General features: G+C 65.7%; 50 protein-coding genes, 1 tRNA gene and 1 pseudogene (2 of these 52 cut by a window edge). 38 read left to right on the top strand and 14 right to left on the bottom strand.

Going from position 1 to position 57671, the window contains the following annotated elements; translation table 11 throughout:
• The 8 genes from L8K25_RS11615 to L8K25_RS11580 form a co-directional block, all read left to right on the top strand.
• Positions 1 to 514 carry the 3' portion of an AAA family ATPase gene (locus L8K25_RS11615; protein WP_242139063.1) on the top strand. The gene continues 422 nt to the left of window position 1, outside the view, so the window shows 514 of its 936 coding nt (coding positions 423-936); its start codon lies off the left edge, out of view; its stop codon occupies positions 512 to 514.
• Entirely contained in the window at positions 511 to 2127 is a 1617-nt protein-coding gene (locus L8K25_RS11610) for a hypothetical protein (protein WP_242139062.1), read from the top strand. The genes L8K25_RS11615 and L8K25_RS11610 overlap by 4 nt, the downstream gene beginning before the upstream one ends.
• Before the next feature lie 38 nt (positions 2128 to 2165).
• Positions 2166 to 3305 carry an AAA family ATPase gene (locus tag L8K25_RS11605; RefSeq protein WP_242139061.1) on the top strand — a complete coding sequence of 380 codons (1140 nt, stop codon included), beginning with the start codon at positions 2166 to 2168 and terminating at the stop codon, positions 3303 to 3305.
• A gap of 5 nt (positions 3306 to 3310) precedes the next feature.
• The gene (locus L8K25_RS11600) at positions 3311 to 4165 is read left to right on the top strand and encodes an XrtA system polysaccharide deacetylase (protein ID WP_242139060.1); all 855 of its coding nucleotides are present in this window, start codon (positions 3311 to 3313) and stop codon (positions 4163 to 4165) included.
• Positions 4162 to 5235, top strand: a complete 1074-nt coding sequence (locus L8K25_RS11595) for a FemAB family XrtA/PEP-CTERM system-associated protein (protein WP_242139059.1) — start codon at positions 4162 to 4164, stop codon at positions 5233 to 5235. The genes L8K25_RS11600 and L8K25_RS11595 overlap by 4 nt, the downstream gene beginning before the upstream one ends.
• A complete protein-coding gene (locus tag L8K25_RS11590; RefSeq protein ID WP_242139058.1) occupies positions 5235 to 6437 on the top strand; it encodes a TIGR03087 family PEP-CTERM/XrtA system glycosyltransferase in 1203 nt (400 codons plus the stop codon). Before L8K25_RS11595 ends, L8K25_RS11590 begins: the two co-directional genes overlap by 1 nt.
• Positions 6438 to 6498: 61 nt before the next feature.
• The gene (gene xrtA, locus L8K25_RS11585; protein WP_242139276.1) at positions 6499 to 7995 is read left to right on the top strand and encodes an exosortase A; all 1497 of its coding nucleotides are present in this window, start codon (positions 6499 to 6501) and stop codon (positions 7993 to 7995) included.
• Positions 7995 to 9887 carry an XrtA/PEP-CTERM system amidotransferase gene (locus L8K25_RS11580; RefSeq protein ID WP_242139057.1) on the top strand — a complete coding sequence of 631 codons (1893 nt, stop codon included), beginning with the start codon at positions 7995 to 7997 and terminating at the stop codon, positions 9885 to 9887. The genes xrtA and L8K25_RS11580 overlap by 1 nt, the downstream gene beginning before the upstream one ends.
• Before the next feature lie 39 nt (positions 9888 to 9926).
• Here L8K25_RS11580 and L8K25_RS11575 read toward each other — a convergent pair whose 3' ends face one another.
• From L8K25_RS11575 to L8K25_RS11560, 4 genes are all read right to left on the bottom strand, one after another.
• On the bottom strand, positions 9927 to 10355 hold the full coding sequence (locus tag L8K25_RS11575) for an MAPEG family protein (protein WP_242139275.1): 429 nt from the start codon (positions 10353 to 10355) through the stop codon (positions 9927 to 9929).
• A 65-nt stretch (positions 10356 to 10420) separates the two neighbouring features.
• Positions 10421 to 11416 (bottom strand): alpha/beta hydrolase, encoded by a 996-nt coding sequence (locus L8K25_RS11570; RefSeq protein ID WP_242139056.1) that lies wholly within the window; start codon positions 11414 to 11416, stop codon positions 10421 to 10423.
• A 22-nt stretch (positions 11417 to 11438) separates the two neighbouring features.
• Positions 11439 to 12488 carry a deoxyhypusine synthase gene (locus L8K25_RS11565; RefSeq protein ID WP_010163671.1) on the bottom strand — a complete coding sequence of 350 codons (1050 nt, stop codon included), beginning with the start codon at positions 12486 to 12488 and terminating at the stop codon, positions 11439 to 11441.
• A gap of 111 nt (positions 12489 to 12599) precedes the next feature.
• Entirely contained in the window at positions 12600 to 13820 is a 1221-nt protein-coding gene (locus L8K25_RS11560; protein WP_242139055.1) for a type III PLP-dependent enzyme, read from the bottom strand.
• A gap of 139 nt (positions 13821 to 13959) precedes the next feature.
• On the opposite strand from L8K25_RS11560, the gene L8K25_RS11555 reads away from it, so the two are divergent.
• Both L8K25_RS11555 and L8K25_RS11550 read left to right on the top strand, forming a co-directional pair.
• Positions 13960 to 14928 (top strand): threonine/serine dehydratase, encoded by a 969-nt coding sequence (locus L8K25_RS11555; protein WP_242139054.1) that lies wholly within the window; start codon positions 13960 to 13962, stop codon positions 14926 to 14928.
• On the top strand, positions 14925 to 15092 hold the full coding sequence (locus L8K25_RS11550; RefSeq protein ID WP_242139053.1) for a hypothetical protein: 168 nt from the start codon (positions 14925 to 14927) through the stop codon (positions 15090 to 15092). Before L8K25_RS11555 ends, L8K25_RS11550 begins: the two co-directional genes overlap by 4 nt.
• A 157-nt stretch (positions 15093 to 15249) precedes the next feature.
• On the opposite strand, the gene L8K25_RS11545 is transcribed toward L8K25_RS11550, so the two are convergent.
• Positions 15250 to 16557 carry a dicarboxylate/amino acid:cation symporter gene (locus tag L8K25_RS11545; RefSeq protein ID WP_242139052.1) on the bottom strand — a complete coding sequence of 436 codons (1308 nt, stop codon included), beginning with the start codon at positions 16555 to 16557 and terminating at the stop codon, positions 15250 to 15252.
• A gap of 100 nt (positions 16558 to 16657) precedes the next feature.
• Here L8K25_RS11545 and L8K25_RS11540 point away from each other — a divergent pair, with 100 nt between their 5' ends.
• Positions 16658 to 17911 (top strand): Xaa-Pro peptidase family protein, encoded by a 1254-nt coding sequence (locus tag L8K25_RS11540; protein ID WP_242139274.1) that lies wholly within the window; start codon positions 16658 to 16660, stop codon positions 17909 to 17911.
• Between the two features lie 8 nt (positions 17912 to 17919).
• Here L8K25_RS11540 and L8K25_RS11535 read toward each other — a convergent pair whose 3' ends face one another.
• Positions 17920 to 19605 (bottom strand): hypothetical protein, encoded by a 1686-nt coding sequence (locus tag L8K25_RS11535; RefSeq protein WP_242139051.1) that lies wholly within the window; start codon positions 19603 to 19605, stop codon positions 17920 to 17922.
• 127 nt (positions 19606 to 19732) lie between these two features.
• Here L8K25_RS11535 and alaS point away from each other — a divergent pair, with 127 nt between their 5' ends.
• A complete protein-coding gene (gene alaS / locus L8K25_RS11530; protein WP_242139050.1) occupies positions 19733 to 22396 on the top strand; it encodes an alanine--tRNA ligase in 2664 nt (887 codons plus the stop codon).
• Between the two features lie 378 nt (positions 22397 to 22774).
• On the opposite strand, the gene L8K25_RS11525 is transcribed toward alaS, so the two are convergent.
• Complete coding sequence (locus tag L8K25_RS11525; RefSeq protein WP_242139049.1) at positions 22775 to 24568, bottom strand: cation:proton antiporter; 1794 nt, start codon at positions 24566 to 24568, stop codon at positions 22775 to 22777.
• 137 nt (positions 24569 to 24705) lie between these two features.
• Entirely contained in the window at positions 24706 to 25926 is a 1221-nt protein-coding gene (locus L8K25_RS11520) for an NADP-dependent isocitrate dehydrogenase (RefSeq protein ID WP_242139048.1), read from the bottom strand.
• Between the two features lie 149 nt (positions 25927 to 26075).
• Between L8K25_RS11520 and L8K25_RS11515 the strand changes: the two genes are divergently transcribed.
• The 16 genes from L8K25_RS11515 to L8K25_RS11440 all read left to right on the top strand — a co-directional run bounded on the left by L8K25_RS11515 (position 26076) and on the right by L8K25_RS11440 (position 41525).
• Entirely contained in the window at positions 26076 to 26807 is a 732-nt protein-coding gene (locus L8K25_RS11515; protein WP_242139047.1) for a phosphatidylserine decarboxylase, read from the top strand.
• 19 nt (positions 26808 to 26826) lie between these two features.
• Positions 26827 to 27648 carry a phosphatidylcholine/phosphatidylserine synthase gene (locus tag L8K25_RS11510; protein ID WP_242139046.1) on the top strand — a complete coding sequence of 274 codons (822 nt, stop codon included), beginning with the start codon at positions 26827 to 26829 and terminating at the stop codon, positions 27646 to 27648.
• Between the two features lie 419 nt (positions 27649 to 28067).
• Complete coding sequence (gene rpsB, locus L8K25_RS11505; RefSeq protein ID WP_242139045.1) at positions 28068 to 28916, top strand: 30S ribosomal protein S2; 849 nt, start codon at positions 28068 to 28070, stop codon at positions 28914 to 28916.
• Between the two features lie 85 nt (positions 28917 to 29001).
• Positions 29002 to 29937, top strand: a complete 936-nt coding sequence (gene tsf, locus L8K25_RS11500; protein ID WP_242139044.1) for a translation elongation factor Ts — start codon at positions 29002 to 29004, stop codon at positions 29935 to 29937.
• A gap of 334 nt (positions 29938 to 30271) precedes the next feature.
• On the top strand, positions 30272 to 31000 hold the full coding sequence (pyrH, locus tag L8K25_RS11495) for a UMP kinase (protein WP_347272068.1): 729 nt from the start codon (positions 30272 to 30274) through the stop codon (positions 30998 to 31000).
• 2 nt (positions 31001 to 31002) lie between these two features.
• Positions 31003 to 31560 carry a ribosome recycling factor gene (gene frr / locus L8K25_RS11490; RefSeq protein ID WP_010163691.1) on the top strand — a complete coding sequence of 186 codons (558 nt, stop codon included), beginning with the start codon at positions 31003 to 31005 and terminating at the stop codon, positions 31558 to 31560.
• 38 nt (positions 31561 to 31598) lie between these two features.
• Positions 31599 to 32327 carry an isoprenyl transferase gene (locus L8K25_RS11485; protein ID WP_277923306.1) on the top strand — a complete coding sequence of 243 codons (729 nt, stop codon included), beginning with the start codon at positions 31599 to 31601 and terminating at the stop codon, positions 32325 to 32327.
• Positions 32324 to 33124, top strand: coding sequence for a phosphatidate cytidylyltransferase (locus tag L8K25_RS11480; RefSeq protein WP_347341152.1), 801 nt, complete (start codon positions 32324 to 32326; stop codon positions 33122 to 33124). Before L8K25_RS11485 ends, L8K25_RS11480 begins: the two co-directional genes overlap by 4 nt.
• A complete protein-coding gene (locus tag L8K25_RS11475) occupies positions 33121 to 34302 on the top strand; it encodes a 1-deoxy-D-xylulose-5-phosphate reductoisomerase (RefSeq protein ID WP_242139043.1) in 1182 nt (393 codons plus the stop codon). The genes L8K25_RS11480 and L8K25_RS11475 overlap by 4 nt, the downstream gene beginning before the upstream one ends.
• Positions 34299 to 35432, top strand: a complete 1134-nt coding sequence (locus tag L8K25_RS11470; RefSeq protein WP_242139042.1) for a M50 family metallopeptidase — start codon at positions 34299 to 34301, stop codon at positions 35430 to 35432. Before L8K25_RS11475 ends, L8K25_RS11470 begins: the two co-directional genes overlap by 4 nt.
• A gap of 67 nt (positions 35433 to 35499) precedes the next feature.
• Positions 35500 to 38265, top strand: a complete 2766-nt coding sequence (gene bamA, locus L8K25_RS11465) for an outer membrane protein assembly factor BamA (protein ID WP_242139041.1) — start codon at positions 35500 to 35502, stop codon at positions 38263 to 38265.
• Positions 38265 to 38978, top strand: a complete 714-nt coding sequence (locus tag L8K25_RS11460; RefSeq protein ID WP_242139040.1) for an OmpH family outer membrane protein — start codon at positions 38265 to 38267, stop codon at positions 38976 to 38978. The genes bamA and L8K25_RS11460 overlap by 1 nt, the downstream gene beginning before the upstream one ends.
• A gap of 7 nt (positions 38979 to 38985) precedes the next feature.
• Positions 38986 to 39465: a 3-hydroxyacyl-ACP dehydratase FabZ gene (fabZ, locus tag L8K25_RS11455; RefSeq protein ID WP_242139039.1), complete on the top strand. Its 480-nt coding sequence runs from the start codon at positions 38986 to 38988 to the stop codon at positions 39463 to 39465.
• A 7-nt stretch (positions 39466 to 39472) separates the two neighbouring features.
• Positions 39473 to 39685: a hypothetical protein gene (locus L8K25_RS11450; protein WP_242139038.1), complete on the top strand. Its 213-nt coding sequence runs from the start codon at positions 39473 to 39475 to the stop codon at positions 39683 to 39685.
• Positions 39686 to 39843: 158 nt separating this feature from the next.
• Positions 39844 to 40077 (top strand): 50S ribosomal protein L31, encoded by a 234-nt coding sequence (gene rpmE / locus L8K25_RS11445; protein WP_010163703.1) that lies wholly within the window; start codon positions 39844 to 39846, stop codon positions 40075 to 40077.
• A 356-nt stretch (positions 40078 to 40433) separates the two neighbouring features.
• The gene (locus L8K25_RS11440) at positions 40434 to 41525 is read left to right on the top strand and encodes an acyltransferase (RefSeq protein WP_242139037.1); all 1092 of its coding nucleotides are present in this window, start codon (positions 40434 to 40436) and stop codon (positions 41523 to 41525) included.
• Positions 41526 to 41551: 26 nt separating this feature from the next.
• Here the strand turns inward: L8K25_RS11440 and L8K25_RS11435 are convergent.
• A tRNA-Ser gene (locus L8K25_RS11435) sits at positions 41552 to 41641 on the bottom strand.
• A gap of 163 nt (positions 41642 to 41804) precedes the next feature.
• Between L8K25_RS11435 and L8K25_RS11430 the strand changes: the two genes are divergently transcribed.
• From L8K25_RS11430 to mazG, 10 genes are all read left to right on the top strand, one after another.
• Positions 41805 to 42782 carry a lytic murein transglycosylase gene (locus L8K25_RS11430; protein ID WP_242139270.1) on the top strand — a complete coding sequence of 326 codons (978 nt, stop codon included), beginning with the start codon at positions 41805 to 41807 and terminating at the stop codon, positions 42780 to 42782.
• A 1-nt stretch (position 42783) separates the two neighbouring features.
• Positions 42784 to 43587 (top strand): SPOR domain-containing protein, encoded by an 804-nt coding sequence (locus L8K25_RS11425; protein ID WP_242139036.1) that lies wholly within the window; start codon positions 42784 to 42786, stop codon positions 43585 to 43587.
• Between the two features lie 19 nt (positions 43588 to 43606).
• Entirely contained in the window at positions 43607 to 44779 is a 1173-nt protein-coding gene (locus tag L8K25_RS11420) for a D-alanyl-D-alanine carboxypeptidase family protein (RefSeq protein WP_242139035.1), read from the top strand.
• Positions 44780 to 44783: 4 nt separating this feature from the next.
• On the top strand, positions 44784 to 45416 hold the full coding sequence (tmk, locus tag L8K25_RS11415) for a dTMP kinase (protein ID WP_242139034.1): 633 nt from the start codon (positions 44784 to 44786) through the stop codon (positions 45414 to 45416).
• On the top strand, positions 45413 to 46390 hold the full coding sequence (locus L8K25_RS11410; RefSeq protein WP_242139033.1) for a DNA polymerase III subunit delta': 978 nt from the start codon (positions 45413 to 45415) through the stop codon (positions 46388 to 46390). The genes tmk and L8K25_RS11410 overlap by 4 nt, the downstream gene beginning before the upstream one ends.
• A gap of 39 nt (positions 46391 to 46429) precedes the next feature.
• Positions 46430 to 47968, top strand: coding sequence for a methionine--tRNA ligase (gene metG / locus L8K25_RS11405; protein ID WP_242139032.1), 1539 nt, complete (start codon positions 46430 to 46432; stop codon positions 47966 to 47968).
• Positions 47969 to 47970: 2 nt separating this feature from the next.
• On the top strand, positions 47971 to 48747 hold the full coding sequence (locus tag L8K25_RS11400) for a TatD family hydrolase (RefSeq protein WP_242139031.1): 777 nt from the start codon (positions 47971 to 47973) through the stop codon (positions 48745 to 48747).
• Positions 48744 to 49508 (top strand): MBL fold metallo-hydrolase, encoded by a 765-nt coding sequence (locus L8K25_RS11395; RefSeq protein WP_242139030.1) that lies wholly within the window; start codon positions 48744 to 48746, stop codon positions 49506 to 49508. The genes L8K25_RS11400 and L8K25_RS11395 overlap by 4 nt, the downstream gene beginning before the upstream one ends.
• Entirely contained in the window at positions 49505 to 49675 is a 171-nt protein-coding gene (locus L8K25_RS11390) for a hypothetical protein (RefSeq protein ID WP_242139029.1), read from the top strand. The genes L8K25_RS11395 and L8K25_RS11390 overlap by 4 nt, the downstream gene beginning before the upstream one ends.
• Before the next feature lie 242 nt (positions 49676 to 49917).
• Positions 49918 to 50661 (top strand): nucleoside triphosphate pyrophosphohydrolase, encoded by a 744-nt coding sequence (mazG, locus tag L8K25_RS11385; RefSeq protein WP_242139028.1) that lies wholly within the window; start codon positions 49918 to 49920, stop codon positions 50659 to 50661.
• 89 nt (positions 50662 to 50750) lie between these two features.
• On the opposite strand, the gene hflX is transcribed toward mazG, so the two are convergent.
• The 5 genes and pseudogenes from hflX to ntrC form a co-directional block, all read right to left on the bottom strand.
• A complete protein-coding gene (gene hflX, locus L8K25_RS11380; RefSeq protein WP_242139027.1) occupies positions 50751 to 52043 on the bottom strand; it encodes a GTPase HflX in 1293 nt (430 codons plus the stop codon).
• 9 nt (positions 52044 to 52052) lie between these two features.
• Positions 52053 to 52556, bottom strand: a pseudogene (gene hfq / locus L8K25_RS11375) (RNA chaperone Hfq); the annotation flags it as partial.
• A 90-nt stretch (positions 52557 to 52646) separates the two neighbouring features.
• Entirely contained in the window at positions 52647 to 54020 is a 1374-nt protein-coding gene (locus L8K25_RS11370) for a sigma-54 dependent transcriptional regulator (protein ID WP_242139026.1), read from the bottom strand.
• Positions 54021 to 54023: 3 nt separating this feature from the next.
• Positions 54024 to 56228: an ATP-binding protein gene (locus tag L8K25_RS11365; protein ID WP_242139025.1), complete on the bottom strand. Its 2205-nt coding sequence runs from the start codon at positions 56226 to 56228 to the stop codon at positions 54024 to 54026.
• Between the two features lie 105 nt (positions 56229 to 56333).
• On the bottom strand, positions 56334 to 57671 hold the 3' portion of the coding sequence (gene ntrC / locus L8K25_RS11360) for a nitrogen regulation protein NR(I) (protein ID WP_242139024.1). Its footprint extends 78 nt past the window's final position; 1338 of the gene's 1416 nt are visible here — the last part of the coding sequence; its start codon lies off the right edge, out of view — the gene reads right to left on this strand; its stop codon occupies positions 56334 to 56336.

The raw sequence follows: 57671 nt of genomic DNA, 5'->3' as shown, positions 1-57671 counted from the left end.
GCTGGCCGCCGAGCGCGACGTCGAGGTGCTGCTGGTTGATGCTGATTTCGCCAAGCCCGACGTCATGGCGCGGGTCGGGCTCAGCGAGGGAAAGGGCGTGCTCGATGCCTTGGCGGACCCCTCGGTCTGCGTCGAACAGTGTATCGTTCGCACGGACATTCCGCAGCTGAGCCTGCTGCCGTGCGGAACGAAAACGACGGCCGACACCGAATTGGTCGCAAGCGCCCGGACTGGCGAGATGATCGCGGCCTTGCTGGCGGCGGACCCGCGGCGGATCATCATCTTCGATTCGCCCCCGGTACTGGCCGCGTCGCCCGCCGCCGTGCTCGCCGGTCAGGTCGGGCAGGTGTTGATCGTGGTGCGCGCGGATCGGACCAGCGAAGGCGATCTGCGCGAAGCGGTCGCGCTGCTCGATGGCTGCGACCATCTGCAGCTGCTGCTCAATGCCGTAGGGTATGCGCCTGGTGGGCGCCGGTACGGGAGCTATTACGAGCGACTGGACGAGGGGAAATGACCCGACGCGGGGGCTGGATTTGTGCGATCGCGGTCGCCACGATCGGCATCGTCCCCGTGTCCGCGCCGGCCAATGCGGCCGAGCGCGACCGATCCATCGCGCCGTATATCGAAATCGGTCAGGTGGTAACCGCCGACCTGACGACCGACGACGTGCTGACCTATTCGACCCTTGCCGCCGGCGTCGAGGCGTCGCTCCAGACCCGGCGGACCCAGGCGCAGGTCAGCTATCGCTACGAGCGCCGGTTGTCCTACGACAAAAGGGTCGGCGACAATACGATCCACAGTGGGTTGGCGCGCGGTGCGATCAGGCTCGTGCCGGGGATCAGTCTCGACGGCGGAGCGATCGCGACGCGGGTGCGCTCCGATATCCGCGGGGCAGCTCCCGGAAATCTCGCGGGGAATGTCGACAATATCGCACAGCTCTATTCGGGCTACCTCGGACCGACGCTGGCGAGCCATGTCGGACCGGTTGGGGTCGGGGCAAGCTACAGATATGGCTTCACGAAGGCCGACGCCCCCGGCCGGACCGGAGTTCCCGCCGGAAGCGCCGCGCTCGACGTCTTCGATACCGCGCAGAGCCATGTCTTCACCGCCCAGGCGGGCGTCAAGCCGGGCAGGGTGCTGCCCGTCGGCCTGACCGTCTCGGGCGCCTACGAGATCGATACCGCATCGCAGCTCGACCAGCGCTATGAGTCGACGCTGGGGCGCGCCGATGCTGTCCTGCCGATTCTGCCCAGCGTCGCGATCACTGCAGGCGCAGGCTATGAGAAGATCATCGTTACCCAAAAGGACCCGTTGCGCGATGCCGCTGGCGCTCCCGTCGTCGATGGACGCGGCCGGTTCGTAACCGACGCGGCCGCCGCGCCCAGGATTGCCTATGAAACCGACGGGCTGATCTATGACGGCGGCGTGATCTGGCGACCCAGTCCACGCACCTCGCTCCAGGCGCGTGTCGGGCGACGGTACGGCGGCATGACCTACAGCGGGTCATTCAGCTATGCCGCGTCGCGATCGATCGGAATGCAGATCGCGGTTTATGACAGCGTCGATACCTTCGCGCGCCAGTTGCGCCAGGGACTGGCAGGATTGCCGACGAGCTTCATCGATCAGCGCGACGTGTTCGGGCAGCAGTTCAGCGGTTGTACTTTCGGCGCAACCAGCGGTGCTGCCGGCGGGTGTCTGAATGGCGTGTTCCAGTCGATCGCAACCGCGGCCTATCGCGCCCGCGGGATCGATGGCGTACTGTCGGCAAGGCACGGCGCGCTCAATTTCGGGGTCGGCGCAGGCTTTGCCACTCGGCGCTTCCTCGCGCCCGCCGACACGGGATTCAGCATCGACGGCGTGACGGACGAGAGCGTTTACGCCCAGGCGTTCCTGGCTGCGCCGATCGATCGCAGCTCCGGCATCAACGGCACGATCTTTGCCAATTACTATGAAAGCGGTCTCAGCGCAGCGCCGGGGGTGTTCGGTACCGGGGCGACCGGCCTCTATTTCCATAATTTCGGGCGTATCGCCGCGCAGGCAACGGCTGGGATCTATTCGTTCAATCAGAAGGGCATCGACGACCAGCTTTCGGCACAGGCGCAGCTTGGAATGCGGTATCACTTTTAAAACGCTTGGGCGTGTAAGATCCCGGCGAGGATGGTGTAATGTACGACGATCATTATGGACTGACCGGCCGGCCGTTCCAGCTTACGCCGGATCCGCGTTTCTGGTTTGAAACCGCGACGCATCGCAAGGCGATGGCCTATCTCGGCTATGGCCTGTCGCAGGGCGAGGGCTTCATCGTCATCACCGGCGACGTCGGTGCGGGGAAGACGACGCTGGTCGGTCACCTGATGGCGACGATCGACCCGAGCCGGCTGCAAGTGATCAAGATCGTGTCGACCCAGATCGAGGCGGAGGATTTGCTGCGGATGGTCGCATCGGGACTCGACCTCGACGGGGAGGGCCTGACCAAAGCGCAGCTGCTGGTCGCGATCGAGCGCGGTCTGCAGGCGACTGCACGCACCGGCCGACGCACGTTGCTGATCGTCGATGAGGCGCAAGCGCTGCCGGTGGGCAGCCTCGAAGAATTGCGGATGCTTTCCAACTTCCAGACCGGTGGCCACTCCCTCCTCCAGATTTTCCTGTTGGGCCAACCCGAGTTCCGGGCACGGCTATACGGATCGGATCGACTGGAACAGCTGCGCCAGCGGGTCATCGCGGTCCACCATCTCGATCCGATGGGCCCTGAGGAAGTCGAGCCCTATATGCTGCACCGCCTGTCCGTCGTGGGAGCCACCGGTCGGCCGCGATTCACCGCCGACGCCTTCGCCGCGCTGTATGCGGCCTCGGACGGCGTACCGCGCCGGCTGAACCAGCTCGCCGGGCGAGTGTTGCTGTTCGGCGCGTTGGAGCAGCTTGACGTCATCGATGCCGATGCGGTCACCCTGGTCGTTGCCGACATCGCCGGCGACATGCCCGGTGCCAGGTCGGGCGCCTCCCCGGTTGGGCTCTCGCCTGTCGCTGTCAACGATGCCGAGCCGGTTGGCCTGTACGCCGTCGAACGGAGTGAGGCATCGCGCTTTGGCGTATCGCCGCAGCCCGCGGACGTACGCCCGTCGGCCCCGGTCGCGGTGCCGCTGGCCGACGCGGATGAGACGGAAGCGCTTGCCGCACGGATCGCGCTGCTCGAGGCGCGGATCGAAGAGCAGGACATCGCACTGCGGCGCGTGCTGACCCTGCTCGTCGACTGGGCGGAAGCCGGTCATGGCCCGACGGGCTTCCAGCATAGCAACGGGAACTGATCGCGATGCGCCATGCCATGTCGGTGGACGTCGAGGACTGGTTCCAGGTCGGTGCGTTCGAAAAGGTGATCGACAAGGCCGCATGGCCAACGCTCGCCTCCCGCGTCGAGCGGAATACCGATGGGGTGCTGGCCCTGTTCGCCGAGAGCGGGGTCAAGGCGACCTTCTTCACGCTCGGCTGGGTCGCCGCGCGGTATCCGGCGGTCATCCGCCGGATCGTGGAGCAGGGGCATGAACTGGCGAGCCATGGCTGGGACCATGACCGGGTATTCACGATGACCCCCGAACACTTCCGCGCGGATATCGCGCGCGCGCGGTCCGCGCTGGAGGATGCGGGCGGCGTCGCGATTACGGGATATCGCGCGCCGAGCTTTTCGATCGATGCCCGGACGCCATGGGCACACGCGGTGCTGGCGGATGAGGGGTACCGCTACTCTTCCAGCATCGCACCCCTGCGGCATGACCATTATGGCTGGCCCGAAGCGCCGCGTTACGCCTTCCGTCCGCTGGTCGATTCCATGCTGGTCGAGGTTCCCGTGACGGTCGCCGAATGGGGCGGGCGCCGGATGGCGACGGGCGGCGGCTTCTTCCGATTGTTCCCGGCGGCGGTCACGGACTATGCGGTCCGCCAGGTCGACGCAGCGCGCCAGCCCGCCGTCTTCTATTTCCACCCGTGGGAGATCGATCCCGGCCAGCCCCGGGTCGACCACGCCCCGCTCCGGTCGCGGTTGCGGCATTATAGCCGGCTCGGTGCGATGGCGGGCAAGCTGCGGGGTCTGCTCGAACGGCACGAATGGGGCCGCATGGATCACATCGTGGGCGGGCTGGAACGCGTACCCGTCGGGATGGTCGCGGCGTGACGTTACCGTTGCTAGCAGTTCCGGTGGCGGTACGAATCGCCGACCTGCGCGATCCGTTGGAGCGCGTGCGGATCACGGACTTCGTGCGGGCGCATCCTGACGGGACCCCGTTCCATCTTCCCGCATGGAGCCTTGCGGTCGCGGAGGGCTGTGCACAGACCAGCTACGTCCTGATCGCGGAGCGGGCGGACGGGTCGCTCGCGGGGCTTCTGCCACTGACCGAAATCCGTTCACCGCTGTTCGGCAAGGCCCTTGTCTCGAGCGGCTTTGCGGTCGGCGGCGGGATCCTTGCAGGCGACGATGCGGCGGTGGGCCCGCTTGCCGATGCCGCGATCGGGCTGGCCGCGCGACTCGAGTGCCCCACGCTGGAACTGCGCGGCGGGCCGATCCCGTCCGCGGACTGGCAGATCGACGATGCCACGTATCTGGGGTTCACGGGACCGCTTCTGCGGGACGAGACCGCACGACTGGTGGGCATTCCCCGCAAGCAACGCGCGGAAGTCCGCAAGGCGTTGGACCGCGACCTGACGGTCACGACCGGAACGGGCGGTGACGATCGCCGCGCGCATTATGCGGTCTATTCCGAATCGGTCCGCAATCTGGGGACTCCGGTTTTTCCGGCGCGGCTGTTCCGGTCGGTGCTGCAACACTTCGGTGGAGACGCCGACATCCTCACGGTGAGAGCGGCGGGAAAGCCCGTCGCGAGCGTGCTGAGCCTGTATTTCAACGGCACGGTCTATCCCTATTGGGGTGGGGGTACGCAGGCGGCGCGCGCCTTGCGGGCCAATGACCGGATGTATTTTGCGTTGATGGCGCATGCAGGCGCGCGCAACTGTACGCGCTTCGACTTCGGCCGGTCCAAGGCGGGCACCGGGCCGGCGGCGTTCAAGAAGAACTGGGGGTTCGAGGGCACGCCGCTGGTCTATGCCAGGCACGCCGCGCCGGGGGCGACGGTGCGGGAGATCAACCCGCTCGACCCGCGCTTTGCGCGCAAGGTGGCGCTTTGGAAAAAGCTGCCCTTGTGGGTCGCCAACACGGTCGGGCCGCACGTCGCGCGCGGTCTTGGCTGATGGGCGACATCCTCTTTCTCGGTCATCGGCTGCCCTATCCGCCCAATCGCGGGGACAAGATCCGCGGGTATCACGTCTTGCGACACCTCGCGGCGACCCAGCGTGTCCATCTGATCGCTTTCGCGGATGATCCGCGCGATCTGGAACCGTGGGATGCGATCGATCAGATCACGGCCAGTCGCACAATCGTCTGGCGGTCGAAGTCGCGCCTGCGCGCCGCGGCCGAGGCGATCGTCAGCGGCGCGCCGATCTCGTTGACGGCATTTGCCGATCGTGCCGTCCGGAGCGCGGTCGAAACGCTCCTCGCCGAGCAGGCGATCGACACGATCTACGTCTTTTCGAGCCAGATGGCACAATATCTCCCGCTGAATGCCGGGCAGCGCGTGATCATGGACTTCGTCGACATGGATGCCGCCAAATTCGAGGCCTATGCCCGCGACTCCCGCGGGCCGATGCGGTGGCTGATGGCGCGCGAAGCGGCACTCCTCCTGCGCCATGACACGGTGATCGCGCGGCGATCACAGGCCAATCTGTTCGTCAGCGCCGCCGAGGCGACGCTGTTCCGGGAACGCAGCGGCGCGGCCAACGTCCATGCGGTCGAAAACGGGATCGATACCGCCTTTTTCAATCCCGACAGGCCCTATGCCGCCGTCGATTTGCCAAGCCCTTCGATCGTCTTCACCGGTCAGATGGATTACCGGCCGAATGTCGAGGCGGTGACCTGGTTCGTCGACGCAATTTTGCCGAAGATCCGCCGCATCCACCCCGATGCACGGTTCGCCATCGTCGGACGCGCGCCGACGGAAGCGGTCTGGAAGCTCGCGCTGCACCCGGGCGTGACCGTTACCGGCGAAGTGGCTGACGTTCGAGCGTGGATCGCGGCAGCATCGGTGGTGGTCGCTCCCCTGAAGCTTGCCCGGGGCGTGCAGAACAAGGTGTTGGAGGCGATGGCGATGGCACGGCCGGTCGTCGCCTCGCGGGCGGCGGCGGAGGGGATCGATCACGGCGAAACGATCCGTGTCGGCGAGACCGCCGATGCGCTCGGCGATGCGATCACGGCGATTTTGCGGGATCCCGCCGCCGCCGCGCACCTGGGGCAGGCCGCCCGTACGCAGGTTATGACCCGCTACAGCTGGGCGGCCCGGCTGGCACCGCTCGATGGCTTCCTCGGACACGCCGCCGCGTATCCCGTCACGCACTGACGTGGCGAGCCTGGTTGATCCTGCCCGGTTCGCCCAGGGAGCGACTGGACGCCCCGCGGCGATCTCCGTTCCCCAATGGCGCCTTCATCTGACGGCCCTCTCGGCCGTCGCGGTTGCGCTTCTGGCGCTGTTCTGGCCCGATATCGAGAGCCTCGCGCATATCTGGTGGACGAGCACGACATTCGGGCACTGCCTGTTCATCGCGCCGGTCGTGGGATGGTTGGTGTGGCAACGGCGCGCCGGGCTCGCGCGCATGCGACCCGCCGCATGGACGCCCGGATTGCTGGTCGTTGCGCTGGGCGGGTTCGGTTGGCTGGTGGGGGATGCCGCAGGCGTGGCGCTCGCACGGCATCTGGGGATCGTCCTGATGCTGCAGGGAGCGGTGGTGACGACCCTCGGCCCGAACGTCGGCCGCGCTTTGCTCTTTCCGCTGGCCTACGCCGTGTTCCTCGTACCGTTCGGCCAGGGGATGGAGGGACCCCTCCAGACCGCGACCGTCGCGATGACGATGGCCTTGCTGCATCTGTTCGGGGTTCCGGCGACGGTCGACGGCGTGCTGATCACGATCCCCAACGGCTATTTCGAAGTGGCCGAGGCGTGTTCGGGCGCGAAGTTCGTCATCGCCATGGTGGCCTATGGAACGCTGGTCGCGAATGTCTGCTTCGTTTCCTGGCGCCGCCGGCTGGCCTTCATGGCTGTCGCGCTCGTCGTGCCGGTGCTGGCCAACGGCGTTCGCGCGTTTGCGACCATCTATGCCGCCTATTGCACGTCGGTGGAACGCGCGACCGGGTTGGATCATATCGTCTATGGCTGGCTGTTCTTTGGCGTGGTGATGGCGGGTGTGCTGGCGATCGGCTGGCGCTGGTTCGATCGCGCCCCGGATGCGCCCGCGTTCGATCCGGCAACCCTCCAGGCCGTTCCACGCTGGCGGTGCGATCCGCTACAGGCGGCCATCCTCGTACTGGTGACGGCATCCGCGTTCGTCACCTGGGCCGGCGCAATTGCGCACCGCGCTCAGCGGTTGCCCGACCATATCGCGCTACCGGTGGTGGCGGGTTGGCACCGGGTCGCAGCCAGCACGCGCGCGCCGTGGATGCCGTATTATCCCGGGGCGGATCATTTCCTGTTCGGCCGCTATGCCGATGGGCGGGGGCATCTGGTCGATCTTGCAATCGCAGTTTACGGCAGCCAGCGCGAAGGGAAGGAACTGGTCGGTTTCGGCATAGGTCCCTTGCGGGAGGATGACGTCTGGGTCCGGATCGGCAACGGTCCCGATCTCGCGGGGGGATCGTCTCTTCGGATGGTCGGACCAGGGCGGATCGAACGCGAGGTCGTGACATGGTACCGGGTTGGTGACACGGTGACGCATGCGGGAAGTATGGTGAAATTGGAAACGCTTAAGGCACGACTTCTAGGAGGGCTGCAACGCGGCGTCGCGGTGCACGTCTCGGCCGAACGCAGGGCAGACCAGGATCCGCGGGTCGCAATGACCCGGTTTGCCACGGCGTTGGGGCCGATTGCCGTGCTGGCGGATCGCAGCGCGGGCATGTCCCGCTGATGTGCGGTATTGCCGGGCTCTATTATCCTGCCATGCCAAAACCCGTCGATCCGGCCCGGATCAGGGCCATGGCGGATGCGCAGGCGCATCGCGGTCCGGATGGCGCCGGCGTGTGGACCGCGCCCGGCGTCGGGCTGGGGCATCGTCGGTTGGCGATCATCGATGTCGCAGGCTCTCCCCAACCCATGGCCAGCGCCGACGGTGCGCTGACGATCACCTACAACGGAGAAGTCTACAATTTCGCTGCGGTTCGCGCAGAGCTCGAAGCCGGTGGCGCGGTGTTTCAGACGGCTGGCGATACCGAGGTTCTGCTGCAGGCATGGGAAGCCTGGGGACCGGCGATGCTGCCGCGTCTGAACGGCATGTTTGCCTTCGCCATTCATGATGCGCGGCGCCAATGCCTGTTCCTGGCCCGCGACCGGCTTGGGGTGAAGCCGCTGCACTACGTCGTGCTAGCTGACGGCGCCCTGGCGTTTTCGTCAGAACTCAAGGGGCTGTTGGCGCATCCTCTGCTTCGGCGTGAGCCCGATATTCGCGCCGTCGAGGATTATCTGGCGTTCGGCTATGTCCCCGACGATGCCTGTTTGGTGGCCGGCGTGTGCAAGCTGCCGGCGGGTCACGCGATGCTAATCGAACGCGGCCGGCCGATACCGCTTCCGCAACGCTGGTGGGACGTGGATTTCACGCAGCGGGCGACGGGATCGGCGCGCGATCTGGCAGCGGAATTGCAATCGATGCTGCGCGACGCGGTGGTTTCCCGGATGGTTTCCGACGTGCCGCTGGGTGCGTTCCTGTCGGGCGGGGTCGACAGTTCGGCGGTCGTAGCGCTGATGTCGGAGGCGTCGCGCGGCGCGGTCCGGACCTGCACCATCGGTTTCGACGAGGCCGGGCATGACGAGCGCCGCTACGCATCGGACATAGCCACGCGCTTTGCGACATCGCATCGCGAACGCGTCGTCGCGCCCGACGACTTCGCCCTGATCGACCGGCTGGTGGACGCGTTCGACGAACCGTTTGCCGATGCGTCGGCGCTGGCGACCTACCGGGTGTGCGAGCTTGCCCGCGAGGATGTGACGGTGGCCCTGTCGGGCGATGGCGCGGACGAGGCGTTCGCCGGCTATCGTCGCTACAAGTTCCAGGCGGCGGAGGAACGCGTTCGAAACCTGCTCCCGCCAGTGCTCCGGCAACGGGTGTTCGGCGGGATCGGCCGGCATTATCCCAAGGCGGACTGGGCGCCACGCCCGCTCCGCGCGAAGACGACGTTGCTCGCCCTCGCGCAGGATAGCGCCGAAGCCTATGCCGGTTCGGTTGGCGTCACGACGCCGGCGTTGCGCGCTGCCCTGTTCACCGACGCGGCCAAACGCGCGCTTGCCGGGCACCGTGCCGAGGACCGCTATGTCCGCTCGATGCGGGATGCGCCGGCGCGCGATGCGCTGGACCGGGCGCAATATGCCGATCTCCAGCATTGGCTGCCGGGCGACATCCTGACCAAGGCTGATCGCACCAGCATGGCGGTGGGCCTGGAGGCGCGCGAACCGTTGCTTGATTACCGGCTGGTCGAATTCGCGGCCAGGCTGCCCGCGCGCATGCGGCTTCGGGGCGGGCAAGGGAAATGGCTGCTGAAAAAGTCGTTGGAACGGTATCTTCCGAACGACATTCTCTACCGGCCCAAAATGGGCTTCGTCACGCCGATCAGTGCCTGGTTCCGCGGCCCCCTTGCCGAGGAAGCCGCCGCCTTGGCGAGATCCCGCGTGCTGACGGGCAGTGGCTGGTTCGATCCTGCGGCGATCGCCAAGGTGGCGGAGGACCATCGCTCCGGTCGCGCAGAATATGGGCGTACCTTGTGGCAACTGGTCATGCTTGACCGCGCGATGACGCGCTTGTTCGGCTGACGGATCGAGCGCGGCTGCGGCGCGGCCGGCGGTCGCGCGCTACGAGAACACCGCCATCGCAGCATGCAAGGTCAGCGCGACCAGGGCGAGCGACGCGCCAAGGAACAGGGCGAAGCGCACCGACACCTTGTTGATCGTTGCCTGCCACACGCTGTGGGCGACCCGGAGCGCAACATATGCCCAGGCGATCCAGGCGTTCACGCCATTTCCGGTACCGCTCAAGGCAATGACGGTGCAAACGGCATAGAACAGCGTTGGCTGTTCCATCAAATGGTTGTGGTTGTGCGCCTTCCACTGGACCTTGGACGGCAGCCTTCCATCGGCATCCGCCGCCTTGGTTCCGACCAGCGTATTGAGATCGACCCCCGAAGCCCGCATCGCGGGCAGGCGGGTCACGAGCATCCACAGCAGCATCACCAGCGTCCACGCCACCAGCGCGACCATCGGTTTGAGAATTTCGCTGTGCATCATGCCGTCCCCCCTGGCCAACAGGCTGCCGCATCGGGTTTCGAAAAGCAACGCTTCCCGTTCGGTCAGCGCCGCCCCATCACCTCACCGATCCAGCGGTCGTACAGATCGGGCCACAGCGACCCGCTTTCGGTCGCGGGCAAGCGTGTTCCGAACCCGTGGCCGCCGCGCAGCAGGAAATGCGCCTCCACCGCGATCCGCGCCGCGCGTGCCCCGGCGAACAGGTCCATCGCATTGGTGAAGGGGACCGTCGGGTCGTCCTGCGCATGGACGATGAACAGCGGCGGGGTTTCGCGCGTGATGTTCCGGTCGCAGGCGTAGCGGCGCTCCATCACGGGATCGGGATTGGGGCCGAGCAGATTGGCGCGTGATCCGCCGTGGCTGCGTCCGGGATCCATGTTCGACACGGCATACATCAACCCGCCGAAATCCGGACGCGCGGAGACGGCATCGATCGCGTCGCCCCGGCGATAGACCGGCGTGTCGAACAGCGTGAGCAGCGATGCCGCGAGATGCCCGCCCGCCGAGAAACCGAGCACGCCAAGCCGGTTGGGGTCGATGCGATAGCGCGCCGCGTTGGCGCGAACGATCCGCATGGCGCGTTGCACGTCCATCAGCGGCGTGTTCGAACGGTCGACCCAGCCTTCGCCGGGGAGACGATAGCTGAGCACGAAGGCGGTGATCCCGCGCGCGTTCAGCGCGGAGGCGACATCGCTGCCTTCGTTGCGGATCGAAGTGAAGCTGTAGCCGCCGCCAGGGCAGATCACGACGGCGCGGCCATCGGGACGCGGGGCACGATATACCCCGATCGCAGGACGCACGACGCCGCGCATCAACAGGTCGCGATAGTCACCGGGCCGGCCCGTGATCGTCGGACGCTGGAGCGGCTCCGGCGTCCTGGCGCCCGGGGGGTGGCCGGACCACAGCGCAACCGTCTCGCGCGGTGGCCAGACCGGAAGGCCGAACGGGCCGGCGATGCGGGGAGCGTGGGCAGCGGCCGCCGCCGCAGGGGTGGCGGCAGCACCGATCGAAAGGGCCAGGATATTGCGACGATTGTGCATGATACCCAGGCCCTTAGCGGGTTCAGTCGAAGCTTGCACCCCAGCGACGCTTGACGCGGTCCTTCCACAGGCCACGATGATAGGCGTCCGAGGCGAGCAGCGGCATGACCGACCCGGCTTCGGCGAACACCATCTGCTCGATCCCGGTGTTGACCTTGCCCCACGACGCCGCTTCCTGCAGCGTCGACGACGAACAGGCACCGTCGCGGACGTCGGCAACCGTGATTTGCACCGCGTACTTGTGGACCTGCACGTCGTCATGCCCGAGGATCTCGGCGCAGACGACCGTGTCCTGGATGAAGTTCTTTGGCACGCCGCCGCCGATCATCAGCAGGCCGGTGACGCCCGCCTTGATCTTGATGTCGGTGAGTTCGCGGAAATCGGCGATCGCGTCGAGCACCATATAGGGCTTGCCCTCCTTGGCGCGGTCGACCTGATGCTTGACCAGACCGAAGCCAGCCGAGGAATCGACGAACGCCGGGCAGAAGATCGGCACGTCATGCTCGTACGCGAGCTTGACCAGGCTGTTTTCCTTCTTGCCGTTCTCGACGAGGTACTTGCCCATCTCGCGGATGAACTCGCGGCTCGAATAGGGGCGCGGCTCGAGCGAGTTGGCGATCTCGAGGATCGTGTGGTCGCAATCCTGGAGCTGCTCTTCGTCGATATACGTGTCGTAGATCCGGTCGATCAGCAGCGAGCGCAGCGTGTCGTCGTCGGGCACTTCGAGCGCCTGATAATGCTTGTGGCCGAGACCCTCGAAGAAATCCATGTCGACGATCGACGCGCCGGTCGCGACGACGCCGTCGATCATGTTGTTGCGCAGCAGCTCGGCATAGAGATCCATGCAGCCACCCGCCGAGGTCGATCCCGCGATGACGAGGAAGATCGAGCAATCCTTGTCCGCCAGCATCTGGTTGTAGATGTCGGTCGCGCGGCCGAGGTCGCGGCTGGTGAAGCTCATCTTCTTCATTGCGTCGACGATCGGGCGCGCGTCGAACTTGGTGATGTCGATATGCTCGACGGTGGTCGAGAGCAGCTCGGCCTTGCGGTTGGTGTTGAGGACTTCGGTCATGGGGTGATACCCTTTTCAACAGCCGCCGTCGTTGCGGGGACGCGGAAACCCGGAGGGAGACGGTGCATCGCTGCACCGCCTCCCCGATTCGTAATGATTAAGAAATGCCTGTTACAGCTTGACGACGTTGGACGCGACGTGCGGCATGGCGTCGCTGTAGAGCGACACCATCGGCTCGTCCGCGACGATCACCGTCTCGTCCGATCCGAACCCGTTGAACGCGGTCCGCATCGCCGAGCCATAGGCACCGAGCATCCCGATCTCGAGATAGTCGCCCGCCTGGACGTCGGCCGGAAGGTAGAACGGCCCCGCCATGTAATCCATGTCGTCGCAGGTCGGCCCGTAGAAGCTGAACGCCATGTCCTTCGACCGGCTTTCCGGCTCGCGCAGAAGCTCGACCGGGAAGCGCCAGCCGATGTGGGCCGCATCGAACAACGCGCCATAAGCACCGTCGTTGATGTACAGTTCGTCGCCGCGACGCTTTTCCACGCGCACCACGATCGAGCTGTATTCGGCACACAAGGCACGGCCCGGTTCAGCCCACAGTTCGGCCGAATAGCTGACCGGCAGCGATTCAAACGCACGATGGATCGTCTCGAAGAAATGCTCGAGCGGGGGCGGCTCCATGCCCGGGTAGGACGAAGGGAAGCCGCCGCCGACGTCGATTACGTCGACCGTGACCGCCGCATCGACGATCGCCGCACGGACTCGCTCGATTGCGTTCGCATAGGCTTCGGGCGTCATCGCCTGGCTGCCGACATGGAAGCAGATACCGAGCGCATCCGCCGCCTGACGAGCGCGGAACAGCAGTTCCTTGGTCTCGCCGGGAGCGGCGCCGAACTTCGACGCGAGGCTGAGCTTCGAATGCTCCGACGAAACGCGCAGCCGGACGCAGAGCGTCAGGTCGGTCGCCTGGTCGGTGGCGTCCATGATCTTGTCCAGCTCCTCGATCGAATCGAGCGAGAAGGTGCGGACGCCATAGTCGAAATAGGCAGAGCGGATCGCTTCGGGAGCCTTGACCGGGTGCATGAAGCACAGGGTCGCGCCCGGGATCGTCGTCGCGACGAGCCGGACTTCGGCGATCGAGGCCACGTCGTAATGCGTGATCCCCGAATCCCAAAGGATTTTGAGCAACTCAGGAGCCGGATTCGCCTTGACCGCATACATCGAGCGACCCGGGAACTTCTCGACGAAGAACCTGGCCGCACGCGCTGCCGCGTGAGGACGAACCAGCGTAACCGGCTGAACCGGCCGCTGCTGAGCGATGTCGATACCCGAAACCGAGTTCGAAGGGGTCTTCGCTAACCCCAGCGCGCGATGATGCTTGTGCAACTCAAGGGACCTCCAAGTGGCTTGCGCCGAACGGTGAAAAAAGCTGCCTTGCGGTTGGAAGTCCCATGGGGCAGCGGATGGGCGAAATAGGGTCGCAGTTTTGCAATGTAAAGCGGTTTTGGCCCCTCGGAGACGATTAGTGACAATTTTAAGACAGCCGACCCGGGCGGGGGTCCGCGATGCGGCCGCCAAGGTGGCGGCGGCAGTGCCGATGACACCGTTGTTAACCGCCACAATACAGGGGGTTACGGTATCTTTCAAAGCGGAAAACCTGCAGCCGATGGGGGCGTTCAAACTGCGGGGGGCATGGCATCGGCTGACCGCGATCGAACCCGATGCGCGCGCCCGCGGAGTCGTCGCCTTCTCGTCCGGCAACCATGCGCAGGGCATCGCCTGGGCAGCGCGGAGACTCGCCATGCCGGCGACGATCGTGATGCCCGCCGACGCGCCGAAATCGAAGCGGGACGGGACGCTCGCGCTGGGGGCCGAGATCGTGAGTTACGATCGCGCCACCGAAAGCCGCGAGCACATCGCCGCACGACTGGCGGAAGCGCGCGGCGCGGTGCTGGTGCCGAGCTTCGACGATCCGTGGGTGATCGAGGGGCAGGGCAGTGCCGGTGTCGAGGCTGCCGCGCAGATGGCGGCGCTTGGTCTCGTCTCGCCACGGCATGTGATCGTGCCCTGTGGCGGCGGCGGGCTGGCGGCGGGGATTGCGCTTGCGCTGCCGGATGCGCGGATCATCGTGGTCGAACCCGAGGGTTGGGATGACATGACGCGGTCGCTTGCGGCCGGGCGGATCGAGCCGGTTGGCGATTCGCCGCCGCCCACCGCGTGCGACTCGCTCCAGACGATGCGCGTATCGCCGCTGACGTTCGACGTGCTGTCGCGGCACAGGGCGACCGGTCTCGCGGTGACCGAGGCCGAGATCCGGCACGCGCAACGCTGGGCGGCGGACCGGCTCCGGCTGGTGGTGGAGCCGGGCGGTGCGGTTGCGCTGGCGGCGCTCCTTTCAAGCAAGGTGGCGGTTGAACCGGGAATGCTGGTGCTGCTGTCCGGCGGAAATGTCGATCGCGCGGCCTATGCCGCGGTGCTGGCGGGTGACGCGTGAGCGGGATCGAGTCGCTCGCACCCGCGATCGCGATGCTCGCGGCATTCGCCTGCCTGATCGGGGGCGTGCGGATGATCTGGCGGCGCAGCGACGGGCGCAAGGGGGTGCTGCTGCTGGTGACGGCGGCGGTGCTGGTCGGGAACGTCGCGATCTGGACGCTGTGACAGACCGGCCAAGACCGTCGACGACCCATTCCTCTTCCCCGGCGAAGGCCGGGGCCCAGGAGGACAGGTCGCTGTAGAGAGCGCCACCGGCTATTACTTGGGCGGCTCTACTGGGCCCCGGCCTTCGCCGGGGAAGGGCAGTTGGGGGGGGCTCTCCTTACCCCCGACTGGGCGCATGAGGCGGCTCGATCTCGGGTGCCCCCGCCACCTCGAGCGGCCCCTCCCACTTCGCCACGACGGCGGTCGCAACCGCATTGCCGACGACGTTGGTGCCCGATCGCCCCATGTCGAGAAACTGGTCGACCGGGAGGATCAGCAACAACCCCGCCTCGGGAATGCCGAACTGCCCCATCACCGCCGCGATCACGACGAGCGACGCGCGTGGCACGCCCGCGATGCCCTTGGAGGTGATCATCAGCACCAGCAGCATCACGATCTGCTGCCCGATTGACAGATCGACACCGTACACCCGCGCGAGGAACAGCGTCGCGAAGGTCATGTACATCATCGACCCGTCGAGATTGAACGAATAGCCCAGCGGAAGCACGAAGCTCCCGATCTTGCGCGGCACGCCGAAGCGGTCGAGCGCCTCGAGCGTGCGCGGATAGGCGGCCTCCGACGATGCGGTCGAGAAGGCGAGCAGGATCGGCTCGCCGATATAGCGCGCCAGCGTCAGCGCGCGCGGACCGATGATCGCGAACGCCGCGCCGAACAGCAGCATCCACAGCACCGCCAGCCCGATATAGAAGCTCCCGACGAACAGCCCGAGCGTCCACAGGATGCCCAATCCGTTGACCGCGATCGTCGCGGTGATCGCGGCGAACACCGCGAAGGGGGCGACGCGCATCACGTAATCGGTGATCTGGAGCATCATCGCCGCAAGCGCCTCGGCCCCGCGGACGATCGGCGCGCCCTTCTCGCCGATCGCGGTGAGCGCGACGCCGGCGAAGATCGAGAACACCACGATCTGGATGATCTCGTTGGTCGCCATCGCCTCGACCACCGACGACGGGACGATGTGCGTGACGAAATTGGTGAGGTTGAACGCTTTTTCGTCGAGCCCGACGGTCGCATGGGGGGGCGGGAGCTTGAGCCCGAACCCGCTGCCCGGCGAGACGAGATCGATCACGAATTCGATCCCGTGGAACAGCACCAGGCCCAGCGTCAGCGACACCAGCGAGGCTGAGATAAACCACGCCATCGTCCGCCCGCCGATCCGCCCGAGCGCCTTGATGTCCCCCATGTGCGCGATCCCGACGACGAGCGTCGAGAAGACGAGCGGGGCGATGATCATCTTGATCAGGCGCAGGAAGATCGTCGTGATGATCGAGAAGTAGCTGGCGATCTCCTTGGCGCGCGCGGCCCCTGCGGCACTGCCGTCGACGATCTGCTGATTGATCGCCCAGCCGAAGATCAGGCCGAGCACAAGGCCGATCAAAATGTACAGTGTCAGCCGCTTCGCCACGCTTGGTCCCCGTTGTTCGGCTTTCATCAACGGGAGAAAGCGCGTCCGGTCAAGCGAGACGCGCGTTGCGGGGGGCGGCTTGCGCTGCCAGACTGGCATGATGATCCTCAGCCGACGCGCCTTCGCCACCGCCGCCATCATGGCACCCTTGCTCTTCGCCAGCGGCGTGCTGCGCTCAGCCGAGCCCGATCTGACCGGGCTGCGCGACCTGACCGGCGGCACCGCACCGATCGGCGCCGAGGAACGTCGCGGCAGGCTCGTGCGCGCACAGGCGTTGATGCGCGCGAACGGAATCGGCGCGGTGCTGGTCGAATCGGGGTCGAGCCTGACCTATTTCACCGGTATCCGCTGGGGGCGCAGTGAGCGACTGACCGCCGCGATCCTGCCGGTCGAGGGCGAGCCTTGCATCGTCACGCCGTTCTTCGAGGAACCCTCGGTGCGTCAGACGCTCGGCATTCCCGCCGAAGTCCGCGTTTGGCAGGAGGACGAAAGCCCGCACGCACTGATCGCGTCCTTCCTCAAGGACCGCAAGCTCGCCGGACAACCCGTTGGGATCGAGGAGACGGTGCGCTTTTTCGCGGTCGACGGGCTCGCGCATGCCTTGCCGGGCGCGCGGATCGTGTCGGCCAATCCGGTCGTTCGCGCGGTACGGATGCGCAAGACCGCGGCCGAGATCGCGCTGATGCAGACCGCGACCGACGTGACGATCGTGGCGTATCGCTGGACGTGGCCGCGTGTCGAGAAAGGGATGAAGCCCGCCGAGATCGCCGCGCTGATGAACGCCGCGACCAGGCGGCTCGGCGGCGATCCCGAATTCTCGCTGGTGTTGATCGGCCCTGCCGCTGCCTTCCCGCACGGCAGCAAGGACCCGCAGGTCGTCGCCGACGGGCAGATCGTGTTGATGGACTGCGGCTGTACCGTGCAAGGCTATCAGTCGGACGTGTCGCGCACCTTCGTCTTCGGCAGCGCCAGCAAAGAGCAGCGGACGGTATGGGACCAGGTCCGCACGGGCCAGGCAAAGGCGTTCGCCGCCGCGCAACTGGGGACCCCGGCCGGCCAGGTCGATGATGCCGTGCGCGGCTATTACGAATCGCTCGGCTATGGCCCGCGCTACCGCTTGCCCGGACTGTCGCATCGCACTGGCCACGGGATCGGGATGGACGGGCACGAGCCGGTCAATCTCGTGCATGGCGAAACGATGGCGCTGGCGGAGGGGATGTGCTTTTCCGACGAGCCCGGACTGTACCTGCCGGGCAAGTTCGGCGTCCGGCTGGAGGACTGCTTCCACATGACGCCGACGGGCCCGAAATGGTTCAGCGTGCCGCCGACATCGCTGGATGCCCCGCTGGGGTGATCCCGGGGTCAGCTCAGGCGCGGGCCGAACGCTGACCGGTCGCCGTGCCACGTCGCGTCTGCCGCGACGCGATCCCGTTCGGATGCCGCCGTCTGGCCGAGCGCTCGCAAAACGTCGGCGCGAATGGACAGCGTCACCGGATCGCGCGGCCGCTGCCGCAGCGCGGTCTCGACCTCGCGCAAGGCGTCCTGCGCCTTGCCAGCCGCCAGCAACGCGGCCGCCAGGCTGCGCCGCGGCGAATACCACCAGATCGGTGGGTCGTTGAAAGCGGCCATCGACGGATCCTCGTCGAACCGGGCGGCATCGGTGTAAGCGCGGATCGCCAGGTCGTACCGTTGCTCGATCATCGCCGCGCGCCCGTTCAGCACCGCCTTGGCGATCCGCATCAAATTCCTGGCCTGGCGGCTTGCGTCCGCTCCACCGATCGGGCCGGCGGCCTTGGAAATCGCGGCCGCCTCCGTTCGAACGGCGCGGGCATCCCCCATTCGAGCATAGGCCTCGCCCCGGGCGTAGTGACGATAGGCGCGCAGATAGCCCATGGGTTCGAGCGGTTCGGGCAGCGCCAGGACCGCTGCCGGCTCGGCAAATCGACCCTCGGCGGCATAGGCCATGCCCCCCACCATCTGGCCGAACGGCTCTGCGTCGGATCGTCTGGCCAGTCGTCGCAGGACGGGGCCGCTCAACGCCAGGGCGCTTTGGGCATCGCCCGCCAGCAACGCACCACCGACCCCGAAATGGACGTTGTGCGCGTGATAGGGTTGGGTAAAGGCGCCGTCTGGCTCCGGAACCTTGGCCGCCCGCGCGTCCGCTTGGCCGACGGCGACCGCACGAACATTCGCGACCGCGGCGTCCTGGTAGCGGCCGACCCAGTAATAGGTGTGGCTCGGCATATGGATCAGGTGGCTTGCCGCCGGCGCTAACGCGCCCAGGCGATCGGCATACCGTTCGGCACGACCCGGAAAACCGCTCATTTCCGTCGCATGGATGTAGAAGTGGATAGCCGGTGTGAAATCCGGTGTACGCTTCAGCACCGTTTCGAGGAGCGCCACCGCGCGCGGCAGGCCCTGCTTGTCGTCGGCCAGCGCCGCTGGGATCATCCAGGCATCGGCGGCAAGCGTCAGAATCTCGTCGCTGTCGGGATGATCGCGCGCGATCCCATCCATCGCTCGCGCAAACGCGATGTCCGCCGCGCCCGGGCCGCCAATCCGATAGCGCAGCGCCAGCGCTGCCAGCATCTGACGGTCGAGCAGGGGTCCCGTCGCGGCCAGCGGGATCGCGCTGTCGACCAGCTTGCCGAGCTTGACCTGGGTGGCGGCATCGATGGGGTAATTGATGGTCGGCCCCTGCGACCATGCGACACCCCAGCGGCACATGGCGCATTGCGGATCAATCCTGGCCGCTTCGCTGAACGCCGCGGTACCCGCTGCATGGGCGAACGCATGACTGAGTTGCAGCCCGTTGTCGAAGAAGGCCTGGGCCCGGGGCTTGGCGGTTGCGATGACTAGGGCGCCGCTACCGAACCCCGGCATGATCCGCGCCGTGCCGGACGCTATGACGTCATCGCCGCACATGGGGTGCGGCGATGACGTTAATCGGGACTGCGGCGCTGCGATGTCCTGTGGCGCCGCTTCGCCTATGCCCGATGCGGGCGCGAGCATCAGCACGGCAAACGACACGATCGTTGGAAGACGCATGCAAGACCCCTCAGCAGGCGTCGACCCTATCGGAAAATGCACGCCGATCCTATCGCTGAGGCCGCACCGTCACTTGAGATGCGCCGCATACTTGAGAACGCCGTGCGGCTCGCCTAAGCCACCGCGCATGAACCAGCTCCCGATCTCGACCAACGACATTCGTCGCAGCTTCCTCGACTATTTCGCGGCCCATGGGCATGCGAAGATCGCGTCCGCGCCGCTCGTGCCGCAGAACGATCCGACGCTGATGTTCGTCAATGCCGGGATGGTGCCGTTCAAGAACGTCTTCACCGGGCTCGAATCGCGCGCCTATTCGACCGCGACCTCCTCGCAGAAGTGCGTCCGCGCTGGCGGCAAGCACAACGACCTCGACAATGTCGGCTATACCGCGCGGCATCACACCTTCTTCGAGATGCTCGGCAATTTCTCGTTCGGCGATTATTTCAAGGAACGCGCGATCACGCTCGCGTGGAACCTGCTGACGCAGGAATGGGGGATCGACCCCGACCGCCTGACCGTGACCGTCTATCACACCGACGACGAGGCGTTCGACCTGTGGCGCAAGATCGCGGGACTGCCCGAGGAGCGGATCATCCGCATCGCGACCAACGACAATTTCTGGTCGATGGGCGACACCGGGCCATGCGGGCCGTGCTCGGAAATCTTCTACGACCACGGCGACCACATCTTCGGCGGCCCGCCGGGATCGCCCGACGAGGATGGTGACCGGTTCGTCGAGATCTGGAACCTCGTGTTCATGCAGTTCGACCAGACTGCGGACGGCGCGCGCACGCCGCTGCCGCGTCCGTCGATCGATACCGGCATGGGGCTCGAGCGGATCGCCGCCGTGTTGCAGGGCGTCCACGACAATTACGATACCGACACGTTCAAGGCGCTGATCGCGGCGTCGTCGGCGCTGACCGGAACCCCTGCCACCGGCGACACCCAGGCGAGCCACCGGATCATCGCGGATCACCTGCGGTCCGCCGGCTTCCTCGTCGCGGACGGCGTACTGCCGGCGAACGAAGGGCGCGGCTATGTGCTGCGACGGATCATGCGCCGCGCGATGCGGCACGCGCACCTGCTCGGCGCGAAGGAGCCGTTGATGCATCGCCTCGTCCCCGCGCTCGTCGCGGAGATGGGCGCGGCCTACCCGGAGCTGGTCCGCGCACAGGCGGCAATCGAATCGACCCTGTTGCAGGAGGAAACGCAGTTCCGGCGCACGCTCGTCAACGGCCTGCGCCTGCTCGACGAGGCGACGGGTGCAATGTCACCGGGCGCGACCCTGCCCGGCGAAACCGCGTTCAAGCTCTACGATACCTACGGCTTCCCTTATGACCTGACTGAGGATGCCTTGCGCGCGCAGGGGTTCGGGATCGACCGCGCGGGCTTCGACAGTGCGATGGCCGAACAGAAGCGCGCCGCCCGCGCGGCGTGGAAGGGGTCGGGGCAGCGCGCCTCGGACGACGTGTGGTTCGACATCGCCGAAGCCAGCGGCGGGACGGAGTTCATCGGCTATAGCGCGGTCGAGGGTGAGGGCGTCGTCGTCGCGATCGTCAAGGACGGCGCGCAGGTCGCGCGCGCCGAACCGGGCGAGACGGTCGAGATCGTCGTCAACCAGACGCCCTTCTATGCCGAAAGCGGTGGCCAGATCGGCGACACCGGCGCACTGACCGCGCCCGGCGTCAACGGCGTGGTCGAGGATACGCGCAAATATCTCGGCCGCGTCTTCGCGCACGTCACGCGCGTGGCGGAGGGCGGTATCGCGATCGGCGACGCGCTCCATCTGACGGTCGATGCGGCACGGCGCGACCAGATCCGCGCCAACCATAGCGCGACGCATCTGCTGCACGAGGCGCTGCGCCAGCGGCTCGGCGCGCATGTCGCGCAGAAAGGAAGCCTCGTCGCGCCCGAGCGCCTGCGCTTCGATTTCTCGCAGCCGAGCGCGATCGATCCCGCGCGGATCATGGAGGTCGAGGCGGACGTCAATGCGCAGATCCGCGGGAATGGCGCGGTCGAGACACGGTTGATGACCCCGGACGAGGCGATCGCCGAGGGCGCGATGGCGCTGTTCGGCGAGAAATATGGCGACGAGGTCCGCGTCGTCTCGATGGGGACCGAGCACGGGAGGACCTATTCGCTCGAACTGTGCGGCGGCACGCATGTCCGCGCGCTGGGGGACATCGGCCTGTTCACCGTGATCGGTGAAGGCGCGGTGTCGTCCGGTGTACGCCGTGTCGAGGCGCTGACCGGCGAGGCAGCCCGCGACTATCTGACCGCCCGCGATCTCAAGCTGCGCGAGGCGGCGGCTTCGCTCAAGTCGTCGCCCGACGAGGTACCCGCGCGCGTCGCCGCGCTGGTCGAGGACCGGCGACGGCTCGAGCGTGAGCTGGCTGACGCCAAGAAGGCGCTTGCGCTTGGCGGCGGGGCCGGGGCGGCAGCGACTGGTCCGGAGCAGGTCGGTGGTGTCGCGTTCCTTGGGCAGGTCGTCGAAGGGCTCGATCCCAAGGGACTGCGCGGGACGGTCGACGAGATGAAGCAGCGGCTCGGGTCGGGGATCGCGATGATCGTCGCGGTGAACGAAGGCCGCGCTTCGGTGGCGGTCGGCGTGACGGCGGATCTCGTCGCGAGCCACAGCGCGGTCGATCTGCTGCGCGTCGCGGTGGCGGTGCTTGGCGGGCAGGGCGGCGGTGGTCGCCCGGACATGGCGCAAGGCGGCGGGCCTGATGGCAGTGCCGGTGCGGCGGCGGTCGATGCGGTGAAGGCGGCGCTGGCGGGTGCTGACGGCTGATAAGGCAAGGGGGAGACCGCTGGTCTTTCGCGCAGCCGCTTCCCCGCCGAAGGCCGGGGCCCAGGAGCGGGACGGAAGATTGCTGGCGACAGCGCGCGGTTACCCCGACCGCTACTCCTGGGCCCCGGCCTTCGCCGGGGAGCGGCAAAGGTGGGAGAGCCGGACGGGTGCCGGTGGCGTTCCGATAACAGTTCGCGCGCACTGAAGGCTGGGTAAGGTCAGGCCGGTTCGCGCGAAGGTTAGCTTACCCTACTTCTGCGCTTCCCCGGCGAAGGCCGGGGCCCAGTAGCGAAACGCAAGATTGCTGGCGGAGCCGCACGGTTACGTCGACTGCCACTCCCGGGCCCCGGCCTTCGCTGGGAAGCAAAGGCCAAGCCCCTAAGCGGCAGGCGTAGCATCCACGCCCCGCCGCCCACGCACCCGCTTCAGCCGCGGCGCGACCGCCATGTCCGCGGCCGCCTTGATCTCCTGCCGCAGTTCATCGCGCTTTTCATGGATCGAAGCTATCACCGGCCCGACCGCGACGCCGAGATCGGTCAATACCGCTTCCGCCAGCTGGAGCGAACTCTCCAGCGTTTCCGGCACCGCATCCGTCGCGCCCGCGCGGTACAGTTCGGCGGCATGCACCGTGTCGCGCGCACGCGCGACGATTGCGAGGTCGGGCACCCAGTTGCGCACCCGCCGCGTGAGCGCGACGCTGAGCACCGGGTCGTCCATCGTAAGGATCAACGCCTTCGCGCGCCCGAGGTTGAGCCGGTCGACCAGTTCCGGTCGCACGACGTCGCCGAACAGCACCGCATAGCCCTCGGCATGCGCGGCGGTCACCACGTCGATGTCCGCCTCGACCGCGACATAGCGCTGGTTGTGGACGGTCAACATGTCGCACACCATCCGCCCGACGCGGCCGAAGCCGATCACGACGGTGCCGGGCCCTTCAGCGGGAATCTCGAGGTCGGCCGCCCGCCCGCTATGCTGCTCGATGCGCTTGGCCCAACGCCGCCCGAGCATCGCGAGCAACGGCGTGATCGTCAGCCCGATCGCGGTGACGGTCTGCCAGAAATTGGCGGTAGGGGCGGCAATCAACTGCGCCTGTCCCGCCGCGCCCAGCACGATCAGCGTCGTCTCCGACGGACTGCCCATCAACACCCCCGTCTCGACCGCCACGCCGCCGCGAATCCCGGCCCAGCGCAGCAAAGCGAAAGTGACCACCGCCTTGACCGTGACGACCGCTGCGATCGCCAAGGCATAGCCCGCCCAGTTCACCGCGATCGCGCGCAGATCGACGCTCATCCCGATCGTGATCAGGAACACGCCCAGCGCCAAGCCCTTGAACGGCGCGGTCATCACCTCGACTTCGCTATGATAATCGGTCTCGGCGATCAGCACGCCCGCGAGCAACGCGCCGACGATCGGCGACAGCCCGGCAGCGGTCGTCGCAAGGCTTGCGACGATGACGACCAGCAGCGAGGCGGCTAGGAACAGCTCGGGACTCTTCGTCCGGGCGGCCTGCGCAAACAGCTTTGGAAGAATGAAGCGTCCGCCGATGAACAGCGCGCCGACCGTGAGGAACGCGGCGGTTCCGACGCGGGCGAGCCCGGCCCATCCGCTATCCGCCGCCATCGGGCCGAGCGCGCCGAGCACAAAGATGATCGGGACGAGCGCAAGATCTTCGAACAGCAACATCGCGAACGCCGTGCGTCCGACCGGGCTCGTCGTCCCCGCGATCGGCAACACCAGCGCGGTCGACGACAGCGACAACGCGATCCCGAGCGCCATCGATCCGGTCCACGGCAAGGCGGTCAGCAGATGCAGGCCGACACCGAGGATCGCGCCTGCCGCCAGCAATTGCGCGGCGCCCGTGCCGAACACGAGCTGGCGCATCGACCAGAGGCGTTTCAGGGAGAGTTCGAGGCCGATCGAGAACAGCAGCAGCACGATGCCGAATTCGGCGAACGGCTCGATCGAATGCGGGTCGGAAATCGTGACGTAATACAGCCAGGGATAATCCCGGACGAGCGCCCCCAGCCCGAACGGACCCACGAGCAGGCCGACCAGGATGAAACCGATGACGGGGCTGATCTTGGCCCGCGCAAAGGCGGGAATGACAAGGCCGGCCGCCCCGAGAATGACGAGGGCGTCGCTGAAACCGGCGTTGCTGAGAGCTGAGGGCATCGTAGCATCTAAGCAACATTCGGCGTGCTTGTCAGCTTATGCGCGGCAAGGACACGAAAAAGGTCCGGTTCGTGTCGAACCGGACCCTTGAAGATCGCGGTGCCGCCCCGGATTGCCGGGGCGGCACGCACATTGGCTCAGGCGGACGCGCCCATCGCCTGTTCGAGGTTGAGACGGACCTGCTCGAAGAACTGCTCGGTCGTCATCCACGGCTGATCCGGACCGATCAGCAGCGCGAGATCCTTGGTCATGTGACCGTCCTCGACCGTTTGCACGCAAACGCGCTCGAGCGTCTCGGCGAACTGCGTCACCTCGGGCGTACCGTCGAACTTGCCGCGATACTTGAGGCCGCCGGTCCAAGCGAAGATCGACGCGATCGGGTTGGTCGACGTCGCCTTGCCCTGCTCGTGCTGGCGGAAGTGGCGCGTGACGGTGCCGTGCGCGGCTTCCGCCTCGACGGTCTTGCCGTCCGGCGTCAGCAGCACCGAGGTCATCAGGCCGAGCGACCCGAAGCCCTGTGCGACCTGATCCGACTGGACATCGCCGTCATAGTTCTTGCACGCCCAGACGAATTCGCCGTGCCACTTGAGCGCCGATGCGACCATGTCGTCGATCAGGCGATGCTCGTAGACGATGCCCGCTTCCTTGAACTTGTCCTTGAATTCGCTCTCGAAAACCTCTGCGAAGAGGTCCTTGAAGCGGCCGTCATAGGCCTTCAGGATGGTGTTCTTGGTCGACAGATACACCGGCCACTTGAGGTTGAGGCCATAATGCATCGAAGCGCGTGCGAAATCGCGGATCGAATCGTCGAGGTTGTACATCGCGAGCGCGACGCCAGAGGTCGGGAACTGGAACACTTCCTGGTCGATGACCGTGCCGTCCTCGCCGTCGAACACGAGGCGCAGCTTGCCGGGGCCGGGGACGAGGAAATCGGTCGCCTTATACTGGTCGCCGAACGCGTGACGGCCGACGACGATCGGGTGGGTCCAGCCCGGGATCAGGCGGGGGACGTTCTTGATCACAATCGGCTCGCGGAAGATCGTGCCCCCGAGGATGTTGCGGATCGTGCCGTTGGGCGACTTCCACATCTTCTTGAGGCCGAATTCCTCGACGCGCTGCTCGTCCGGGGTGATCGTCGCGCACTTCACGCCGACGCCGTACTTCTGGATCGCCTTGGCGCTGTCGACCGTGATCTTGTCGTCGGTACCGTCGCGGCTCATCATGCCGAGATCGTAATATTCCAGATCGATATCGAGATAGGGGAGGATCAGCCGCTCGCGGATCCACTGCCAGATGATCCGGGTCATCTCATCACCGTCGATCTCGACAACGGGCGTCTTTACCTTGATCTTCGCCATCACGCACTTTCCTGTGGGGGTTTTGCGGTAGCGTCTAGGAGCATGGACCGGATCGATCAACCCGGCGCTGCGATGCGGCTGGCCGGGGTATCCCGTGCGCCGGGCCATTGCCGATTGTGGCAAACCGGCCGGTCGGTTAGGGTTACGACATGATACCACCGCCTTATACCCCGTCCAAGACCGAAGCCGTGAAGTGGCGCGTTCCCGATCTCCATCCCGAAGGGCGGAAATATGTCGTCATCGCGGGTGTCGTCGCGCTGATCGCGTTGATCTGGCTCGGCTGGTTCCTTGCGTGGCCGTTGATCGGGTTGACGCTGTGGGTCGCTTTGTTCTTTCGCGATCCTGTGCGCGTGACGCCATCGGGGGACGGACTGATCGTCTCGCCCGCCGATGGCCTCGTTTCGATGATCGAACGCGTTGCCGTGCCGCGCGAACTGGCAGGCCCCAACGGGCTCGGCGAAGCGCCGTTGATCCGCGTTTCGGTGTTCATGTCGGTGTTCGACGTGCACATCAACCGCACGCCGATCGCCGGGACGGTCAAGCAGGTCGTCTATATCTCCGGCAAGTTCGTCAACGCCGAGCTCGACAAGGCAAGCGAGGACAATGAGCGCCAGCATCTCGTCGTCGAAGGACGCGACGGACGCCGGGTCGGCTTCACGCAGATCGCGGGCTTGCTCGCACGAAGGATCGTTCCGTTCGTCAAGCCCGGCGACATGGTCGCGGCGGGCCAGCGGATCGGACTGATCCGCTTCGGTAGTCGGGTCGACGTCTTCCTGCCCGAGGATTGCGCGTGCCAGGTCGTGCTCGGACAGCGCAGCGTGGCGGGCGAGACGATCCTCGGCCGGGTCGGTGGAACCGTCGCGAGCGGAATCGCGCAATGACCGTGGTAGAGGGACGGGTATGAGGCGCCCGATGCGTCGCGCGGCGACGCGTGGACTGCCGCTGCGTGCGGTCGCGCCCAACGCGGTGACGGCACTGGCGTTGTGCGCCGGTCTGACCGGCATCCGCTTCGCCATTGCCAGCCAGTGGGAAACCGCCGTGCTGATGGTGATGATCGCCAGCGTGCTGGATGGCATCGACGGCCGGATCGCACGGATGGTGCGCGGCGAAAGCCGGTTTGGGGCCGAGCTCGATTCGCTGTCCGACGCGATCTCATTCGGGGTGTCGCCGGCGCTGATCCTGTATCTTTGGTCGCTGAAGGAGTTGCCACGGCTCGGCTGGCTGTGCGCGCTCATCTTCGCGGTATTTTGCGCGTTGCGCCTCGCGCGCTTCAACGCCGCAATCGACGTGATCGATCAGCCTCACAAGTCCGCCGGCTTTCTGACGGGTGCGCCGTCTCCGGTCGGGGCGGGGCTGGCGATGCTGCCGCTGTATCTGTGGTTCTGGACCGGGATGGATTTCTGGCGGTCGCCATTGCTCGTTGCCCCATGGGTCGCGGCGATGGCGGTGTTGATGGTCTCCAGTGTCGCGACCTTCAGCTGGTCCTCGCTGCGGCTGCGCACGCACATCCGGTTCGAAGCGATCGCCGTCGTCGTGCTATTGGGCGCGGCCCTGATATCCGCGCCCTGGCATACGCTGACGCTGTTGTGCGTCCTGTACATCGCGACGCTGCCGTTCAGCGTTGCGGCTTATGGTCGGATCAAGCGACTGCGCGCAACGCCTGCCGTGGGATCGCCGTTACCGGCACCATCCGTACCCGAACACGAACCCGAGGCTCGCTGAGCGCCAGCACGGGGCGCGCCTCGCGGACCGGGTCTACACCATAACGCAGCAACGAAATGATCCGCGGGAACGCAGGTGCCAGCGTCAGCCAAAATACTGCGCCGCTGGCAGCGAATGCGCTCGCGAAGACCAGGAAGCCCGTCACCATCATCATCGCCCAATTCCTCTGTCTCTTCGCAGGAAGGTTAATGCCCTAACCACCACAAGGGATTGTCGTTCCCTGTTCCTGCCGTGACCATGATATGTTCCATATCCGTTCCACTCGTCAAGCGGTTTCGTGCCCTTGCGTTTGTGGAGGAGGTCGGGTAATGGGCGCGCCTTCACACCGCATGGGAAGCACACATCACCGGTGTCGTGCAGGGGTTTGACCCCGAACCGATTACTCGCTTCCCAGAGGACCAACCGGAAAGGAATTATCTATGGCGGCACCTGTCGTTTCCATGCAGCAGCTGCTCGAGACGGGCGCACACTTCGGCCACCAGACGCATCGCTGGAACCCAAAGATGAAGCCTTACATTTTCGGCGACCGTAACGGCGTCCACATCCTCGATCTTTCGCAGACCGTTCCGCTCTTCGCCCGCGCGCTCGAGTTCGTTTCGGCGTCGACCGCGGCCGGCGGCAAGGTTCTGTTCGTCGGCACCAAGCGCCAGGCGCAGGAGCCCGTCGCAGACGCAGCGCGTCGCTCGGGCCAGCACTTCGTCAACCATCGCTGGCTGGGCGGGATGCTCACCAACTGGAAGACCATTTCCAACTCGATCAAGCGCATGAAGACGCTCGAAGAGCAGCTCTCGGGCGACACGGTCGGCCTGACCAAGAAGGAAGTGCTCCAGCTGACCCGCGAGAAGGACAAGCTCGAGCTGTCGCTCGGCGGCATCCGCGACATGGGCGGCATCCCGGACGTGATGTTCGTGATCGACGCGAACAAGGAAGAGCTGGCGATCAAGGAAGCGAACACGCTGGGTATCCCGGTCGTCGCGATCCTCGATTCGAACGTCTCGCCGGACGGCATCGCGTTCCCGGTTCCCGCGAATGACGACGCAAGCCGGGCGATCCGCCTGTATTGCGAAGCGATCGCGATCGCCGCGACTCGCGGCGGCAACGAGCAGCTCGCGCGTCGCCAGGACATCGGTTCGATGGAAGCGCCGCCCGCCGAGGAAGCGCTGCTCGAGACCGCACCTGCCGAAGCCGGTGCCGAGCCGACCGCAGCCAGCGATGCAGCCCTGCAGGCCGAAATGGTCGCCGAGGCCGAGCGCCAGATCGACGCATAAGCGTCGCATAACTGACATAGGGACGGGGTAGGGCATCGCTCTGCCCCGTCCAAAACCGCATCTGACACACAAGAGGATAAGTGACATGGCCGACATTACTGCCGCTGCGGTGAAGGACCTGCGCGAGAAGAGCGGCGCGGGCATGATGGATTGCAAGAAGGCGTTGACCGAAGCCGGCGGCGACATGACCGCTGCGATGGACTGGCTGCGCGCCAAGGGCCTCGCTGCTGCCGCCAAGAAGTCCAGCCGCACCGCGGCCGAGGGCCTGATCGGCGTCGAAGTCGACGGCACGATCGGTGCAGCGGTCGAAGTCAATTCCGAGACCGATTTCGTTGCCAAGAACGAGCAGTTCCAGACGTTCGTCCGCGACGTGACGTCGGTCGCGCTGCGGCTCGGTGACGACATTGCCGTCATCAAGGCGGCATCGCTCGGCGAGAATACCGTCGAGGAGACGCTCACCAACAACATCGCGACGATCGGCGAGAACCAGAACCTGCGTCGCGCCAAGCGCCTCGAAGTCACGCAGGGCGCGGTGATCCCGTACATCCACAACCAGGCAGCGCAGGGCCTCGGCAAGATCGGCGTGCTCGTCGCGCTCGAGAGCGATGCCGGCTACGACGTGCTCGAGCCGCTCGGTAAGCAGATCGCGATGCACATCGCAGCCGCTTTCCCGCTCGCGCTCAACGAGGACGGTCTTGACCCCGAGATCGTCGCGCGCGAGCGGGCTATCGCGACCGAAAAGGCAGCTGAGAGCGGCAAGCCTGCCGACATCGTCGCCAAGATGGTCGATGGTGCGATCGCCAAGTACCGCAAGGAAAACGCGCTCGTCAGCCAGCTGCTGGTGATGGACGGCAAGACCAAGATCTCGGACGTCGTTGCCAATGCCGCAAAGGCAGCGGGCAAGTCGATCGAGCTCAAGGACTATGTCCGCTTCCAGCTGGGTGAGGGCATCGAGAAGGAAGCCACGGATTTCGCAGCGGAAGTCGCTGCGGCATCGGGCGTTCCCCAGCCGACCGCCTAAGCGTATCGCGCTCGACACCCGGTGGCCCGAGACGGCTGCCGGGTGTTGGACGTTGGCATGGGTGTGATGCACCCGTGCCGATCCGTTCGTTTCGAGCGACGTCGAGAATCCCCGCGCTGTGCCAGGTTTCTCGACTTCGCTCGAAACGAACGGGAGGGGTCGTTGATGGGACGCACCCGCCCGTCGGCCGGTGCCGACGACGACCCGGCGCAATCCCGCGATGGTTTCCGCTCCGCGCCGGCCGATCGACGCGTGAGTACAGTTTCCGCGCTTCCAATCGCTCCGCGCCCCCGATAAGGTCCGCGCGCCCCGTCTTCTTGCCGTTCGGATTGTCGTGCCAAACCCAAATTTCAAACGTATCCTCCTGAAACTGTCGGGCGAGGTCCTGATGGGCCCCGGCGGATTGTCGATTGATCCTGCGGTGACCGCGCGTGTCGCGGGCGAGATCGCGGATGCGCGATCCAAGGGGTTCGAGGTGTGCGTCGTCGTCGGGGGCGGCAACATCTTCCGCGGCCTCGCCGCCGCAGCCAAGGGCTTCGAGCGCGCGACCGCCGATTACATGGGGATGCTCGCGACCGTGATGAATGCGCTCGCGGTGCAGAATGCGCTCGAGCAGATCGGCGTCGACACGCGCGTCCAGTCCGCGATCCCGATGGCGAGCGTCTGCGAGCCGTTCATCCGCCGCCGCGCGGAGCGCCACCTCGAAAAGGGGCGCGTCGTGATCTTCGCGGCGGGCGTCGGCAGTCCTTATTTCACCACCGACAGCGGTGCCGCCTTGCGTGCCGCCGAGATGAAGTGCGACGCGCTGTTCAAGGGCACTTCGGTCGACGGTGTCTATGACGCCGACCCGAAGCTCGTCCCGACCGCCAAGCGCTACGACACGATCGGCTATGGCACCGTGCTCGCGAAGGACCTCAAGGTCATGGACGCGAGCGCGATCGCCCTGTGTCGTGACAACAATATCCCGATCGTCGTCTTCAACATCCGCGAGCCCGGCAATCTTGCCGCGGTGCTGCGGGGTGAAGGCGTATCCACGATCGTCCAGGCAGAGACAGGAGCATAATCATGGCAGCCTATGACAAGGCCGATCTCGAGCGCCGCATGGCGGGCAGCATCGAATCGTTGAAGGGCGACCTCAGCGGTCTGCGTACGGGGCGCGCGTCGACGTCGCTGCTCGATCCGGTGACGGTCGAAGTGTATGGCGCGCAGATGCCGCTCAACCAGGTTGCGACCGTCTCGGTCCCCGAGCCGCGGATGATCTCGGTCCAGGTGTGGGACAAGATGAACGTCGGTCCGTGCGACAAGGCGATCCGTTCGGCTGGGCTCGGGCTCAACCCGATCGTCGACGGCACCACCCTGCGTTTGCCAATCCCGGATCTGACCGAGGAGCGCCGCAAGGAACTTGCCAAGCTCGCCGGTAAGTACGCGGAAGATGCGCGCATTGCGGCGCGGAACGTGCGGCGTGACGGGATGGACAGCCTCAAGACCGACGAGAAGAAGGGCGTCTACAGTGAGGACGAGCGCAAGAAGCTCGAGACCGAAGTGCAGAAGCTGACCGACAAGACGATCGGCGAGATCGATGCCGCCGCAACCGCCAAGGAAAAGGAAATCCTGGGGAAGTGAGGCCGTTCGCCGCCCCGGCTGCCGATCGGGCGAGGACATTGGAATCGGGGACGCCGGATTCCGGCGTTGCCGTCCTCCCGCGTCACGTCGCGATCATCATGGACGGCAATGGCCGCTGGGCGAAGAAGCGGCACTTGCCGCGCGTCGCCGGGCACCGCCAGGGCGTCGAAGCCGTACGGCGCGTAGCGCGGGCGGCGCGGACGCTCGGCGTAGAGGTGCTGACGCTCTATGCGTTCTCGAGCGAGAATTGGCGTCGGCCCGAGGAAGAGGTGAGCGACCTGATGGGTTTGCTCCGCCTGTTCATCCGCAGTGACCTCGACGAGCTCGTCCGGGACAATGTCCGGCTGCGGGTGATTGGCGACTATCGCCGGTTCAGCGGCGACCTCGTGCAGCTGATCGATGATGCCGTGGCGCGGACGTCCGCCAATACCGGCCCGATCCTGGTGATCGCGCTCAATTATGGCGCGCAGGCCGAGATCGCTTCGGTTGCGCGTCGGCTGGCGGAGCAGGCGCGGGACGGGACGCTCGACCCCGCAACGATCGACGCGGACCTGTTCGAGCAGCAGCTCGAAACCCGGGATCTCCCGCCGCTCGACTTGCTGATCCGCACGTCGGGCGAAGTGCGGTTGTCCAATTTTCTGCTATGGCAGGCGGCTTACGCCGAATTGCTGTTTGTCGATACGCTATGGCCGGAGTTCGACGGCGACACGTTCGCACGCGCGATCGCGGCGTTCGGGCAGCGGCAACGGCGGTTCGGGGGCCTGTGAAGCCCGAACGTCCGCCGAAAAAAGCGTCGAACCTCGCCCTGCGGGCCATCGTCGGCGTGGCCCTGATTGCGGTCGCGATGCTATCCGTACTCGTTGGCGGTCTGGCATTCTGGCTGCTGTGTGTGGCGCTGGGCTTGGTTATGATGGCGGAATGGGCGGATCTGCACGCGACCCCGCCGCAGACGAAACGCCTGGCCCAATATGCGTTGTCGGTTCCGCTGGCGATCATGGCACCCACGCTCGGTGCCGGGCCCGGCTTTTTCGCGCTCGGACTGATCGCAGGTGCAGGGTTCTTCATCGTGATCGTCACCCGACGGCAGGGCCTTGCGCTCGGCGCGGCCTATGTCGGGTTGCCCGTCCTGGCCTTGTTGCTCATCCGCAGCCAGCCAGGCGGGATCGTGTTCACGCTATGGGCGCTGGCGCTGGTGTGGGCGTGCGATATCGGGGCCTATTTCGCTGGCCGGTTCTTCGGCGGACCAAAGCTCGCGCCCAGGATCAGCCCCAACAAGACATGGGCCGGGCTTGCCGGGGGCGTCCTGGCCGCTGGCGCATTGGCGGCGTTGCTCCACGTCGCATACGGCTTGCCGCTCCGCTTGACGCTGGCGACGCCTTTTCTGGCGGTGCTGGCGCAGATCGGTGATTTGTACGAAAGCTGGCTGAAGCGTCGCGCCGGCGTAAAGGACAGCGGGACGATCCTGCCGGGACATGGCGGTGTCCTCGACCGGCTGGACGGGCTCGTTCCGGTTGCGCCCATCGCCGCTTTTCTCGTGATTTTGCCGAAGGTTTATTGGTGGTGAAGACGATTACAATTCTGGGGGCGACGGGGTCCATCGGGACGTCGACCCTCGACCTGGTCGAGCGCGAGCCCGAACGGTTCCAGGTCCTCGCCCTGACGGCCAATTGCGACGTCGCGCGTCTGGCCGCTGCTGCCATCCGGACACGCGCACGGTTGGCCGTCGTTGCCGACGAGGCTTGCCTGCCGGACCTGCGACTGGCGCTTGCTGGGACCGATACGGTCTGCGCAGGCGGCAGGGCCGCAGTCATCGAGGCGGCGACGCTCGGCGCCGACATTACCATGGGGGCGATCGTCGGCTGTATCGGGCTCGAGCCGGTCATGGCGGCAATCGCGGGGGGGAAGACGATCATCCTCGCGAACAAGGAACCGCTTGTGTCCGCGGGAGACGTGGTGCTGGCGGCCGCCGCGAAATACGGCGCCACGCTGCTTCCGGCCGATTCCGAACATAATGCGATTTTCCAGTGTTTCGACGCCGCCCGGCCCGAACGGGTCCGCCGGATCATTCTTACGTGCAGCGGGGGTCCGTTCCGCACCTGGACGACCGAACAGATGCGCAGCGTGACGCCCGAACAGGCCGTCGCGCACCCGAACTGGTCGATGGGGGCGAAGATCTCGGTCGATTCGGCGACCCTGTTCAACAAGGGCCTCGAGCTGATCGAAGCGGCGCGCCTCTTTCCTGTGCCGCACGATGCGATCGAGATCGTCATCCATCCGCAATCGGTGATCCACTCGCTTGTCGACTATGTCGATGGATCGGTCCTGGCGCAGATGGGGCCGCCCGACATGCGTACGCCAATCGCGCACTGCCTTGCCTGGCCGGACCGGATGGCGACGCCGATGGCGCCGCTCGACCTGGTCGCGATCGGCAACCTCGACTTCCACGCCCCCGATCCCGACCGCTTCCCCGCGTTGCGGCTCACGCGGGAAGCGCTCGACGTGGGCGGCGCACGGCCGGCGATCCTCAATGCCGCCAACGAAGTCGCGGTTGCCGCCTTCCTCAACCGCGAGATCGGCTTCCTCGAAATTGCCGCAATCGTGGACGATACGCTGTCCGTCTATCATCCGGCCGCACCGGGAACGTTGGGCGACGTTCTTGCGGTCGATGCTGAAGCGCGCAGCATAGCGCGCCGGCAGGTGGGGTACCGCAACGGGGCGTTGATGAAGGATAGCGTCGTTTGAGCCAATCGCCCGGATTTCTGCTGACCATCCTGGCCTTCGCGCTGGTGATCGGTCCGCTCGTATTCCTGCATGAGTTGGGCCATTATCTCGCCGGGCGCATGTTCGGCGTGAAGATCGACGCGTTTTCGATCGGCTTTGGCAAGGAGCTCTTCGGCTGGACCGATCGCCGCGGAACGCGGTGGAAGTTCAGCGCCTTGCCACTGGGCGGTTATGTCAAATTCGCCGGCGACATGAATGCCGCGAGCGTTCCCGATCCAGCCTGGCTGGAACTTCCCGCAGCCGAGCGCGCGCGGACCTTGCAGGCGCGGCCCGTGTGGCAGCGCGCGATCGTCGTGGCGGCGGGGCCGGTCACGAACTTCCTCATTGCCATTCTCATTCTCGCCGGGTTCGCCATGAGCTACGGCGTCGACCGAACCCCGTCGGTGGTCGGGCTCGTCAGCCCCGGGAGCGCCGCGGCGAAGGCCGGGTTGCAGCCGGGCGACCGGATCACGGCGCTGAACGGTCGTGCGATCACGACCTTCAAGGATGTTTTCCAGTACACCGTGCTGCGTCCCGCCGAAGCGGTGCGGATCGATTTCATCCACGCTGGTCGTCCCGAAAGCTGCCAGGCGGTCCTTGGCGTCGCGACGGAGCGGGATCGCTTCGGGAACGAGTTCAAGAAGGGCCTGCTCGGTATCGGCCCGACCGCACCGGTCGCCGCGCGCGTGGGCATGCTCGAAGCGCCCGTCGTCGGGATCGAGATGACCGGGACGATCCTGCGAACCACCGTCGAGGGGCTGGGGCAGATCCTGTCTGGCCGTCGCTCGGTCGACGAACTCGGCGGGCCACTGCGCATTGCCAAGGCGTCCGGCGAGCAACTGACGCTGGGCTGGCCGGTGCTGATCTTCTTCATCGCTGGCGTTTCGATTAATCTGGGATTCATCAACCTGTTGCCAATCCCGTTGCTGGATGGCGGCCATTTGTTTTTCTACGCGATCGAGGCCGTCCAGCGGAAACCGGTTGCACCGTCGGTCCAGGAATGGGCTTTCCGCGGGGGATTGGCCGCAATACTGGCGTTGATGGTGATGGTGACGTTCAACGATCTTGGCGCATTCGGACTCTGGAAGACCCTCGCCGGGTTGATCGGTTGACGCAGGTGAGGCAGGGCGAGCCAGCGTTTTTGGGCACGCGAGTATTTTCTCCGATTTGGGGTGGGATGTGACAGCGATCAAGGTTTCAACTTTCGGAGCACGGGCCACCGCCGTGCTGCTGGCAGGCACGATGCTGTCCTGTCTGCCCGCCGAGGCCCAGACCACGCCGGCAGCCGGACGGTCGCCCGCCAAGGCCAGCGCGCGGGCCACGGCGTCTGCGCCGGTCGCGTCGCCCGTTGCGGCTGCGCCGGCCGTCACCCGCACGATCAAGACGATCCGCGTCGAGGGATCGCAGCGTCTCGAGCCCGAGACCGTGCTGTCCTACACCAAGTTGCGCACCGGTCAGGCGTTCACCAACGAGTCGCTCGATCAGGCGATCAAGGATCTCTACGCGAGCGACCTGTTCGCCGACGTCTCGATCGCAGGGGCCGAGACTGGCGACATCGTGTTGCGGATTCGTGAAAACCCGGTGATCAATCGTGTCATCTTCGAGGGCAACAAGCGGCTCAAGGAAGACAAGATCAAGAAGGAGGTGAAACTCGCCCCCCGCCAGATCTTCACGCGCACCGCGGTTCGTCAGGACGTCGCCCGCATCATCGAATTGTATCGCCGCCAAGGCCGCTTCGCCGCGGTGGTCGAGCCCAAGATGGTCAACCTCGACCAGAACCGGGTCGACGTGATCTTCGAAGTGAGCGAAGGGCCGAAATCCAAGGTTCGCCAGATCAACATTCTGGGCAACGAGGAATTCTCGGACAACAAGCTGCGCGAGCAGATGGCGACCAAGCAGGCGCGCCTGACGACGTTGCTGAGTTCGAACACGAGCTACGACCAGGATCGCTTGGCGTATGACCAGCAGAAGCTGCGCCAGTTCTACCTGACCGAAGGCTATGCCGACTTCAAGGTGACGTCCGCCGTCGCCGAACTGACGCCCGACAAGAAGGACTTCATCATCACCTACGTGGTGGAGGAGGGGAAGCGCTACAAGTTCGGCGACGTCACCGTCGACAGCGACATCCGCGACTTCGACAACAAGAAGCTCGCCGCCAGCCTCGGGATCAACAAGGGCGACTGGTACAACGCCAAGAAGGTCGAGACCGCGGTCGATTCGCTGAGCGAGGCGGCCGGCGCCTTCGGCTATGCCTTTACCGAGGTGAACCCGGACTTCCAGCGTGACAAGGACACGCTGACGATGGGTATCAACTTCCACATCGCCGAAGCGAAACGATCCTATGTCGAGCGCATCGACATCAACGGCAATACGCAGACGCAGGACAAGATCATCCGCCGCGAGATCCGTCTGGCGGAAGGCGATGCGTTCAGCAGCTTCCAGGTCAAGCGCTCGCAGGATCGCATCAATTCGCTCGGCTTCTTCCAGGACAAGTTCGAGATCAAGCAGACGCAGGGCTCGTCCCCCGATCGCGTCGTGCTGACCGCGAACGTCGAGGAAAAGTCGACCGGCGAGCTGTCGCTTTCGGCAGGTTTCTCGAGTCTCGAAAAGTTCATCATTCAGGCCTCGATCCGCCAGCGCAACTTCCGCGGCAAGGGCCAGGAACTGCGCGCAAGCGTCAATTATTCGACCTATTCCAAGTCGGTCGAGCTGGGGTTCACCGAACCCTATCTGTTCGACAAGAACATCGCGGTCGGCGGCGATATCTTCCGCCGCGACTACAATGCGTTCAACTATCTGGGCAACACGCGACAGACGACCTACACGCAGGTGTCGACCGGCTTCCAGCTGCGCGCGGGTATCCCGCTGACGGAATATTGGCAGCTCGCCGGCCGCTATGGTCTGTCCTACGATCAGGTCGGGCTCGATCAGGCGACGTATTTCACCAACGGCCAGTGCGACAACCTGCTCGCCGGCCGGTACCTTTGCGAAGCCATCGGCAACCGCTGGACATCGTCGGTCGGTTATTCCTTGTTGTACGACAGCCTCAACAGCCGGCTGCGCCCGACGGCCGGGCAGCGCTTCATCTTCAGCCAGGACTTCGCCGGCCTCGGCGGGGACGTGAAGTACATCCGCACCAAGATCGAAGGGTCGAAATTCGTCAACGTCGGCAGCGGGTTCATCGCCTCGCTGAACGTCGAGGGCGGCTATATCAAGTCGCTGGAGAAGAGCCGGGGGGCAGGGATCGATTCGGTCCGCATCACCGACCGCTTTTATCTCGGCGAGCCGGACTTCCGCGGGTTCGACATTCGCGGCGTGGGGCCGCGTATTCAGCGCATTCCCTATGTGACCGACGCCGCGGGCAACCAGACGCTGGTCACCGACCGGACGCAGATCGTGGACGACGCGCTCGGTGGGCGCGCCTATTACCTGGGCAAGCTCGAGCTGGAAATCCCGCTCGGCGCAGGTGCGCGCGAACTCGGCTTGCGGCCATCGATCTACGTGCAGGCAGGCGCGTTGTTCGGCATCACGCGGCCGTTGCCGACGGCGACCTTCCCGACCGCGGTCGACCCGGTCACCGGCCGAACGGTGGTTCAGTCGCTCAACCGTCCGGTCCTGGCGACCAATGGTCAGCCTTATTACGTCGTGCCGGCGACGGACGGGAACAACCCATCGGCAAGCACCACCTGCACGGTCGGCTATTCGGCGACGGTCGGCGGACCGTGCAGCGGGACGTCGGTCAACACCCCGCTGTCGGGGCAGCCAATCTCTCCGTTCCTCGAACGCTTCGTCGGTGACTCGCCACGTCCGCGCATTTCCGTCGGTACTGGCGTAAACTGGAACTCGCCGTTCGGGCCGTTGCGCATCGATCTCGCTTACGCCCTGCTCAAGGACAAGGGCGACGATAGTAAACTTGTAACATTCAATGTGGGGACACAATTCTGATGAAGACCACCTATTCCATGCTGCTCGGTTGTGTCGGGCTGTCGCTCGCGGGTGCTGCTCAGGCGCAGGTCGGCGGTATCGCGATCGCCGATCCCGAGACCGTCATCCTGACGGCAAAGGCGCTCGACGCAGCGAACACGTCGATCGCAACGACCTACAAGGCGCAGCTCGACCAGGCGACCGCGCGTGCACAGGCGCTCCAGGCCCAGCTCAACACGCTGTATGCCCCGCTCGATCTCAACAAGGACAAGCAGTTGTCCGACGACGAGATCCAGAAGGCGCAGGCAGCCAAAAACCCGGCGCTCGCCCAGATCGAAACCGCGCAGCGCACCGGTCAGGCCGACGTCGCGCGGCTTCGTGGTCCGGCAACGCTGGCCCAAGCATATGCGATCGAACAGATTTCGCAGAAATATGCCGCTGCCATGCAGGCAGTTGTCGCCTCCAAGAAGCTGAGCCTGTTGCTCTCGGCCGGTAGCGTCCAGTTCAGCACGCCTGCCGTCGATGTCACCGACGACATCAAGGCCGAGCTCGATCGCACGAACCCGACGGTTGCGTTCACGCCACCGGCTGGTTGGCAGCCGAGCCAGCAGACCCAGCAGCTGCTCCAGCAGTATCAGCAGCTTGCCTATATCTCGGCAATGCAGCGTCAGCGCGCCGCTGGTGGTGCTGCCGCTGCGCCGGCTGCGGGCGCCAAGGCACCGCAGGGTCGCTGAGCGTCTGATGGCGGACGGTGAAGGCGAAGGCCGCGGCGCAATGGGCCCGCTCGATATCGGGCGGGTCATGGCGGCGTTGCCGCATCGATACCCGATGCTGTTGGTGGACCGGGTCGAGGAGTGCATCCTCGACCGGTCGATCAGCGCCATCAAGGCGGTGACGATCAACGAGCAATTCTTCCAGGGGCATTTCCCTGGACGGCCGATCATGCCGGGCGTGCTGATCGTAGAGGCGATGGCGCAGGCGGCGGGGATCCTTGCGGTCGAATCGCTCGGTCTCGCCGGATCGGGCAAGCTGGTGTATTTCATGGCGATCGACGGGGCGAAGTTCCGCAAGCCGGTCGAGCCCGGCGTGCTGCTCAAGCTCGAGGTTGCGTTCGTCCAGAAGCGTTCGAGCGTCTGCAAGTTCGCGGGACGCGCGACGATCGACGGCCAACTCGCTGCGGAGGCGAACTTCACCGCGATGATCGCCGACCCGCCCAAGTGATCCTCTGATGGACGGGTTGACCTGGTTCGGCCTGTTCGCGGTTTCGGCAATGTTGCTGTGCTACGCGCTGGAAGACCGCTCGCCCTGGTGGGTGCTGGGTTTTTCCGGCGCGTGCCTGCTTGGATCGACCTACGGCTTCCTGCAGGGCGCGTGGCCGTTCGGTCTGGTGGAGGCGATCTGGTCCGTGGTCGCGCTGCGGCGGTGGTGGACGATACGCTGAGCGTTCGCGAGCGCCATCGAATTGCCTCTGCCGTCGGCAGCGATGATCGAAAGCCTTCGTCTGTCCGCGTGGTAGAGTTGCACTTGGGGCCCGGCTCTGATAGGGGCCGCGCCTTCGCTTGCTGGTCGGAAACCAGCGGCTTTTCGGAGAATTCAGTCGTGAAGAAGAACATCCATCCCGATTATCACACCATCACGGTGCAGATGACCGACGGCACGCAGTTCCAGACCCGTACCACCTGGGGCAAGGAAGGCGACCTGATGACGCTCGACATCGATCCGCTCGCGCATCCGGCCTGGACCGGCGGGCGTGGCACGATGCTCGACGCAGGCGGCCAGGTTGCCCGCTTCAACAAGCGGTTCGGCGCGATGTCTTCCATCGGCAAGAAGTAAGACGGTTTGGGGCGGCGTCGGATCGGCGCCGCCCAAGTCTTTGACTATTTCCCGCAGCCGACGTGCGGTCACGACGGTATGCGGTGTCGTTTGTCGTCGCGTATCCATCCGTTCGACCATGACGGTCCGGCTTGGTTCGTGGGTACACCACCCCTGAAAACGCTAGCTGCACCGATCGTCCTACCCTAAGCAGCCCACATATGTTGCTCCGCTGTTGCGGAAGATTGTGAACCGATCGATTGGTCGTCCTTATCGCTTGAGACCGGGTTTTGTGGGTTTTTTATAAAAGCGCCTGGTCGTTCGACTAGGATAAGCGCGGTAGCAAACTTGTGAGCATATGGACGGCCATGCGGCAAATGGGACATCCCGGCAGGCCCTCACAGGCTAAGCCGTCGCCGATCCGCGAACTGATCGGCGTCCAATATGTGCGTGGCCTCGCGGCCTTCCTTGTTGTCTTGTATCATCTGCAACCGCAATTGCAGCACCTCGGCTATACGGCCGGGTTCGGCACGGGTCTGGCCGGTGGCGTCGATGCCTTTTTCGTGATCAGCGGATTGATCATGTGGATCACGACCTGTGATCGCCCCAATTCTCCAACCAAGTTCCTGAATCATCGCCTGGTCCGGATCGTTCCTTTGTACTGGATCGCGACCACGATCATGGTTGCGGTAATGGCCATTGCCCCGGCTGTCCTGCAGACTGGACGGTTCGACTTGAACCATGTTGTGGCATCCTACGCCTTCATCGCATGGCCGCATCCTTCGACCGGGTTGATGGAACCTGTCGTGATCCCTGGCTGGACACTCAATTACGAGATTTTCTTCTATCTTGTGTTCAGCGGGTTATTGTTGATCGGTCGATCGTATCGCCTTGTTGTCGCTGCCCTCGTCTTCAGTGCTCTTCCAATCATCGGGCTGATTGCGGGCGTTGGACCGCTTCGCGGGACGCTGTTTGACAGGCAAATCGAGTTTTACACGTCGTCGATCATGTTGGAATTTTTCTCGGGCATGCTGCTCGGAGAGTTTTATGCTCGAACGCGCATGCTGCAATCGATCGGGCCGCGTTACGGATTGGGTATCGCGGTGGTCGGGCTGATCCTGCTGGTGGTCGGCGCCGACACGTTTCCGGAATTTCCGCGTGTAGTCAGCAGAGGTATCCCCGCGTTTCTGCTCGTGACCGGTGCGCTGGCCTGCGATACGGCAGGGGGCGTTCGCCGACACTGGCTACCGCTGCTGGCCGGAAACGCGTCCTATTCGCTCTATCTCATGCACCCGTTCGTCTTGTCCGCGATGAGCCAGTTATGGCGCAAGCTCGAATGGAGTACGTCGATCCCGGCATTGTGGCTGTTCTCGTCGGTATCGATCGCCCTTTGCCTGGTCGTCGCGGCCTTGTCCTTCCAACTTGTCGAAGCGCCCCTGATCGCGTTTTTCCGCAGTCGCCGGACGTGAGATCGTGAACCGGACGGTCGCGACACTGGCGGAAGAGGTGGGATTCGAACCCACGGTGAGCTTGCACCCACGGCGGTTTTCAAGACCGCTGCCTTAAACCACTCGGCCACTCTTCCGTTCGCCCCCGCTTAGCCAGCGTCTGGCGATTTGTGCAAGTCCTACCGGCTTTGGGGCTTCATGCGCTTGGCCCGCTGTGCCAAGGTTCCGGTCATGCGGGGTAACAGCAAAACTTGGCGTCGGATCACGCGCGGCATCGCCGCGGTCCTCGTCTGCGTATCGATGGGCGGGGCTGCACATGCGCAGGACGACGCCGGCTTCCAGACCTATCTGGCAACCCTGCGGACGCTGGCCGAGACACGCGGAGTCAGCCGGGCGACGCTGGATGCAGTGATCCCGTCGCTGACGCTCAACCCGCGCGTGATCGAGCTCGACCGGCAGCAGCCCGGCGGTCCCGCGATCGCGGCGATCCCGAATTTCGCACCGTACAAGGCACAGCATGTCGGGAGCGCGATCATCGCGCGCGGGCAGGCGGCCTATCTGTCCGAACGCGGACGCTTGCAGCGGATCGAGCAACAGACCGGCGTGCCCGAATCGATCATGGTCGCGATCTGGGGGCACGAGACCAGCTATGGCCGGGTGATGGGCGGGTTCGACCTTCCCCGCGCGCTGGCGACGCTTGCCTATGAGGGGCGTCGGCGCGACCTGTTCGCGGACGAATTCATCGCGACGCTGCAGATGATGGACCGCGGCGTGCCGCGATCGCAGCTGGTCGGAAGCTGGGCCGGCGCGACCGGCGGGCCGCAGTTCCTGCCTTCCGTGTATCTTCGCCTCGCCCGCGATGGCGACGGGGACGGGCGCGCGGATATCTGGACGAGCAGCGCGGATACGCTGGCGTCGATCGGCAATTACTTTTCCAATGCAGGCTGGCGCCCCGGCGAACCCTGGGGGTTTGCCGTATCCGTGCCGATGACGTTCGACCGGAACCAGATCGCCACCCGCCTGGTGTCGCCGCGTTGCCCGCGCGTGTTCCAGCGGCAGAGCGCCTGGAAGACGATGGCCGAATGGCGTGCGCTCGGGGTCGTGCCGCAGACCCGGTCCTGGCCGGGGGACCGAGTCCTGGCGACGCTGATCGAGCCGGACGGGCAGGGGCAAACCGCCTATCTGCTGACCGGCAATTATCGCGTCATCCTCGATTATAATTGCTCCAATTTCTACGCGCTGTCGGTGGGTCTGCTCGCCGACGCGGTCGAGCGGTGAGATGAGCCTGGGGGGCTCGCTATTGCTCCTCTCGCTGGCGGCGACGCCGCTGGCGGGGCAGGTGGATGCCCCGCCAGCCGGGGCGGGACCTCGCGCGACCTCAGGCGCACGTGCGCCGGATGCGGTTTGCTATGCGACGATCATGACGCCGTTACCGGAGGGGCCGCTCGGGCCGGTCATGATTGCGGTGACATTCCCTCCGCTGCCGGCCGGAAGCTTCGTCGAACTGACCGCGCTCGATAGCGGACGCACGATTGTCGCACAGGTGCTTGGCGGCCCGGCGGATGGAGCCGTGGTTGGTCTGTCGCCGGGCGCGGCGCGGCAATTGGGGGTTGGCGATCATGGGCCCGTGCGGGTCCGCCCGGTCACCCTGTCGGTCGCGGATCGCGAAGCCCTGTTGACTGGCAAGAGCGTCGCGCCGCGCCTCGACGCCCCGCCGGCGTTGCTTGCGGCCCTGCGGCGCAAGCTCCCCGAAGGTCCTGCCGCTTCGGCGCCTGGCAATTCATCGGCAACGGCCGCTGCACGGGGCGCTCCGTCGCCGGCCGTGCGTCCGAGGGTTGCCAGCACCGGCACGGCTCCAAAGGCCGCGTCCATCCGGGGCAGCTGGACGGTACAGGTCGTGGCGCTTTCCTCCGGCGCGCGTGCGGCTACGTTGGCACGCACGCTGGGTGGGAAGGTTTTAGCAAGCGGTGGGCTGTACCGCGTCCAGCTTGGGCCCTATGCCGATCCACAATCCGCCAAGCGCGCGCGTGACGGCATCGCCCGGGCTGGCTATGGCGACGCCCGCATTCTCCATTCAAACTAGAAGAACGAGAGCCAACATCATGTCATCCCGCCGGAACTGGATCGCCGCCACCGCCATCGTCGCCATTGCTGCGACGACGCCTGCGATCGCCAAGCCCGATTTCCAGACGCCGGCCCCGGTCGCCTATCTCCAGGACTTGTCCTCCGGCGCGGTCCTGTATTCCAAGGATGCCGACCGCCGCATGCCGCCTGCATCGATGGCGAAGATGATGACGGTCTATGTCGCGTTCGAGATGGTCAAGTCGGGCGAACTCAAGCTCAACCAGACCTTCCACGTCCAGCCCGAGACATGGCGCAAGTGGCATAGCCAGGGGTCGACGATGTTCCTGTCGTCGGGCGAGGACGTTAGCGTCGAGAACCTGCTCAAGGGTATCGTCACGCTGTCGGGGAACGATGCCTGCGTCGTGCTGGCCGAAGGCATTTCGGGCACCGAGCAGACCTTCACCGAGCGGATGAACCGGGCAGCCACGAAGCTCGGGCTGACCAACAGCCACTTCGGCACGTCGAACGGTTGGCCCGATGCCGGCGTGACTTACGTCACGGCGCGCGATCTGGCCAAGCTGGCAGGCGCGACGATCCAGGATCACCCGGATCTCTACAAGCGCTTCTACTCGCTTCCGAGCTTTACCTGGGGCAAGACCCTGGGCGGACAGAAGCCGATCGACCAGGCCAATCGCGACCCGTTGCTGGGCCGGGTGCAGGGCGCCGACGGGCTCAAGACGGGCCATACCGAGGAAGCCGGCTTCGGCTTCACCGGATCCGCGCAGCAAAACGGGCGTCGCCTGGTGATGGTGATGGCGGGTCTCGGGAGTTCCGGGCAGCGTGCCGATGAATCGGTCAAGTTCATCAACTGGGGCTTCCGCGCCTGGCAGGCCAAGCAGATCGCGCCCAAGGGGAAGCAGATCGAGACCGCCGAAGTCCAGCTCGGCAGTGCGCGGACCGTGGGCCTGGTCGCGCCGAACGACCTGACCGCTACGCTTCCCGCAGGCGTGGCTGCCGACATGACGCTCAAGGTCGTTTATGACGGCCCGATCAAGGCGCCGATCAAGGCGGGGCAGCATATTGCCGATCTCGTCGTTTCGACCCCCGACATGCCGCAGCAGCGGCTCCCGCTCGTAGCGGCGACCGACGTGGCCGAAGCCGGCTTCTTCGGACGCGCCTGGGCGGGGTTGATGAGCCTGTTCGGCGGCTGATCGCGTGTCGGTGACCGGACGGTTCCTCTCGCTCGAGGGCGGGGAGGGGGCAGGCAAGTCGACGCAGGCGCGCCTGCTCGTCGCCGCGCTCGCCGACCGCGGGATCGATGCGCTGATCACGCGCGAGCCCGGCGGGAGCGAGGGCGCGGAAGCGATCCGGCGGCTGTTGATGGAAGGCAGCGTCGGTCGGTGGAGCGCGCATAGCGAAGCGCTGCTGTTCGCCGCGGCGCGGGCCGACCATGTCGAAAAGACGATCCGCCCGGCGATCGGTGCTGGTCGATGGGTGATCTGTGACCGCTATCTCGACAGCAGCCGCGCGTATCAGGGGCTGGCCGGGGGAATCGATGATGCCGCTATCCTCGCGCTGCACGGGTTCGGTGCGCGCGGATTGTTGCCCGACCGGACCTTCGTGCTCGAACTGAGCCCTGAGGAAGGCCGCGCCCGCGCTGCGGTACGGGACGGCGCCGCCGCCGACCGGTTCGCGGCGCGCGGCGACGCGTTCCACGCCGACGTCGCGACCGCGTTCCGGCGCTTCGCCGCGGCCGAACCCGACCGGTTTCGCGTCATCGATGCCGCAGCAGAAATCGGCGTCGTGTCGGCCGCGCTCCTCGCCGACCTCGCCGACCTGCTGCCGTGACTCTGCCGATCGGCAATCACGCGGCGCATGCGGCGTTTGCGGCGGCGATGCGCAGCGGCGCCTTGCACCACGCCTGGCTGTTCGCCGGCCCGGAGGGGATCGGCAAGGCCAGCTTCGCGCGTGCCGCGGCGATCCGGATGCTTGCCGAGGGTGCGGGGGCCGATCTTGCGCCGGGGTTCGACGTGCCCGAGACGGATCGCACGCGGACGCTGATCGCTGCGGGTTCGCACCCCGACTATCGCGAGCTGACGCGCCAGCCCAAGGAAGGCGACAAGACCGGGCTCGATCTCGCGCGGAGCATTCCGATCGCGCAGGTTCGCGCGCTGGGGCCGATGTTCGCGACCAGGCCGTCGATGTCGGATCGCCGGGTCGTCATCATCGACGCGGTCGACGATCTGGAACGCCCGGGCGCATCCAACGCGCTGCTCAAGAGCCTCGAGGAACCGCCGCAAGGCACGATCTTCCTGCTTGTCAGCCATGCCCCGGGGCGGCTGCTCCCGACGATCCGGTCGCGCTGTCGGTTGCTGCGCTTCGACCCGCTCGACGACGCGGCGTTGACGACGGTGTTGGGGGAAGCCTTGCCGAAGGCGGACGACGCGGAAATCGCGGCGTTGCGGCGCGTGGCGCAAGGCTCGCCCGGCCGCGCCTTGGGGTTTGCGGGGCTCGATCTCGCTGCGCTCGACCAGGCGCTCACTGCGATCGCGCGGGACGGGGACCGCACCAACGCGCGCCGTGGCAAGCTCGCCAAGGCGCTGGCGCTCAAGGCGGCACAGGCGCGCTACGAGGCGTTTCTCGACCGGGCGCCCGCCTTCATCGCGGCGGAGGCACCGTTGCGGACGGGGCAGCGCTTGCGGACCGCGCTCGAAAGTTACGACGCCGCGCGCGCCCTGGCGGCGAGCGCGCGCGCGCTGACGCTCGATGCGCAAGCAACCGTGTACGAAATGGCCGGGATCGTCGCACGGCTCGCTGCCTGAGGCCTTCAATTCGCCGGTTGGTTGCTCTAGGAGGCGGCCATGGCCGACCCTTTTTATATCACCACCGCAATCAGCTACCCCAATGGCCGCCCGCATATCGGGCACGCCTATGAAGCGATCGCGACCGATGCGATCGCGCGTTACCAGCGCCAGCTTGGGCGCGAGGTCCGGTTCCAGACCGGGACCGACGAGCATGGGCTCAAGATGGTCCAGGAAGCGCGCAAGCGCGACCTGACGCCGCGCGCGTTGGCCGACGAAATGAGCAGCTATTTCAAGCAGATGGCAGACGCGCTTGAAATCTCCTACGATCGTTTCATCCGCACCAGCGATGCCGATCATTATCGTGCAAGCCAGGCGATCTGGCAGGCGATGGAGGCGGCAGGCGACCTGTATCTCGACCGCTACGAGGGCTGGTATTCGGTCCGCGACGAGGCATTTTACGACGAGAAGGAGCTGGTCGACGGGGAAGGGGGCGCCAAGCTCTCGCCGCAGGGTACTCCCGTCGAATGGACCGCGGAGGAAACCTGGTTCTTCCGCCTGTCCAAATACCAGCAGCCGCTGCTCGATTTCTTCGCCGCCAACCCCGACTTCATCCGCCCCGAGGCGCGCCGCAACGAAATCCTGCGCTTCGTCGAGGGCGGCCTGTCCGACCTTTCTGTCTCGCGTACCAGCTTCGACTGGGGCGTGCCGGTGCCGGGCAGTCCGGGGCACGTCATGTACGTCTGGGTCGATGCGCTGACCAATTATCTGACCGGCGTCGGCTATCCCGATGACGTCGAACTGTACGAGACGTTCTGGCCGGCGCAGTTGCATATTATCGGCAAGGATATCGTGCGTTTTCATGCCGTTTACTGGCCGGCTTTCCTGATGAGTGCGAACATACCACTGCCGCGCGCGGTGTTCGGACACGGCTTCCTGCTCAACCGCGGGGAAAAGATGTCGAAGTCGCTTGGCAACGTCACCGATCCAATGGCGCTGGTCGATCATTTCGGGGTGGATGCGCTACGCTATTTCCTGTTGCGCGAAGTCAGCTTCGGGCAGGATGGCAGCTATTCCGCCGAAGCGATCGTCACGCGGTGCAACGCGGACCTCGCCAACAATCTCGGCAATCTCGCGCAGCGCTGCCTGTCGATCATCGCCAAGGCCTGTAACGGTGTCGTCCCGGCGGCGGGCGCGGCAACCGAAGCAGAGACCACGCTCGCAACGAGCGTGGCGGCAGCGGAGCAGGGGTTGCACGATGCGATGCACGATCTGGCGCTGCATAACGCGCTCGACGCGGTGTGGTCGGCAGCGCGCGATGCCAATCAGTATTTTGCGGACCAGGCGCCGTGGAGCGTGCGCAAGACCGATCCGGCCCGCGCCGATACGATCCTCTATCATGCCGCCGACGCGATCCGGCGGATCGCGATTCTTGCGCGCTGGGCGATCCCGGGCGGCGCGGACAAATTGCTCGACCTGCTGGGCCAGTCGGCGGACGCTCGCGGTTTCGCGGCGCTCGGGCATCCGCTTGCGGCGGGGCTGGCGCTGCCAGCGCCCAGCGGGGTGTTTCCCCGGCTCGAAGCGCCCGTGGAGGCTTGACGATGTTCGCCGACAGCCATTGCCACCTGAACTACAAGGGCCTGGCGGAGCAGCAGCCCGAGATCCTCGCGCGCGCACGCGGGCGGGGGGTCGAGGCGATGCTCAACATCGCGACGCGCGAAAGCGAATGGGACGCCGTGCTCGCGACGGCAGAGCGCGAGCCCGACGTCTGGGCGACGGTCGGAATCCATCCGCATGAAGCCGACCAGCATCCCGATGTCGGGACCGCCCGGCTGATCGAGCGGGCGCAGCATCCGCGCGTCGTCGGGATCGGCGAGAGCGGTCTCGACTATTTCTACGACCATAGCGATCGCGATCGCCAGCAGGCGAGCTTCCGCGCGCACCTCGCGGCGTGCCGCGCAACGCAACTGCCGATCGTCGTCCACACGCGCGATGCCGAGGCGGATACGGCGCGCATCCTGCGCGAAGAGCTGGAGCAGGGGGCCTTTCCCGGGGTCATTCACTGTTTCACGGCGAGCGGTGCGTTTGCCGACATCGCGCTCGATCTCGGATTCTACATCTCGATTTCCGGCATCGTGACGTTCAAAAACGCCAAGGACCTGCAGGAAACCGCCGCCCGATTGCCGCTCGACCGATTACTGATCGAAACCGACGCACCGTTCCTGGCGCCAGTCCCGCATCGCGGGAAGACGGGCGAACCGGCGTTTGTCGCCGACACGGCTGCATTCCTGGCGGATCTGCGCGGCGAGCCGCTGGAAACGCTGGCGCATGCCACGCGCGCCAACTTCCATACGCTGTTCGCGAAGACGCGCGGATGAGAGTGCGGATCCTTGGGTCCGGAACGTCGTCCGGCGTTCCGCGGATTGGCAATGACTGGGGCGAATGCGACCCTGCGAACCCGAAAAACCGCCGGACGCGGGCTTCGGTGCTGATCGAGACCGCAACGACCCGCATTCTGGTCGATACCGGCCCCGACATGCGCGAACAGTTGCTTTCGGCGGGCGTCGCGACGGTCGACGCCGTCATCTGGACGCATGATCATGCCGACCATACCCACGGCATCGACGATTTGCGGCAGGTCTATCATGCGCTCGGCAGCCCCGTTCGCGGCATCGCACGGCCTGCGCTGGAAACACGGCTGAAGGATCGGTTCGGGTATATTTTCCAAGGACTGAACGGCTATCCCAAGGTCGCGTCGCTCGAATCACTGCCCGACGAGATCCGGATCGGGGACATCGACGTGCGCGTCGCCGACCAGCCGCACGGCAGCATCCAGTCGGCCGGCCTGCGATTCGAGGGCGAAGGCGGCGTGATCGGTTATGCGACCGATCTCAGCGGCATGACGGAGGATATGGTCGTCTTGTACAGCGGTCTCGACATATGGGTGGTGGATGCGCTCCGCAAACGGCCGCATCCATCGCACCCGGACCTTGCAACGGCATTGCATTGGATCGCGACACTGCAGCCAAGACGGGCGGCGTTGACCCATATGGATCAGACCATGGATTATGCGACCTTGCTGGGTGAGCTGCCGGAGAATGTAGAGCCGGGCTATGATGGCCTGGTGCTGGACGCGTGAACGCCTTCGTCACGGCGCTGGTACTGATCCTGCCGATCGCGGCTCTTGCGTCGCGGCGCCTGCCAGCACGGACGGTGATCAAGCTGGCGCTGGTATGGACGGCAATCTTCGGTGGCTTATTGGGGATCGTTTGGCTCTGGCAGCACGCGGACAACATTACTATTTAACATAATGTGTATTATCGGTCTGACGGATAATTGGTGGTGGAAATTGGCATTTGCCAAACAGTCCGTCGCCGGATCGCTTCCGCCCCCGTGGCTGCCGTCTCCTCAAGCCCGCTTTTGTCGACGGCCTGGTCATGGCATGAAAAGGCTTCTTTGCCCGTTAGGTGTTTTTTCGAAATGGTCCACGATGTCTACCGCTCGATGCCCCTGAGCGACGCGCCGGCTGCGTTCGCGGGCGAAGCGCAATGATCGACCGTCTGGTTGCCATCATGGCGCGGTTGCGCGATCCGGATACCGGCTGCGCATGGGACATCGCCCAGGGATTTGAAAGCATAGCGCCCTACACGATCGAGGAAGCCTATGAAGTGGCGGACGCGATCGCCCGGCGCGATATGCCCGAACTCAAGGACGAGCTCGGGGACCTTCTGTTACAAGTCGTGTTCCATTCCCGCATCGCCGAGGAAGCGGGATATTTTGCGCTGCCCGATGTCGTCGCCGCGGTCAGCGACAAGATGGAACGTCGCCACCCGCACATCTTCGGCGACGGAGGCACTGGCGGTTCCGCAGCATGGGAGCAGATCAAGGCCTCCGAACGCGCGGACAAGGGAAGCGTAGGAGCGCTGGACGGGGTTGCCATCGGCCTCCCCGCGCTCCTCCGCGCCGACAAGCTCCAGCGCCGTGCGGCACGGACAGGGTTCGACTGGCCTGATGCCAACGGCCCCCGGGCCAAGATCGACGAAGAGATTGCGGAGGTGGAATCCGCCGCATCGGCGGATGCGATCGAGGACGAGATCGGGGACTTGCTGTTCTCCGTCGTCAACTGGGCGCGCAAACTGGGCGTCGATCCCGAAGCGGCGCTCCGGCGGGCGAATGGCAAATTCGAGCGCCGTTTCAGCGCTATGGAACGGGAAGCTGGGCCCGCGTTCAAAGGTCTGACCCTCGCCGAAATGGAAGCGTCCTGGCAACGCGTCAAACGGACCGAGGACTAGCGGCCCGCACGCACCGGCCTGCCTCCGTCCGCAGACGTATCGCGCGTTCGCAGCAGCAAGCGCCCAGCAACCCGCCGCCATTCCACCGCTCAGTCGTTGCGCTGGCAGAACCGTTCGTAATCCCGTTCCGCCATGCGCACCTCATAGACGGCCGTATCGCCGTCGATCGTCTGCCCGCTGACCTCTCCGTGCGCATGCAGCCACGCCGCCCCGGCGCCATCCGCCGCGTCCAGCGTGATCGCGTACCGACGGTGACTTGACGTCAGTAAAGCGGCGACCGTCTCCAGCAGATCGGACACCCCTTCCCCGGTCAGCGCCGACAACGCCACGATATCGTCACGACGCTGCGCCTCGCCGAGCATCTCGGTGCGCTCGTCCGGGTCGAGCAGGTCCAGCTTATTCCAGGCCTCGATCCGCGGTACCGACGCTTCGACACCGATATCGCGCAGCACCGCCTCGACATCGTCCTTTTGCGCAATGCTGTCCGGATGCGCGATGTCGCGGACGTGGATTAGCAAGTCGGCCGAGACGACCTCCTCAAGCGTTGCCTTGAACGCAGCGACGAGCTGGGTCGGCAGTTCGGACACGAAGCCGACGGTATCCGACAGGATCGCCTTGTCGATCCCCGGCAGTGCGATCTGCCGCAACGTCGGGTCCAGGGTTGCGAACAGCAGGTCTTCCGCCATCACGTCGGCACCGGTCATCCGGTTGAACAGCGTGGATTTTCCGGCGTTCGTGTAGCCGACCAGCGCGATTACGGGCCACGGCGCGCGCTGCCGCCTGTCGCGATGCAGCCCGCGCGTGCGCGAGACTTGCTCGAGTTCCTTCTTGAGCCGCGCCATCCGGTCGCGAATGAGCCGGCGATCCGCTTCGATCTGGGTTTCGCCCGGACCGCCGAGAAAGCCGAAGCCGCCGCGCTGGCGCTCAAGGTGGGTCCAGCTCCGCACCAGACGTCCTGCCTGGTAATCCAGATGCGCGAGTTCGACTTGCAGCCGCCCCTCCGCCGTCGCGGCGCGTTCGCCGAAAATCTCGAGGATCAGCCCGGTCCGGTCGATCACCTTCGCGGACAGCGCCTTCTCGAGATTGCGTTGCTGCACCGGTGTCAGACTGGCGTCGAACACGACCAGCTCGGCCTCCGCCATCTGCACCGTTGCCGCAAGCGCCTCCAGCTGCCCCTTGCCTATCAGGGTCGACGGCTGAAGCGCGCGCACCTTGACCGCGACCCGGTCGACCACTTCGACATGGATCGCCATGGCCAGCCCGGCGGTTTCGGCGAGGCGCGCCTCGGCATCACGCGAGGATGCGCCGGTATCCGGATAAACAACGACGGCCTTGGCACCGCGGGCGACATCGTCGCGGTCGCGTTCAAATCCTGTGGTCAAAAATGGTCCTCAATCTTCGTCGGAGCCCGCTGTCTCATCAGCGAGATTAAGCGGATGCGCGGGCTGGATGGTCGATACCGCATGTTTGTAGACAAGCTGCGCCATGCCGTCGCGCTGGAGCATCATGCAGAACAGGTCGAACGCGGCGATCTGGCCCTGCAGCATTACACCGTTGACCAGGAACATGGTCACGCTGTCCTCGGACTTGCGCACCGCGTTGAGAAAGATCTCCTGCAGCAACGGCTGCTTGCGCTGTGCTTCACCGATCGCGTTGACGATCGCGTCGACGTCGATCGTATTTGCCGGCATGATCGTGGAAATGGCATGCTTGTAGATCAGCTGCGACTGGCCATCGCGGCGGAGCAATACCGAGAAGTTGTCGAACCATGTTACGATTCCCTGCAGCTTCACGCCCTTTACCAGGAACATCGTGATCGGCGTCTTGGTACGGCGGAGCGCGTTCAGGAAGAGATCTTGCAGCGAAGTCTGTTTGTCGGCCATCGGTCGATCCTTTGTTCTTGGCGGGTTTTCCCGCGGCGCGCCGGTGCCCGGCGTCGGATAGTGACGAGATGCTAATCTAGGGACGCCCGGGTCCCACGTCCACTAGTCCTCACGAACTTCGGTGATGCCGAGAAGCTTGAGCTTGCGATGCAAGGCCGAGCGTTCCATTCCGATGAAATTCGCCGTTCGCGAGATGTTTCCCGAAAACCGCCGGATCTGGACCCGGAGATATTCACGCTCGAAGCTCTCGCGCGCCTCGCGAAGCGGCGCGCCCATGATGGCCGTGGCCCCGCCGCCCATCTCGCCCGGATCACCCAGGATATCGGGCGGCAACATGTCGACGTCGATCCGCGCCAGCCGGTCGCCGGGCGCCATGATGATCGTCCGCTCGACGATGTTGCGCAGCTGCCGCACGTTGCCCGGCCATTCGTAGGATTGCAGCGCGACCATCGCGTCGGGGGCGACCTGTGGCGTCGCAACCCTGCGTTCCGAAGCGTAATGCGCCATGAAATGATCGATCAGGACCGGGATATCCTCCCGCCGTTCGGACAGGCCGGGGATCGCGACCGGAACGACGTTGAGCCGGTAATACAGATCCTCGCGGAAGCGGCCCTGTTCGATTTCGTGCGTCAGGTCGCGCGCGGTGGCGGACACCACGCGCACGTCGACCTTGACGACTCGCTGCCCGCCGACCCGGTTGAACGCCTGTTCGGTCAACACCCGGAGGATCCGCCCCTGCGTCGCCAGGGGCATATCCGCGATTTCGTCGAGGAACAGCGTCCCGCCATGGGCCTGTTCGAGCAGGCCGGACCGGACCAGCTGCCCCCCTTCTTCAACGCCGAACAGTTCTTCCTCGACCCGCTCCGGCGTCATGCGGGCTGCGCTGACGACCACGAAGGGGGCGGTGGCGCGCTGGCTCCAGCCGTGCAGCAGCCGCGCGGCGACTTCCTTGCCGACCCCTGCCCCGCCCATGATCAATACGCGACTCCCGGTCGAGGCGACTCGCTTGAGGGTCGCGCGCACGCCGTTGATGGCGGTCGAGCTACCGGTCAAATCGTTGTCGCGACCGACGCTTGCACGCAGGCTCGCAACCTCCGCGCGTAGCCGTTCGGTCTCGGTCGCCCGTGCAACCATCAGCAGCAGGCGTTCCGCCTCGAACGGTTTCTCGATGAAATCGGCAGCACCGCGCCGGATCGCGGCCACCGCCGTATCCAGATTGCCATGGCCCGAGATCATCAACACCGGAATCGACGGATCACGCCGCTTGATCTCGTCGAGCAGTTCCAGCCCGTCGAGCCGCGAGCCATGCAACCAGACGTCCAGCAGCACCAGCGAGGGGCGCCGCACCGAAATCGCTTCCAACGCGGAGTCGCTGTCGCCGGCGACCCGTGCGTCATAACCTTCGTCTTCGAGGACACCGGCGACCAGATCGCGGATGTCACGTTCGTCGTCGACGACAAGGATATCGAGGGGCATGGTTCAGGTCCGGTTCTGTACGAGGACTGGCGCGGAGGATGCGCTGTTGGACGAGGACGACGCGAGGTCGTCTCCGCCCTCGAGTTTGGCGAGTTGTTCGGTATCGAAGCACAAGGTGACGATCGTTCCTCCGCCCGGGCGGTCGGCGAAGCTGATCGTTCCGCAATGTTCCTCCACGATCTTCTTGACGATCGCGAGGCCGAGCCCGGTTCCCCGCGCGCGCGTGGTGACATAGGGTTCGACGATGCGGTCCCGTGCCGCCGGCAGGCCGATGCCCGTATCGGAAACGGTCAGTACGGTCCGGCCGTCGCCGGGCTCGATCGCCATGGCGATCGCCGCCTCGTGCGCGCCTGGGTTGGCTTCGACCGCCTCGACCGCATTCTTGACGATGTTGGTCAACGCCTGGCCGATTTGGCGGCGATCGCACACCAATGGGGGCGTAGTTTCCGGGCATTCGAGACTGAACGTGATGCCCGGGTGCGCGACCTCGTGCAGGAACAGCGTCTGTCGGGCGATTTCGACCAGCGACTCTTCCCGGAAGACGGGCTTGGGCATCCGCGCAAAGGACGAGAACTCGTCGACCATGCGGCGCAAGTCGCCCACCTGGCGGACGATCGTATCGGTCAGTCGCGCGAACGTCGTGTCCTCGGGATCGATCTGCTTGCCATAGCGACGCTGGAGCCGTTCGGCGGCGAGCTGGATCGGCGTCAGCGGGTTCTTGATTTCATGCGCGATCCGGCGGGCGACATCCGACCATGCCGCACGGCGCTGGTCGAGCAATTGGCCGGTGATGTCGTCGAAGGTCAGGATCGGCCCCTCCGCCGCGCGCGTGATCTTGACCGCGAGCGTCCGCATCTCATTGCCCTGGCCCAGTTCGACGATCGCATCGCGGTCGTCGCGCTCGATCAGCGCGGCCAACTCCGGCGAAACGACGCTCAGCGGTTTTCCAACCGGCGTGTCGTCGGCGCTTTCGAGCAGCAGGATGGCCGAGCGATTGATCAGGCGAATCACCCCCTCGGGCGAAACGGAAATGACGCCAGCGGTCACGCCCGACATCACCGCCTCGATCAACGCGCGACGGCTCTCCAACGCGCCAGTCTGCGCCTGGAGCCGCTCCGTCATCTGGTTGAACGCCGTGCCGAGCGTGCCGAGTTCATCCTGTACCTTGGTCTCGGGCACCCGCGCGGTCAGGTCACCCGTCGCGACCTTGTGCGCGGCCGCGACCAGCTCCCCGACCGGCCTGACCAGCCGGTCCGCCACCTCGAGCGCGATCCACACCGCGATGGCAATGATGAACAACGACATGGCGAGCAACGCCGCGTTGAACTTCAGCTGGAGCGACCGGGATTTGGCGATGAGATCGCGGTAGCTCGACAGCACCGCGATGCTGCGTTTCGACTGCACTTCCATCACCCGGACGTCGGAAATCGCGACGGTCAGCAAAAAGACGTTGGTCGTGCCGGGTACCAGCGTCACCGTCTCGATCCGGTCGCCCTTGACGGTGGTGATGCTTGCCGTTCCGGCCCGCAGCCGATCGAGCTCTGCCTGCGACACTTCCTTGCGATAATCGAGGTTGTCGGGATTGACCTGGACGATCTCGCGGGAGGCGCCCTTCGGCTCGGCGATGAACAGGAAGCCGTCCGACAGGCTGCGAAGATAGATCTGCTGGAAGAAGTATTTGGGAAATTCGGGCGAGCGCAGTTTCACCTGCAGGTTGTCCGAAATATCCGCAGCCGCGAACACCGCCTGGTCCTGCCAGCGGCGCAACATCTGATCGTAGGACGTTCGCGCCACGCCGGTCGCGTTTTCGATCATGCTGCGCGCCTGGTCCGAATACCAGAACTGAACGCCATATTGGAACAGCAGCGACGCAAACACGACGACGAACAAGGTCGGAACCGCGGCAATGACGGAGAACAGCGCCACGAGTTGCACGTGCAACCGCGCGCGTCCACCAATCGGCATCCGCGCCGCGCGCCGCATCGCGATCCGGCGGCCCAGCAACACCAGCAGGGCACCAGCCGGCAACAGATTGGCCACGAGCAGCAGTGCGATCACCGGCGGGCTGAGCAAAGCGTGTGACGCTGCTCCATTCGTGATGACGAAATAGGTCGCGAACGCGATCGCAATCGCCGCGCTGAGCACCAGCACCTCGATCGCCGGAACGATCCGAAACGGCGAGGACCGGGGGGACGCGGATACAGTCAAAGCGGGCGCACTGCCTTCCATCGTGACATTGGTACAACGCTATTGTGGCCGAGAAAACACACTTAATACTCGATCGATCGCATTGTCGAGCCCACCGGTCGGACGTCAGGCGTCGATGCCAAGGACATCAAGGCGCTTTCGCAAGGTGTTGCGGTTGATTCCCAGCGCTCGCGCCGCGCGCAGCTGATTGTTGCCATGGCGCGCCAGCAGCGCCTGGATCATCGGCCGCTCGACCTCCGCGATGATGCGGTCGTACAGCGTTCCATCGTCGAGCGCGGATGGCTCCTCGATGGCGAGCCGTGCGATCCGCGCATGGATCGCGGCTTCGATCCCGGCGTCGCCTGCCGGCCGCTGCTGCGGCGCGCCGCCGCCCAGCATCGCGCGTACCTCGGCGCCGTCGATCCGCTCGTCCCGCGCGAGCACCGACATGCGGCGCATCATGTTTTCCAGCTCGCGAACGTTACCTGGCCAGTCGTACGCTTCCAGCACGGCTAGAGCATCCGCCGCCAACTGCTTGCGAGGCAGGCCGTCTTCGACCGCACGGTCGAGAAAATGCCGGGCCAGCAGGGCAATGTCCTGTCGTCGGGCGCGCAGCGCCGGCAAGGTGACCGGCACGACGTTGAGCCGATAGAACAGGTCTTCGCGAAACTGCCCCGTCGCAACCAGTTGCGCGAGATCGCGATTGGTGGCTGCGACGATACGCACGTCGGCGCGGATCGTGCGCGCGCCACCGACGGTCGTGAACTCGCCGGACTGCAGGACGCGCAGCAAGCGGGTCTGCGCCTCCATCGGCATGTCGCCGATCTCGTCCAGGAACAGCGTTCCGCCCGCGGCCTGCTCGAACCGTCCGGCGGATCGCGCTTGGGCGCCCGTAAAGGCGCCGCGCTCGTGACCGAAGAGCTCGGCCTCGATCAGTTCGCGCGGGATCGCCGCCATGTTCAACGCGAGAAACGGGGCACGACGGCGTGGACCCAGGTCATGAATGGCGCGGGCGACGAGCTCCTTGCCCGTTCCCGACTCGCCGGACACCAGGACGGTCAGGTCGTTGGAGACTACCCGCGCGATGATGCGATAGACGTCCTGCATCGCCGGTGATCGTCCGATCAGGGGCAGCGCATCTTCGCTGGCGATCGGCTCGAGCGCTCCGCTCGACCCACGCGCGAGCGCGCTCTGCACGCTCTGCGACAGCGCATCGAGGTCGAATGGCTTGGGCAGGTAATCGAACGCGCCGACCTCGGTCGACCGTACCGCGGTGGTCAGCGTATTCTGGGCCGACAGGACGATGGCTGGCAGGCCGGGGTGCTGCGCAACGAGCCGTGCGACCATATCCAGCCCATTGCCGTCGGGCAGGACGACATCGGTCACCAGCACGTCGGGCAGGCCGGCGGACAGACGCGCGTCGGCCTCCGCGATCGTCGCCGCCAGGACGACGCGATGTCCATC

The organism is Sphingomonas sp. TREG-RG-20F-R18-01 (genome assembly GCF_022662475.1).
Taxonomy (GTDB): Bacteria; Pseudomonadota; Alphaproteobacteria; order Sphingomonadales; family Sphingomonadaceae; genus Sphingomonas.
Note: the sequence above shows the minus strand (reverse complement) of the source record. Positions and strands in the feature narration are given on the sequence as shown.

Excerpts from the sequence above, each read along its gene's own strand:
- L8K25_RS11450 (WP_242139038.1), top strand. The coding sequence starts at position 39,473 with ATGGACGGGTTGACCTGGTTCGGCCTGTTCGCGGTTTCGGCAATGTTG.
- L8K25_RS11515 (WP_242139047.1), top strand. The coding sequence starts at position 26,076 with ATGATACCACCGCCTTATACCCCGTCCAAGACCGAAGCCGTGAAGTGG.
- L8K25_RS11440 (WP_242139037.1), top strand. The coding sequence starts at position 40,434 with ATGGGACATCCCGGCAGGCCCTCACAGGCTAAGCCGTCGCCGATCCGC.
- L8K25_RS11420 (WP_242139035.1), top strand. The coding sequence starts at position 43,607 with ATGTCATCCCGCCGGAACTGGATCGCCGCCACCGCCATCGTCGCCATT.
- L8K25_RS11575 (WP_242139275.1), bottom strand. The coding sequence starts at position 10,355 with ATGCACAGCGAAATTCTCAAACCGATGGTCGCGCTGGTGGCGTGGACG.
- L8K25_RS11520 (WP_242139048.1), bottom strand. The coding sequence starts at position 25,926 with ATGGCGAAGATCAAGGTAAAGACGCCCGTTGTCGAGATCGACGGTGAT.
- L8K25_RS11605 (WP_242139061.1), top strand. The coding sequence starts at position 2,166 with ATGTACGACGATCATTATGGACTGACCGGCCGGCCGTTCCAGCTTACG.
- fabZ (WP_242139039.1), top strand. The coding sequence starts at position 38,986 with ATGGCGGACGGTGAAGGCGAAGGCCGCGGCGCAATGGGCCCGCTCGAT.
- L8K25_RS11395 (WP_242139030.1), top strand. The coding sequence starts at position 48,744 with ATGAGAGTGCGGATCCTTGGGTCCGGAACGTCGTCCGGCGTTCCGCGG.
- L8K25_RS11400 (WP_242139031.1), top strand. The coding sequence starts at position 47,971 with ATGTTCGCCGACAGCCATTGCCACCTGAACTACAAGGGCCTGGCGGAG.
- L8K25_RS11430 (WP_242139270.1), top strand. The coding sequence starts at position 41,805 with ATGGGCGGGGCTGCACATGCGCAGGACGACGCCGGCTTCCAGACCTAT.
- alaS (WP_242139050.1), top strand. The coding sequence starts at position 19,733 with ATGAACCAGCTCCCGATCTCGACCAACGACATTCGTCGCAGCTTCCTC.
- L8K25_RS11460 (WP_242139040.1), top strand. The coding sequence starts at position 38,265 with ATGAAGACCACCTATTCCATGCTGCTCGGTTGTGTCGGGCTGTCGCTC.
- frr (WP_010163691.1), top strand. The coding sequence starts at position 31,003 with ATGGCAGCCTATGACAAGGCCGATCTCGAGCGCCGCATGGCGGGCAGC.
- mazG (WP_242139028.1), top strand. The coding sequence starts at position 49,918 with ATGATCGACCGTCTGGTTGCCATCATGGCGCGGTTGCGCGATCCGGAT.
- metG (WP_242139032.1), top strand. The coding sequence starts at position 46,430 with ATGGCCGACCCTTTTTATATCACCACCGCAATCAGCTACCCCAATGGC.
- L8K25_RS11540 (WP_242139274.1), top strand. The coding sequence starts at position 16,658 with ATGATCCTCAGCCGACGCGCCTTCGCCACCGCCGCCATCATGGCACCC.
- L8K25_RS11570 (WP_242139056.1), bottom strand. The coding sequence starts at position 11,416 with ATGCACAATCGTCGCAATATCCTGGCCCTTTCGATCGGTGCTGCCGCC.
- L8K25_RS11580 (WP_242139057.1), top strand. The coding sequence starts at position 7,995 with ATGTGCGGTATTGCCGGGCTCTATTATCCTGCCATGCCAAAACCCGTC.
- tsf (WP_242139044.1), top strand. The coding sequence starts at position 29,002 with ATGGCCGACATTACTGCCGCTGCGGTGAAGGACCTGCGCGAGAAGAGC.
- L8K25_RS11425 (WP_242139036.1), top strand. The coding sequence starts at position 42,784 with ATGAGCCTGGGGGGCTCGCTATTGCTCCTCTCGCTGGCGGCGACGCCG.
- L8K25_RS11525 (WP_242139049.1), bottom strand. The coding sequence starts at position 24,568 with ATGCCCTCAGCTCTCAGCAACGCCGGTTTCAGCGACGCCCTCGTCATT.
- L8K25_RS11535 (WP_242139051.1), bottom strand. The coding sequence starts at position 19,605 with ATGCGTCTTCCAACGATCGTGTCGTTTGCCGTGCTGATGCTCGCGCCC.
- L8K25_RS11610 (WP_242139062.1), top strand. The coding sequence starts at position 511 with ATGACCCGACGCGGGGGCTGGATTTGTGCGATCGCGGTCGCCACGATC.
- L8K25_RS11510 (WP_242139046.1), top strand. The coding sequence starts at position 26,827 with ATGAGGCGCCCGATGCGTCGCGCGGCGACGCGTGGACTGCCGCTGCGT.
- L8K25_RS11565 (WP_010163671.1), bottom strand. The coding sequence starts at position 12,488 with ATGACCGAAGTCCTCAACACCAACCGCAAGGCCGAGCTGCTCTCGACC.
- L8K25_RS11600 (WP_242139060.1), top strand. The coding sequence starts at position 3,311 with ATGCGCCATGCCATGTCGGTGGACGTCGAGGACTGGTTCCAGGTCGGT.
- rpsB (WP_242139045.1), top strand. The coding sequence starts at position 28,068 with ATGGCGGCACCTGTCGTTTCCATGCAGCAGCTGCTCGAGACGGGCGCA.
- L8K25_RS11590 (WP_242139058.1), top strand. The coding sequence starts at position 5,235 with ATGGGCGACATCCTCTTTCTCGGTCATCGGCTGCCCTATCCGCCCAAT.
- L8K25_RS11370 (WP_242139026.1), bottom strand. The coding sequence starts at position 54,020 with ATGCCCCTCGATATCCTTGTCGTCGACGACGAACGTGACATCCGCGAT.